This window comes from Vibrio sp. RM-41-2B (genome assembly GCF_024744415.1).
In the GTDB taxonomy this organism is placed as follows: domain Bacteria; phylum Pseudomonadota; class Gammaproteobacteria; order Enterobacterales; family Vibrionaceae; genus Vibrio; species Vibrio diabolicus.
Genome location: NZ_JAMQWD010000019.1, coordinates 1 through 57,671, shown reverse-complemented (window position 1 = coordinate 57,671; position 57,671 = coordinate 1). Strand labels below are relative to the sequence as shown.

Annotated in this window: 48 protein-coding genes (1 of these 48 running past the window's edge); 19 read left to right on the top strand and 29 right to left on the bottom strand. The window is 44.6% G+C overall.

The annotated features are described in order from the left end of the window. Positions 1–575, top strand: the 3' portion of a protein-coding gene (locus NB463_RS13265) for an iron-containing alcohol dehydrogenase (RefSeq protein ID WP_258431261.1). The gene continues 670 nt to the left of window position 1, outside the view; 575 of the gene's 1,245 nt are visible here — the last part of the coding sequence; its start codon lies off the left edge, out of view; the stop codon is at positions 573–575. Between the two features lie 77 nt (positions 576–652). On the opposite strand, the gene NB463_RS13260 is transcribed toward NB463_RS13265, so the two are convergent. The 5 genes from NB463_RS13260 to NB463_RS13240 all read right to left on the bottom strand — a co-directional run bounded on the left by NB463_RS13260 (position 653) and on the right by NB463_RS13240 (position 6,362). Further along, positions 653–1,507, bottom strand: a complete 855-nt coding sequence (locus NB463_RS13260) for a MurR/RpiR family transcriptional regulator (RefSeq protein ID WP_005378021.1) — start codon at positions 1,505–1,507, stop codon at positions 653–655. Between the two features lie 311 nt (positions 1,508–1,818). Beyond that, the gene (panP, locus tag NB463_RS13255; RefSeq protein WP_225461573.1) at positions 1,819–3,465 is read right to left on the bottom strand and encodes a pyridoxal-dependent aspartate 1-decarboxylase PanP; all 1,647 of its coding nucleotides are present in this window, start codon (positions 3,463–3,465) and stop codon (positions 1,819–1,821) included. A 199-nt stretch (positions 3,466–3,664) separates the two neighbouring features. Beyond that, complete coding sequence (locus NB463_RS13250) at positions 3,665–4,177, bottom strand: hypothetical protein (protein ID WP_012841922.1); 513 nt, start codon at positions 4,175–4,177, stop codon at positions 3,665–3,667. 206 nt (positions 4,178–4,383) lie between these two features. After that, the gene (locus NB463_RS13245; protein WP_006742620.1) at positions 4,384–5,289 is read right to left on the bottom strand and encodes a lysine exporter LysO family protein; all 906 of its coding nucleotides are present in this window, start codon (positions 5,287–5,289) and stop codon (positions 4,384–4,386) included. A gap of 152 nt (positions 5,290–5,441) precedes the next feature. Beyond that, positions 5,442–6,362, bottom strand: coding sequence for an HDOD domain-containing protein (locus NB463_RS13240; RefSeq protein ID WP_048626253.1), 921 nt, complete (start codon positions 6,360–6,362; stop codon positions 5,442–5,444). A gap of 370 nt (positions 6,363–6,732) precedes the next feature. Here NB463_RS13240 and NB463_RS13235 point away from each other — a divergent pair, with 370 nt between their 5' ends. Beyond that, the gene (locus NB463_RS13235) at positions 6,733–7,320 is read left to right on the top strand and encodes a TfoX/Sxy family DNA transformation protein (protein WP_005393210.1); all 588 of its coding nucleotides are present in this window, start codon (positions 6,733–6,735) and stop codon (positions 7,318–7,320) included. A gap of 199 nt (positions 7,321–7,519) precedes the next feature. Here the strand turns inward: NB463_RS13235 and NB463_RS13230 are convergent, their stop codons facing one another. From NB463_RS13230 to NB463_RS13220, 3 genes are all read right to left on the bottom strand, one after another. Then, positions 7,520–8,068 (bottom strand): hypothetical protein, encoded by a 549-nt coding sequence (locus NB463_RS13230; protein WP_005393208.1) that lies wholly within the window; start codon positions 8,066–8,068, stop codon positions 7,520–7,522. Positions 8,069–8,357: 289 nt separating this feature from the next. After that, positions 8,358–8,855 (bottom strand): response regulator, encoded by a 498-nt coding sequence (locus NB463_RS13225; RefSeq protein WP_012841921.1) that lies wholly within the window; start codon positions 8,853–8,855, stop codon positions 8,358–8,360. After that, entirely contained in the window at positions 8,852–10,792 is a 1,941-nt protein-coding gene (locus NB463_RS13220; protein ID WP_053807505.1) for an ATP-binding protein, read from the bottom strand. Before NB463_RS13220 ends, NB463_RS13225 begins: the two co-directional genes overlap by 4 nt. A 186-nt stretch (positions 10,793–10,978) precedes the next feature. Between NB463_RS13220 and NB463_RS13215 the strand changes: the two genes are divergently transcribed. From NB463_RS13215 to NB463_RS13205, 3 genes are all read left to right on the top strand, one after another. Beyond that, complete coding sequence (locus NB463_RS13215) at positions 10,979–12,247, top strand: YdgA family protein (RefSeq protein WP_258431260.1); 1,269 nt, start codon at positions 10,979–10,981, stop codon at positions 12,245–12,247. 138 nt (positions 12,248–12,385) lie between these two features. Continuing rightward, positions 12,386–13,480, top strand: a complete 1,095-nt coding sequence (serC, locus tag NB463_RS13210) for a 3-phosphoserine/phosphohydroxythreonine transaminase (protein WP_258431259.1) — start codon at positions 12,386–12,388, stop codon at positions 13,478–13,480. Between the two features lie 83 nt (positions 13,481–13,563). After that, complete coding sequence (locus NB463_RS13205; protein WP_258431258.1) at positions 13,564–14,895, top strand: D-serine ammonia-lyase; 1,332 nt, start codon at positions 13,564–13,566, stop codon at positions 14,893–14,895. Positions 14,896–14,992: 97 nt separating this feature from the next. On the opposite strand, the gene cydC is transcribed toward NB463_RS13205, so the two are convergent. The 3 genes from cydC to trxB form a co-directional block, all read right to left on the bottom strand. Next, entirely contained in the window at positions 14,993–16,714 is a 1,722-nt protein-coding gene (gene cydC, locus NB463_RS13200; RefSeq protein ID WP_258431257.1) for a heme ABC transporter ATP-binding protein/permease CydC, read from the bottom strand. Next, positions 16,707–18,494 (bottom strand): heme ABC transporter permease/ATP-binding protein CydD, encoded by a 1,788-nt coding sequence (gene cydD / locus NB463_RS13195; protein WP_258431256.1) that lies wholly within the window; start codon positions 18,492–18,494, stop codon positions 16,707–16,709. The genes cydC and cydD overlap by 8 nt, the downstream gene beginning before the upstream one ends. 103 nt (positions 18,495–18,597) lie before the next feature. Then, positions 18,598–19,557 (bottom strand): thioredoxin-disulfide reductase, encoded by a 960-nt coding sequence (gene trxB, locus NB463_RS13190; protein ID WP_258431255.1) that lies wholly within the window; start codon positions 19,555–19,557, stop codon positions 18,598–18,600. 359 nt (positions 19,558–19,916) lie between these two features. On the opposite strand from trxB, the gene NB463_RS13185 reads away from it, so the two are divergent. Both NB463_RS13185 and NB463_RS13180 read left to right on the top strand, forming a co-directional pair. Continuing rightward, complete coding sequence (locus tag NB463_RS13185) at positions 19,917–20,573, top strand: 2OG-Fe dioxygenase family protein (protein ID WP_005393193.1); 657 nt, start codon at positions 19,917–19,919, stop codon at positions 20,571–20,573. Further along, positions 20,557–21,792: a cysteine desulfurase-like protein gene (locus NB463_RS13180; RefSeq protein WP_257889762.1), complete on the top strand. Its 1,236-nt coding sequence runs from the start codon at positions 20,557–20,559 to the stop codon at positions 21,790–21,792. Before NB463_RS13185 ends, NB463_RS13180 begins: the two co-directional genes overlap by 17 nt. A gap of 97 nt (positions 21,793–21,889) precedes the next feature. Here NB463_RS13180 and NB463_RS13175 read toward each other — a convergent pair whose 3' ends face one another. After that, on the bottom strand, positions 21,890–22,714 hold the full coding sequence (locus tag NB463_RS13175) for a DUF2797 domain-containing protein (protein WP_053807249.1): 825 nt from the start codon (positions 22,712–22,714) through the stop codon (positions 21,890–21,892). A 336-nt stretch (positions 22,715–23,050) separates the two neighbouring features. Here NB463_RS13175 and NB463_RS13170 point away from each other — a divergent pair, with 336 nt between their 5' ends. Further along, on the top strand, positions 23,051–24,388 hold the full coding sequence (locus tag NB463_RS13170) for a GGDEF domain-containing protein (RefSeq protein ID WP_053807250.1): 1,338 nt from the start codon (positions 23,051–23,053) through the stop codon (positions 24,386–24,388). A 142-nt stretch (positions 24,389–24,530) separates the two neighbouring features. Here NB463_RS13170 and NB463_RS13165 read toward each other — a convergent pair whose 3' ends face one another. The 3 genes from NB463_RS13165 to NB463_RS13155 form a co-directional block, all read right to left on the bottom strand. Continuing rightward, positions 24,531–25,901 (bottom strand): SLC13 family permease, encoded by a 1,371-nt coding sequence (locus NB463_RS13165; RefSeq protein WP_005395853.1) that lies wholly within the window; start codon positions 25,899–25,901, stop codon positions 24,531–24,533. A 219-nt stretch (positions 25,902–26,120) separates the two neighbouring features. Further along, a complete protein-coding gene (locus NB463_RS13160; RefSeq protein WP_031780501.1) occupies positions 26,121–26,855 on the bottom strand; it encodes a SanA/YdcF family protein in 735 nt (244 codons plus the stop codon). A 154-nt stretch (positions 26,856–27,009) separates the two neighbouring features. Beyond that, a complete protein-coding gene (locus tag NB463_RS13155) occupies positions 27,010–28,698 on the bottom strand; it encodes an NAD-dependent malic enzyme (protein WP_053807251.1) in 1,689 nt (562 codons plus the stop codon). A 213-nt stretch (positions 28,699–28,911) separates the two neighbouring features. On the opposite strand from NB463_RS13155, the gene NB463_RS13150 reads away from it, so the two are divergent. From NB463_RS13150 to NB463_RS13140, 3 genes are all read left to right on the top strand, one after another. Continuing rightward, a complete protein-coding gene (locus tag NB463_RS13150; protein WP_258431253.1) occupies positions 28,912–31,266 on the top strand; it encodes a helicase-related protein in 2,355 nt (784 codons plus the stop codon). Positions 31,267–31,554: 288 nt separating this feature from the next. Next, a complete protein-coding gene (locus NB463_RS13145) occupies positions 31,555–31,932 on the top strand; it encodes a hypothetical protein (RefSeq protein ID WP_005377965.1) in 378 nt (125 codons plus the stop codon). 329 nt (positions 31,933–32,261) lie between these two features. After that, positions 32,262–33,935: an alkaline phosphatase D family protein gene (locus NB463_RS13140; protein ID WP_258431252.1), complete on the top strand. Its 1,674-nt coding sequence runs from the start codon at positions 32,262–32,264 to the stop codon at positions 33,933–33,935. A gap of 78 nt (positions 33,936–34,013) precedes the next feature. On the opposite strand, the gene NB463_RS13135 is transcribed toward NB463_RS13140, so the two are convergent. The 7 genes from NB463_RS13135 to NB463_RS13105 all read right to left on the bottom strand — a co-directional run bounded on the left by NB463_RS13135 (position 34,014) and on the right by NB463_RS13105 (position 40,001). Beyond that, a complete protein-coding gene (locus NB463_RS13135; RefSeq protein WP_085569567.1) occupies positions 34,014–35,117 on the bottom strand; it encodes a phosphoribosylaminoimidazolesuccinocarboxamide synthase in 1,104 nt (367 codons plus the stop codon). A 204-nt stretch (positions 35,118–35,321) separates the two neighbouring features. Beyond that, the gene (locus NB463_RS13130; RefSeq protein WP_258431251.1) at positions 35,322–35,714 is read right to left on the bottom strand and encodes a SulA-like leucine-rich domain-containing protein; all 393 of its coding nucleotides are present in this window, start codon (positions 35,712–35,714) and stop codon (positions 35,322–35,324) included. Between the two features lie 413 nt (positions 35,715–36,127). Then, positions 36,128–36,310 (bottom strand): hypothetical protein, encoded by a 183-nt coding sequence (locus NB463_RS13125; RefSeq protein ID WP_005377960.1) that lies wholly within the window; start codon positions 36,308–36,310, stop codon positions 36,128–36,130. A 177-nt stretch (positions 36,311–36,487) separates the two neighbouring features. Then, positions 36,488–37,462, bottom strand: coding sequence for a J domain-containing protein (locus tag NB463_RS13120; RefSeq protein ID WP_258431250.1), 975 nt, complete (start codon positions 37,460–37,462; stop codon positions 36,488–36,490). A gap of 76 nt (positions 37,463–37,538) precedes the next feature. Beyond that, complete coding sequence (locus NB463_RS13115; protein WP_005377956.1) at positions 37,539–38,198, bottom strand: OmpA family protein; 660 nt, start codon at positions 38,196–38,198, stop codon at positions 37,539–37,541. 217 nt (positions 38,199–38,415) lie between these two features. Continuing rightward, positions 38,416–39,111 carry a DUF2786 domain-containing protein gene (locus NB463_RS13110; RefSeq protein ID WP_005395879.1) on the bottom strand — a complete coding sequence of 232 codons (696 nt, stop codon included), beginning with the start codon at positions 39,109–39,111 and terminating at the stop codon, positions 38,416–38,418. 209 nt (positions 39,112–39,320) lie between these two features. Next, on the bottom strand, positions 39,321–40,001 hold the full coding sequence (locus NB463_RS13105) for a DUF3334 family protein (protein ID WP_237308402.1): 681 nt from the start codon (positions 39,999–40,001) through the stop codon (positions 39,321–39,323). 264 nt (positions 40,002–40,265) lie between these two features. On the opposite strand from NB463_RS13105, the gene ydiJ reads away from it, so the two are divergent. Both ydiJ and NB463_RS13095 read left to right on the top strand, forming a co-directional pair. Continuing rightward, the gene (gene ydiJ / locus NB463_RS13100; protein ID WP_258431249.1) at positions 40,266–43,301 is read left to right on the top strand and encodes a D-2-hydroxyglutarate dehydrogenase YdiJ; all 3,036 of its coding nucleotides are present in this window, start codon (positions 40,266–40,268) and stop codon (positions 43,299–43,301) included. A 73-nt stretch (positions 43,302–43,374) separates the two neighbouring features. Continuing rightward, the gene (locus NB463_RS13095; protein WP_258431248.1) at positions 43,375–43,836 is read left to right on the top strand and encodes a methyltransferase family protein; all 462 of its coding nucleotides are present in this window, start codon (positions 43,375–43,377) and stop codon (positions 43,834–43,836) included. A 111-nt stretch (positions 43,837–43,947) separates the two neighbouring features. On the opposite strand, the gene NB463_RS13090 is transcribed toward NB463_RS13095, so the two are convergent. From NB463_RS13090 to hutC, 6 genes are all read right to left on the bottom strand, one after another. Beyond that, complete coding sequence (locus NB463_RS13090; protein WP_005395883.1) at positions 43,948–44,673, bottom strand: DUF3581 domain-containing protein; 726 nt, start codon at positions 44,671–44,673, stop codon at positions 43,948–43,950. A gap of 337 nt (positions 44,674–45,010) precedes the next feature. Beyond that, a complete protein-coding gene (hutH, locus tag NB463_RS13085) occupies positions 45,011–46,546 on the bottom strand; it encodes a histidine ammonia-lyase (protein WP_012841910.1) in 1,536 nt (511 codons plus the stop codon). Between the two features lie 11 nt (positions 46,547–46,557). Then, on the bottom strand, positions 46,558–48,255 hold the full coding sequence (gene hutU, locus NB463_RS13080) for a urocanate hydratase (protein ID WP_258431245.1): 1,698 nt from the start codon (positions 48,253–48,255) through the stop codon (positions 46,558–46,560). Positions 48,256–48,328: 73 nt separating this feature from the next. Continuing rightward, positions 48,329–49,339, bottom strand: a complete 1,011-nt coding sequence (hutG, locus tag NB463_RS13075) for a formimidoylglutamase (RefSeq protein ID WP_012841908.1) — start codon at positions 49,337–49,339, stop codon at positions 48,329–48,331. Position 49,340: 1 nt separating this feature from the next. Continuing rightward, positions 49,341–50,591 carry an imidazolonepropionase gene (gene hutI / locus NB463_RS13070; protein WP_258431244.1) on the bottom strand — a complete coding sequence of 417 codons (1,251 nt, stop codon included), beginning with the start codon at positions 50,589–50,591 and terminating at the stop codon, positions 49,341–49,343. A 129-nt stretch (positions 50,592–50,720) separates the two neighbouring features. After that, on the bottom strand, positions 50,721–51,428 hold the full coding sequence (hutC, locus tag NB463_RS13065; RefSeq protein WP_258431242.1) for a histidine utilization repressor: 708 nt from the start codon (positions 51,426–51,428) through the stop codon (positions 50,721–50,723). A gap of 247 nt (positions 51,429–51,675) precedes the next feature. On the opposite strand from hutC, the gene NB463_RS13060 reads away from it, so the two are divergent. Further along, on the top strand, positions 51,676–52,419 hold the full coding sequence (locus NB463_RS13060; protein WP_258431240.1) for a sporulation protein: 744 nt from the start codon (positions 51,676–51,678) through the stop codon (positions 52,417–52,419). A 6-nt stretch (positions 52,420–52,425) separates the two neighbouring features. Here the strand turns inward: NB463_RS13060 and NB463_RS13055 are convergent, their stop codons facing one another. Next, entirely contained in the window at positions 52,426–53,403 is a 978-nt protein-coding gene (locus tag NB463_RS13055; RefSeq protein ID WP_258431239.1) for a DUF3187 family protein, read from the bottom strand. A 410-nt stretch (positions 53,404–53,813) separates the two neighbouring features. On the opposite strand from NB463_RS13055, the gene thrS reads away from it, so the two are divergent. From thrS to NB463_RS13030, 5 genes are all read left to right on the top strand, one after another. Continuing rightward, a complete protein-coding gene (gene thrS, locus NB463_RS13050; RefSeq protein WP_005395892.1) occupies positions 53,814–55,742 on the top strand; it encodes a threonine--tRNA ligase in 1,929 nt (642 codons plus the stop codon). A gap of 3 nt (positions 55,743–55,745) precedes the next feature. Next, positions 55,746–56,297: a translation initiation factor IF-3 gene (gene infC, locus NB463_RS13045; protein ID WP_074191168.1), complete on the top strand. Its 552-nt coding sequence runs from the start codon at positions 55,746–55,748 to the stop codon at positions 56,295–56,297. 121 nt (positions 56,298–56,418) lie between these two features. Then, positions 56,419–56,613, top strand: a complete 195-nt coding sequence (gene rpmI / locus NB463_RS13040; protein ID WP_005377932.1) for a 50S ribosomal protein L35 — start codon at positions 56,419–56,421, stop codon at positions 56,611–56,613. A 40-nt stretch (positions 56,614–56,653) separates the two neighbouring features. After that, complete coding sequence (gene rplT / locus NB463_RS13035) at positions 56,654–57,007, top strand: 50S ribosomal protein L20 (RefSeq protein ID WP_004727974.1); 354 nt, start codon at positions 56,654–56,656, stop codon at positions 57,005–57,007. A gap of 190 nt (positions 57,008–57,197) precedes the next feature. Next, on the top strand, positions 57,198–57,515 hold the full coding sequence (locus NB463_RS13030) for a heavy metal-binding domain-containing protein (protein ID WP_005377919.1): 318 nt from the start codon (positions 57,198–57,200) through the stop codon (positions 57,513–57,515). The last annotated feature ends 156 nt before the right edge of the window (positions 57,516–57,671 follow it).

Here is a 57,671-nt window from a genome sequence, read left to right as displayed (position 1 = left end):
TGATTGCTGCTTGTAAGCAAGATAATCATAAGGCTCGGTCGGACTTATCGTTCGCTGCGTTGCTTGGTGGCATGGCCATTACTAACGCCAAATTAGGTGCTGCGCATGGGCTTGCGTCGGCGTTAGGAGGTAAGTTAGATGCTCCCCACAGCGTGATCACGGCGCGTCTTGCACCGCACGTGATGCAGGAAAATATTAACGCCGCGAAGCTCGCTGGCAGGAATGATGTGATAAGTCGTTATCGTAAACTTGCCCAATTGGTTACCGATCGTGCGAACGCGAATGAGCACGATGGGGTTCTTTGGGTAAATATGGTGTTAGATAAGTTAGCGTTGCCGTTACTTGGCCAATTCGGAGTATGCCAAACTTCTTTTGAACAAGTGGCGAACGATGCGCTTAAGTCGATGGCGATCAAAGGCAACCCGCTACCCCTTAATCAGGAACGTTTGATATACATATTGCAGCAAGTCTGTGATTGCAGTGGAGAGTGTGTGGCAGAGAGCACACAACACGTGAGCTCTGTAGAAGTGCTTGAATCAAGAACGGACTTATCGATTGTGAACGACTTGGGTTGATGTATTGATCTAAAGCACATTGAAAAAAGGGGAGCGTTGAGCTCCCCTTTATTAAATATTTCACTAAACAGCAGGACTTAGTACTGACTTAGTTTGTCATAGCGACTGTCTTTCAACGCATCTTTTACGCGTTTTAGGTTCTCACGGAAACCTGTACCACGGCGGAGTGTGAAGCCAGTTGCCAGTACATCAATCACCGTCATCTGTACAACTCGACTCGCCATTGGCATATAAACGTCGGTATCTTCAGGAATATCAAGCGTAATAGCGAGTGAACTTGCCTTTTCTAGCGGTGAGTCCTTTGCTGTAATCGCAATGACCGTCGCGCCGTTTTCACGAGCAAGGTTTGCTATTTCGACCTGACTCTTCGTTCGACCTGTGTGAGAAATAAGAACCACAACATCATTATCACTGCAGTTAATACAACTCATGCGCTGCATGACAATGTCTTCAAAACAAGTAATTGGAATGTTAAAGCGAATAAACTTGTTTTGTGCGTCTCGGGCTACAGAAGATGATGCACCAAGGCCAAAGAATGAAATGCGCTTCGCTTGCGTTAGCAAATCGACCGCACGGTTCACTTGCATTGGATCTAGGCTGTTTTTCGCGACATCTAAACACGCCATGGTCGATTCGAAAATCTTATGGGTGTACGCGTCTGGGCCGTCGTCTTCTTCCACGTTACGGTTAACGTAAGGGGTACCGTTGGCTAGGCTCTGTGCCAAGTGAAGCTTAAAATCTGGAAAGCCCTTGGTGTCCAGACGACGACAGAAGCGGTTTACAGTGGGCTCACTAACATCAGCCATTTTAGCCAACGTTGCAATGCTTGAATGAATTGCAGTTTGTGGAGACGCCATAATTACTTCCGCAACTTTGCGCTCTGACTTACTGAAATTCTCCAGGTTTTTTTGAATTTTTTCTAATGTATTCATAGTGTTCACGAGGGTATAGAGAACAACTCGCTGGCTCTGTTAACGAAAGGAAACACGAAGATTCCAGAGTAGAGTGGGGCGTTAACGAAAACAACCAGCGCCATAGAATCAGTATAAACCTGATCTTCAATCAGTCTAAACCAATAACGGATACTATTTAGTGAGAATTTGACAGGCCTCAAACAAAATGTTGTAAAAACTACAGAATTGGATGTGTAATCGATGTTTTGTTGCGCCAGTCGCACGAGAATGATGTTTGAGTTACATCAAAACGAAAAAAAATTTCAAATTGATGTAACTCTTTCGGGCCATTAAGACGATTGGATATTAGTGACCACCTGCTGAATTCTTTCCATCAAATTTGGTGCTTGCTTGGCGATTTCACGCTGTTCATCAAGCACCGAACTCAAAATTTCTTTGGTCGTCAGCGGATTTGCCAAAACCACTCGGAACACAATCGTGTTCATGCGCTGCCATTGGTCTGGGTTCAGCCTTGTACGTGAAACAAACGATTTGCCCGTTTCACGCTGACGCTTTTGAATAAACTGTGTTAATTCATTAATCAGTTCATTCAGTTGTTCTTTTTGTGAACCTTCCGCTTTTGCTAATGCCTCACGGATGAATGGCGGCAAGTAGCGGTATGTGAGCAGACAAAGCTCTGGTTCAGAAACCAATTCGAAATCATCTTGCTGCTTGATTAAATCTGCAAAGTAGCGAGCTTTTTCAATGCTTTGGTCTATCAGCAGCTCATAGCCAGGGCGGCTGATGATGTGCATTGCGGCATAGACTAACATTGCCATGCCCGAACGAGAGCCTTCTAATGTATGGCTGCCTAGGTCTTTTGAGCCTTTACGCAAGATATATTGAGCGTGATGCTCTATGGATTTCATTGCGTCAGGATCTTTGAACAGAACCATACCAGCGCCCATCGGGATGTAGAGTTGCTTGTGCGCATCAATGGTTACTGAGTCTGCCATTTCCACACCGTTAAGAAGGTGACGGTGGTGATTAGACATAAGTGTTGCGCCACCCCATGCGGCATCCACATGGAAATGACAACCGTGAGCTTGGCAGACTTCTGCGATTTCAGGTAGCGGGTCGACATTACCTGTCTCTGTTGTACCAGCTACACCAATAACAGCAATAGGCTTGATGTTTTGTTTCTCTAGTTCAACAATTTTCGCTTTAAGGTCGTCGACAATAATACGGTTGTTGGCATCCGTTTTAACCGCAACCAAGCCTTCTTGACCTAAACCTAGTACATCGGCTGCTTTCTTAAGGGAGTAGTGACCACGCTCAGACACCAATACCGCTAAGCCATCGTAGCCATAATGCTTCATGGCTTTAAATAGGCCTTCTTTCTCAACGCCTTTAAATGAACCATTGGCTCTTAACGCCTTGTTACGTGCTACCCAAAGTGCAGTGATATTGGCAATGGTACCGCCGGAGCAAAATGCGCCCAATGAGTGGTTTGCGCTATGCATCCACTGATCGTAAAACGTATCGCTCTGACCATAGATCAAGCGATGTAGCATGCCCAAAACTTGACGTTCAAGCGGGGTAAAGGCTTTAGAAGTCTCTATCTTTACCAGGTTTTGGTTTAAGGCGATCATGATCTTTGACAGTGGCATCAAGAAATAAGGCAGCGCCGATGTCATATGACCAATGAAGCTTGGTGAAGAAGTGTGAACGGAGTGCGACACCAAAGTGTCGAGTAAGTGTTCTGTATGATCTGACACGAACTCTGGCTGCTCAGGAATCTGAGCAGAAGAAAAGTCTTTTTCGATTTCGCGTAAAGGCTTTTCTTCTGCCACGATGTGTTCACGAAGAAATTGATTTAGATTTCGCGAGAGGCTCTCGTCAATTTTGGTTAACGTTGAGTCAGGACCTTCTGGGACAGTGAAGATCTTTAGCAAGCTCTCAAAGCTAACGTCAGCGGTTTTTTGTTCCTTAACCATAGCAAAGAATCTTTGTAGTTATTTTGGTAATGCGAGCGGCACAATCTAAACTAAAACGGGCGCAAAGTCCCGTTTTAATTGTTGAAACCCATGTTGCTGAAATGAAAATTTTAGGTGAGGGCTACAATCTTCGCATTAAAAAATCGTTGATTTTAATGTGTTAAAACACTCGGCGTTTTCGAGCATCCTCAACGATTAATTAATCACACTTCTGCTTTTCAATCTTCTCTATTGACTGATTGTACTTATTAAGCGCGGTATCAATTTGTTGTGGATGGCTAAGCAGGTCGGCGAATGCTGAACGGAGTTCGTAGTTTTTTGGATGGTTAGTCGATTGACGGTCACTAAACGTTTGTTTTGCAACTTCACCTAACTTATCACTTCGGCTTGCTAGCTGCTTAACGTCGTGTTGTTCTAACTTTAGCCATGCTTCGATTGGCTGTTCTGTTGCAACACGGCTAGGATCGTTCTCTAGAAAATAGTGCACTGCTTCACGGTTTAATTCAAAGTGATGTTTACGGCCGTCCAAGAACCACTGGCTAACTTCTTTTAGATCTGGATACTGGGTAACCGTCAAATCGACAAGATCTTGATACCACTGTAGTGAGGCATCAACATAGCCGTCGTATTTGCTTGCAAGACATTGTTGATCTGCGGCAAACGTAAAAGTTGAGCTTGTAGCGAGGAGCGCGGCAACGACAAAGCGTTTCATTCTTCTTCCTTCTAGTTGTTATCCCTTTATTAACGCAAGGCACATAAGTTGATGTTTCACCCTTCTTTCTCTTTAGTCGTGATAAATAATTGGGCTAATTGACAAAAAGAAAGCGGATTATTGCCAAAATCTTGATCACTTTGACGTTAACTGGGTATTTGAATTTTTGCCGTATTGTAATGGATGTTAAAGCGAAAACCTGAGATCTAGCTAGCAAGTGATACAAAGAAAAGCATCATAACTGGTACCAGTAAACTCAAAATAAACCCACTAACGATGGCAACTGGGACACAACGCACACCACCTGTAGTCTGAATAACAGGTAGGGTAAAGTCCATCGCTGTTGCCCCTGCATAACCAATTGCTGTGCACGGATAGCTACGAATAAAGAGAGGAATGGCTACCAGCGCGACCAGCTCTCTCATCAATTCGATCAGGAAAGATGCCCCCCCAAACACGGGGCCAAAAGCGTCTCCCATCAAAATTCCTGCGAGTGAATACCAGCCAAACCCTGAAGCCATCGCTAGGGCTTGATAGAGAGGAAGGTCCAAAAGTATCGCTGCAATAACGCCACCAAGCATACATGTTGCGATCACAACTGCCGCAATGGCCATACCCTGTTTATTTAATAGAATTTGGCGAAGAGTAAGACCACTATTGCGAAGCTGAATACCAATAAAAAATAGGAGCAGGAAGAGTATCCATTCGCTCGCTGTATCCACCCAACTTAAATCGATGGGTAACAGCAGACCAACTACTAGCCCGCCACCAACGACAACAATCAGCTTTACTGATTCTAAAGCCATCGAGGATAGTGGCAGCTTCTTTTGATTCTGATTGGTCTGGAGAGGAATAATCCTATCGATAATAGGCAGCGCCAACAGATTACAGGTACTTAAACATAAAAAGAAAGTACTCGCATAGAGGAGAATACTCTGTAAGTTGCTACTTAAGTTATCGAGCGCTGCTAGGCTAAGTCCCATCAACGACAAAATGACGTAAATAAGGTAGGACGTTGATTGATTGATCTTCTCCAGTAACGAGGCTCGAGATATAGGAATTAGATACCCCACAACAAGTGGAGCGAAAATAAATAGCATCCCTGAGAACATAAAGCTCTATGATTCCTTTTTTGAGATAATACCAACACACATAAATCAAATTATTTATCGGTTGAAATTAGAGAGATATTTCACCAAATACCAAACGCTGCTCGGCCTTGAGCGAATCGTTTATCGCGAATTAGGTGTGAGAAAACGATAAATTACAAGCCGCTAGCACTTAGCACTGCACGTATTTGGTCATTGAAGTCAGTATCACTCATATTGCTGAGTTCATACAAGACCTCTGCACCTGTTAAGTTGAATTCAACTTCGTGTTCATCAATGCGTTCATCATGATTGCGGAACATCAATAGGTGATGCGCGATTCTTGCAATGTCTAAATAACTTACTTCCGGTCGCGTTTGCTCGTACTTCTCGTTTGAGGAGACCTCTCTAAAGTCATTGTCAAACCCCCAGCGCTCGAGCACCAGTTTGCTTGTTGCTGAACAACGAGTTTGGAAGATTTGCAACGCAATTTCAGGATCTAGGTAATTGCCTCTATCTAAGTACAGGTGGTACTCGTTAATTAGACAAAACAAACCGATATCGGCTAGCAGACCAACCAGCAATGCTTTTTCTTGCTCCAAGTGCCCATAAGTACCTGGCTCGTGTTTACGAAACGATTGAACCAATATCACCATGACGGCACCGAGTTCTCGGGATACCGCTGCACTTTTCACCAAGATGGCATTACATTCTTTGGTTAAATTTACTGAATGTTTAAGTTGTTCAATCGCTTGTGCGGTAACAATATCACGCACGCGCAGTATACCAAGGCGAGATACCGCGGTAGTTAAGTCGTTGCAGGTAATGTTTCTGCGATTGAAAATTACAGAGTTTGCTACTCGCAGAACGACCGCCGCCAAGCCGGGATCTTCTAACAAACAGTTAGCAACATCTGAAATAGTGGTGTGTTCTTCGACACATAACTGCTGAATTTTAAGCACGACATCAGGAATAGGGGGTAATGAAATCTTACCCGTTGAGATGGACTGTTCTACCAGCTGAGCAAACTCGGATTCCAGTGCGTTTATAAGCTTATCTTTATTATTTGGCAGCCAAAAAAATGATAAATGTTCCATTGTGACGCTGTACTTGAGATCTTTCGTACAGTGTACCCTTACAGCGTATTCTTTATCAATTAAATGCGTATCACGTGCTCGTAATTGCCAGCGAGATCATAATGATGGCGTGTTTTGGGCATGCCGTGCGTCAAAAAAATATCACCACATGAATAAATAAGTGTGAAACTAATCACGTATGCTGAATATATACTTTTTTATATGTGACCTATGTCCTAACTTATTTTTCAACGTTAAGTATGATTAAGCAAGTTGGTGAGCACAACTCACAAAAATATCGCCAACAAATCGACATTTATAATTCGCTATAAGCTGCTGTTTATCTGGTGACATCGCTAATCGGGGTAATTTATTCAGATTAAAGAGGTCAATGGACATGACAGACCAAGCTTTTTTTAAATATGTACGCAACTTTAGTGAGTATCAAAAACGTTCTATGTTCGGTGGTATCGGTTTATTCACCGATGATGCTATGTTTGCGCTTGTCAGCAATGATTGCTGCTACTTACGTGGTGGTAATGGATTGGACGAAGTGTTTACTCAACTGAATTGCGAAAAATATAAGCACGTCAAAAAACAGACGACGGCAACCGTAAATTATTATGACGTAACAGATTTGTTTGAATCCGGATATGCAGGACTCGATGAACTGGTACAAAAATCAATTGAATACTCAATTAAGGAACGAAAATATCAAAAGTCTTCTGCCAGTAGACGTTTGAGAGATCTGCCAAATATGCAGTTAACTCTTGAGCGAATGGTCAAGAAAGCAGGTGTTGATGACGTAGAAACCTTTTTAGAACTTGGACCTGTAAAAGTCTTCAACAAAGTTAAAGTGGCTTATGGCAATGACGTTGATGTTAAGTTGCTTTGGAAATTCGCTGGTGCAACTGACGGTGTTCATTGGAAACTGATTCAAGAGCCGCGTAAAAAGCAGTTATTGGCGCTGTGTGAGTAAGCAAGCTAAACGCACGATGATTGACTCGTTTTGATGGAGTTAGCGGGTCGTAAAGGCAAGTGTTGAAAGCGGAAAAAGGACATTGAAGTTTTTGACCACTTCATTGAGTTAGTCATTAGATTAGACGATTAGACAAAAAAACCGAGGCATGGGCCTCGGTTTTTGTTTTTTAATTTGCTCTTTTCTTAAAGCACAAATCTTAAAACTTAAAACGCGTGGTGAACATTACCTGATCACCATAAAAGTCGTTGATACGCGCTTCAGCACCTAGAGAGAAAAGCTCAGTTGAGTGGAAACGAGCGTATGCTGCACCGGTCCAGTCGTCATCGTTATCAATAGATACGTAGCCGACTTTGCCGCCTACTTCTAATTGAGGACCTAACCATTGACGAACACCTAAGTTCAGTTCCATACCTACGTCAGTGCTGCTATCGCTTGAAGGTTGTACAACGCGCATTAGCATTTCACCTGTAAGGTCAGCCCAGTTGTTTAGTGGCGAATGAAAGCCAAAACCAGCGGCTGAGTCAAAATCACTTTCAAACTCAGAGTCGATACGAGCAATAACATGTGCGTTAGGGTGAATTGATTTGCTGAATCCAGCACCAAATGTCACAGGACTTGCGCCAATACGTGCTTCGAAATAGTCGTAGCTAAAGTTGCTCATAGTTGCTGGCGCATTGCGGTCGTTTGCGGCTAGGGCATGGCTTGATGCCACTAGTAAGGCAGCGGCTAATAGTGTTTTACGCATAACTAACGATAAACCTTGTTCATTATTTCCATGGATTCAAGCAACCACTTGAACCGTAATCTGATTTGTCCGACATCATAATAAAAAGGAAGGTCCACGACCAACAAAAATGTGTCGATGTTTTGTCAATTAACTTAATAGTTAGTTGGTTTAAGCAAAAACTACGCCATATACATAACGTCTAAGAGCATCAATCGGATAAATAGTGATGCTTTTCCATACTCGCGCTATTGCGCGAAATAACGTGGATCAGCTGGCTTTGGTGACATTCAAGCTAGAGCCACGCATATTACTCGCCGAAGCTTGCTCTGCGTTCAGCCATGGCATTGAGGATCGCCTCAGAATCAAGGACTTGAGTCCAAGATAGTAAGTTATCATCATTTGCAATCATAAAAGCAGTAAGCTGAGACACGATTGCTTTTCTCAACTCTTCTCCTCTCCATGGTTTGGCTATGTAATAGTCCAGACTTGCGTTATTGACGGCCTCAACGGTGTCTTCTAAGCCAGCTTGTCCTGTAAGTAAGACTTTGCGGGCCGCTTTTGTGTCACCATTTTGACTGAGTTCGATTAAGAAGCTAATCCCAGTTTGCTCCGGCATAATGTGGTCGCATAAAATGAGCGCAAGCTGAACTTCCTCTTCCGCCATCTCCTCGATCACTTGCCTTGCTTCAGTGACTGATTCCGCTCCCTCGACAATAAAATGTTCCTCAAAGGGAGCGAGATCCTGGAGCACGCTATCCAAGACTTCTCGTTCGTCATCGACACATAAAATTAAATACTTGGTCATATTTCATCTCCTTTTTCGATGACTGGTAACCAGACTGTCATTCGTGTGAACTTGTCGAGCTCTGATTCGACGTCAATCCATCCCTTATGTGCTGTCACGATTTGCTGGCAGATGGACAGCCCAATGCCTAAACCAAAGTTGCCTTCTTTTTTCGTCGTGAAGTTGAGCTCGAAAATGGCATCTCTTTGCGATTCAGGAATGCCACACCCATTATCTTCAAACGAGATAACGGCGTAATGTGTATGATCTTTTTCTGCAAGACGTGTTTGTATTTTTAAAACGCCTTTTTCCGGAAATGCATCAATGGCGTTAGAGACCAAATTCGTCCATACCTGTTGGAGTGCGATTGGTTGACAAAGGATAGGAGGTAAATCCGCATAATCAGTGGAAACCTGATGCATTTTTAGTTTGTTTTCGAAGATCACCAAGGTATCTTCAATACCTTCATGAATATCAGCATAGTGCTGGGTCTCATCATCTGAGCGTGCGTAACCTTTAAGGCTTTTCACCATATCTGCAATTCGCGCAGCACAGACGTTAATCGAGCGAAGAGTGGAACCTGCTTTGTGGTATTGCTCAAGAGTATCGAGAACATGAGAAGACACTTGCTGTTTTTTCGTTAGTTGAGTGAGTAACTCGTGATCTGACTCTAGCCCAAGGTTCACCACTTTCTTAGCCAGTGTTCGGTCTGGAAGGGCATGATTAAGTGCTTTAACGCGTGATCTGAGCTCTGCGGTTGAAGCGGGTTTTGCGGTTTGAGCTTTGCTCAGTAACTCAATGCCTTTGATTTGTATATCGGAACTGGGTACTTCGTTAAGTAATCGTGCAAGCGTATGCGTTAAATTCTCTACGCCCCTCAATATCGCTGCTATCGGATTATTTAGTTCATGCGCCACGCCCGCAACCAACTGGCCGAGCATCGCCATTTTTTCTCTTTCAATGAGTTGCTGGTGGGCAGACTCCAGCGATTCGAGCGTTTTTTGAAGTTGCAGCTTGGTGTTGATGCTTCTTTGTAATCGGCGGTTGAAGTGGCGTAAAAGCAAGTTTGTAAAAAGAGGCAGCAAGTTTGAGTCGCTTTGCATCACTTTATTGAATACGTTGCGATCGAGTTTGATGACCTCTGTCTTTGTCAGCGTTAGGGCTGTCGAGAAAGAACATTCCCCAGTAACAAACGACATGCCTCCGACAATATTACCTTTGTTATGGCGTACAACCTCTCGCTGCATGCCTTGTTCATCGCGCTTGTACAGAGCCACTTCTCCATCGGTAATAAACCACAAAAAGCTATTTGGCTCGCCTTCCACGGTTAATAAGTGTTCAGGTGAGTATGTACGGCACGCTCTTGTTTCGTCGTTATCTTTGAAAAACTGCTGGAGAGCTGAGATCACTTGCTCGGCTAACTCAGCATCAGACATCGAGTGGTAGTCGTGTAAAAAGCCCGCTTGATAATGGCTCATCTGATTATTGATGTGCGCTCGCAACAAGCTGTGATGATCCAATATCTGACTGTAACTTAGCAGGTCTTCTTTACCGTTTCGCAATATAAATTGGGTCAGCTCTTTTTGCACTGTGTTAAATAAGACGTGATCTGGCAAAGGTTTAGTGAGGCAGTGGTCGAGCCTGCCCTCATTAACGGCAGTGAGAATTGCCTCTATATCAGACGAGCAGCTAATAAGAATTTTTCTTGCTTGCTCGGTATGCGGCATCCGGTCTAAACCAATAAGAAAATCCACGCCATTAAAATGAGCGTGATGGCTCGCTATGACTAAAGCAACAGTCTGTTCTCTTTCTTCTAGATACTCTAAAGCGCTTTGAGCCTCTTCTATCGACTCGACAGAAAAGATATCAAATTTACTTGAGAAGGCAGACAGCTCCAATCGAAATTGTTCAGCACTGATTGGGTTGTTGTCGAGACACAACACAGCATAACGATTCACAGATGTTTTAGCTCCGGTTAAAACTTCGCCACGCAAACTTTAACAATAAAAGGACATGATGAGTGGGAGCCAAGTATGATTCCTGATTAATGGACTAGAATAAGCATCAATAGTCTGATTTGTCTCAATGTTTTCTCCGCAGAAGGTTTGGGGTAGACTGACCGAAAATACCTAATAAGTGACGTTATGCAAAATCTTAAAAAAATCGGCGCCATTGGTGGTGCTATCTCATTAGCGCTGTGTTGGCCATTGGCTGTCGGACAAATTGGTCAGTCCATCATTGAAGATGGTATTACCAATATGAATGATGAAATGATTAAAGGCGAAGTGGTCGAGTATCAACGTGGCTATTTGTCTTCAGTCGTGCTGACTCGTTATTCAGTTGTTGATCCTGAGCTTAAAACGCAGCTAGAGCGTGATGGTATGCCAACGACGTTTGACGTAACCAGTGATGTAAGCCACGGTCTAACAAGCCTAACAGCAGATTCAAAATTGGTGGACAATGACTTTTTGCCTCTCACGATGCACAGTCAGACTCAACTAAATGGCAATACGGCATTCACCCTTGACCTAGACAGTTGGCATTATCGTAACGAAGCGCAAGGTGTTTCTGTTTCTACAAGCCCTGCAAAAGTGACAGGGGATGTGACGGTATTGGGTGATCTCAATTACCAAGTTTCTGTTCCTTCTGTTCAAGTGGATTTTGAAAACGGTGAAGAGCTTCATCTGAATGCATTGACAGGTCAGGGTAAAGGTAAGCAAGCAAAAGGCTATTGGCTGGGTGAGCAATCTTTTTCTCTAGAGAAGCTGGATGTGGTTGATTCGAACTTAACGCCTGTCTTTTTGATTGAGAATGCAAGTTACCGCGGCAACACTACGATGAATGAGTCTGGTGATAAGCTGAACAGTCAGCTGAACCTAGATGCTAAGAAACTGCGTTTAACTGATGGTACGGATGTCGATAACTTTAAGGTGGATTTCTCAATTGCAGATGTGGATAGCCAGTCATTTGACCAAATTATGTCTATCTATCAAAGCTCTCCAATGTTAGACGAGCAGGAAATTGCGAGCTTATTGCCGCATGTTGACACGCTGTTTAGCAAAGGCTTTGATTTATCAGTGAATGAGCTTTCACTTGCGTTTGGTGACGGTAAGTTCCATAACGAGTGGCAATTATCCATTCCTAAGGGTACTGACCACATTACTCAAGACCCAATGAAGTTGATGACGGCGACTACTGGTGAGCTCAGCACTTACTTCTCTGACGAATTAGTGACGCACTACCCATTTATTCAAGAAGGAATCGATGAGCTGCTCATCATGGAGTTGATCGAGAAAGTAGAGGGCGGTTATCAACTCAAAGCAGAAATCGGTGAAGGCAAATTGAAGTTCGAAAATGGACATGAGTTCCCATTAGTGGCGCTACTTATGCCTGCCTTGATGCAACAACAGTAGCCAAGTATTGTTGCGGAATTAATCCAATTTAACGCTTAGTCTTTAAAAAGAGGTCGTAAGACCTCTTTTCTTGTTTTTATCGCTGCGAAAACGTGATATTAATTTCGTAATATTTACATAGCAGGAGCAATGAGCATCATGGAACAAAATACGGACAACGTATTTAACTTCAGTGCAGGGCCAGCAGGTCTGCCTAAAGCAGTTATGCAGCAAGCACAAAAGGAACTAATCGATTGGCAAGGTCTTGGCACTTCGGTCATGGAAATCAGCCACCGAAGCAAAGAGTTCATCAAAGTTGCAGAAGAAGCCGAGCAGGATTTACGTGATCTTCTGAATATTCCGGACAACTATAAAGTGCTGTTCTGCCAAGGTGGTGCTCGTGCTCAGTTTGCTGCTGTTCCTCTAAACTTACTTGGTGATGCCGAGACGGCAACTTACATCGACGGCGGTTATTGGGCTGAAAGTGCGGTAGCTGAAGCGAAGAAATACTGCGAGCCAGACGTATTTGATGCAAAAACAGAAATCAACGGAAAAGTAGCCGTTCTACCTGCAAACGAATGGAAAATTGCTCCAGAAGCGGCTTACGTGCATTTCTGTCCAAATGAAACCATTGACGGTATCGAGATTAACGATCTTCCTGTCACCGACAAACCAATCGTTGCTGACATGTCTTCGACGATTCTTTCTCGTGAGATTGATGTATCGAAATACGGTGTGATTTATGCGGGCGCTCAGAAAAACATTGGTCCTTCAGGCATTGCTATCGCTATCGTGCGCGACGACTTGTTAGGTATGGCGAAGCAGGTACTGCCAAGTATCTTGGATTATACTGTTCTGGCTGAGAAAGAATCAATGTTCAACACGCCACCAACCTTTGCATGGTACCTGTCTGGTCTTGTTTTCAAATGGTTGAAGGCGCAGGGTGGGGTAAAAGCGATCGAGCAAGTGAACCGCGCTAAAGCCGCACTACTGTATGATTACATCGATCAGTCTGATTTCTACCGTAATGGCGTGCACTCAGCAAACCGTTCTTTGATGAATGTGCCATTCCAACTTGCGAAACCTGAACTGGATGCGACGTTCCTTGAACTAGCAGATGCCAAAGGGCTGAAATCACTAAAAGGGCACCGAGCCGTTGGTGGTATGCGAGCTTCCATTTATAACGCCATGCCGCTAGAAGGTGTACAAGCGTTAGTCGACTTTATGCAAGAGTTTGAGAAAAACTACGCATAAAATCAAATTCACAGTTATTCATTAAAGCGTCGCAATTGCGGCGCTTTTGTTTATCTCAACTCACATCACTCCAGGAAGGTAAAATGATCAAGGCGAATATTGAAGCGCTGATCAAGCAGTTCCCACTCTTGGCGCCACTTATCGATCTTAAGGAGGTTTGCTGGTTTAACCCAAACATAACCTCTTTAGCAGAAGGTTTGCCCTATGTGGGGCTAGATGAGAAAGATATTCAAGCTGCGAGTGAACGGCTAGCACGATTTGCGCCTTATTTGATGAAAGCGTTTCCCGAAACGGAAGCTTCGCATGGCATCATTGAGTCTTCTGTGGTGGATGTTCCCAAGATGAAAGTGCGTTTGGAGCAGCAATACGACACGCCAATATTGGGCCGTTTAATGCTCAAAAAAGACAGTCATCTGCCAATTTCTGGTTCTATCAAAGCGAGAGGTGGCATTTATGAAGTGCTCACCCATGCAGAAAAGTTGGCGTTTGAAGCTGGCTTACTCTGCGAAACCGATGATTACAGCAAATTGTTCAGCAATGAGTTTCGGCAGTTTTTTAAGCAGTACAGTATTGCGGTTGGGTCAACGGGTAACCTCGGTATGTCCATTGGCATCATGAGTGCAAAGCTTGGTTTTTCAGTCTCGGTTCACATGTCTTCTGATGCGCGGGAGTGGAAGAAAAATAAGCTCCGGTCACATGGCGTCAAAGTGGTGGAGTACCAGCAAGACTATGGTGTTGCCGTTGAGCAAGGTCGTAAAGAAGCTGAGCAAGACCCTAACTGCTTCTTTATTGATGATGAAAACTCGCAGACGTTGTTTCTAGGTTACTCTGTTGCGGGTGAGCGTCTAAAGCAGCAGTTTGATGACTTGAGAATCGTGGTTGATGAGCATCATCCGCTCTTTGTTTATCTACCCTGTGGTGTTGGCGGTGGGCCTGGTGGTGTGGCATTTGGTTTGAAAGTCGCGTTTGGTGATCATGTTCATTGTATTTTCGCAGAGCCAACGCACTCTCCGTGCATGTTGTTGGGCGTGCGTACCGGCTTGCATGACGAGATTGCGGTACAAGATTTGGGTATCGACAACATGACCGCTGCTGATGGATTAGCAGTAGGGCGTGCGTCGGGATTTGTCGGTAGAGCGATGGAAAGGCTAATTGATGGCTTTTACACCATTGATGATGCTCGTATGTATCACCACTTGGGTGAGTTAAGTGAACTAGAAGGCATTAACCTAGAGCCTTCTGCATTAGCTGGTATGGTTGGGGTAGTGCATGTCTCGAATAATCATGCTTATCAGTCTCGAATGCAATTTGACGAAGAAAAACTCAGAAACGCCACGCATCTTGTTTGGGCAACAGGTGGAGGAATGGTTCCGGAAGATGAAATGGCGGCTTATCTCAAAAAATCAGGTCGGTAAATCAGCCCTGTATACGTACTTAACTAGGCAATTGACAATACAGGAATAGCAAAAGGGCTCATCGTTTGATGAGCCCTTCTCGTCACAGAATATCGAATTATAGAGATTGTAATAGCTGGTAGTAACGACCTTTTTGAGCGAGTAGCGTTGGATGATCGCCTTGCTCGATGATCTCACCTTGTTCCATCAAACAGATGCTATCCATGCTTTCTAATTCTATTAGTCGGTGTGTAATGAATATCACTGTCTTATTAGCAAAGTGCTCATTGAAAAGCGCCATCACTTTCTGTTCCGTACGCTTATCGAGACCTTCAGTTGGTTCATCCAAGAGTAGGATTGGGGCATCACGTAGCAATGCGCGAGCAATACCGATTCGGCGTTTCTCTCCACCAGATAACTGACGACCACCGTCGCCTAACCAAGCGTCTAACCCTGGATCCTCAAGAAGGCCACCAAGTTCGACTTTTTGAAGAATCTCAGATAGTCGCTCATCACTTGCTTCTGGAGCGGCCATAAGTAGGTTGTCACGCAGTGTTCCATTCAGTACATCAACGCGTTGACTGACCACTGTCATTGCTTCTCGCAGGTCAGACTCGCTCCAATCTTGCAGTTTTGTACCACCGATTCGAACTTCACCTTGGTTTACATCCCAGTAGCGACAAAGAAGCTGAATCAGTGTTGATTTACCTGAACCTGTTTGACCTACAATCGCTGTTTTAGTGCCCAACGGTAGTGAGAGTGACAAGTCTTTCAGCACCTTTTGCTGACCGTCAGAGTAAGTGAAGTCAATGTTGTCGAATTCAATGTCTAACGTTGTGCCTTTATGTTTCGATTGCTCAGGGAAGACAACGTCCGGTTCAGCCAAAATTACTTCATTTAAACGACGAGCAGAAGTCAACGTTTGACCCAGGTACTGGAACGCGCCCGCAATAGGCATCAAAATTTCAAAACTTGCCATCGTTGCAAATGCAAACAACGCAATCCAAGGATCAGGAGTACGACCTCCTACGCCGTCTGCAGCAAACCAAAGCATCACAACCAGTGTAAGACCGTTCACAAGCATAAGCAGGCCTGAAGCCATGCCCGTTAAATTCGCGTTCACAAACTGATTAGACAACAGCTGCTTTTGCTTCTCTAGAATGAGATTGCGATAACGCTCTTCTGCTCCAAAGATACTCAGTTCGCTGTAGCCTTGAAGCCAGTCCAGAGTCGCCACTCGCAATTGTGCTTTATGATGAGTGAGATTCTCGCCATTACTTTTACCAAGTTTATAGAACAACACTGGCCATACAAACAACATGACGGTAAGAATCGAGCCAAGCAGCAGCGCGAGATGCCAATCAAAGAACGCCAGGACAGCCGTTAAAGTCAATATGCCAAAAATGCCAATCACGACAGGGCTGATAAGTCGAAGATAAACGTGATCCATCGCGTCAACGTCCGCCACTAGGCGGTTGAGCAGATCAGCATCACGCATCGTAGAGACACGACCCGGAATCATTGGTGCAAGTTTCTTAAAGAAGAAGATACGTAGATCGGTAAGTAACTTGAACGTCGCATTGTGGCTGACGACACGTTCCCCCCATCGACCTGCGGTTCGAGCCATTGCAGCGCCGCGTACCCCGGCACCTGGTAACATGTAGTTGAAGGTCTCACGAGCAACCGTCAAGCCTGCCACCGCTGCGGCTGAAATAAACCAACCCGATAGCGTTAATAGGCCAATAGATGCAGCTAAGGTCAGAAATGCCAGTAGCATACCTAGAGAAAGACCAAACCAATGTTTCTTATAGAGTTTTAGATAAGGGAGTAAATCACGCATCTAAGTTCCCCTTGTCTGTTTCACGTTGTGCGAGGTTCGCTTCCAACATGCCTTTAAATAAGCCATCTTCTGTCGACAGTGTGTCGTAATCACCACGTTGAACAATCTGGCCGTCCTGCATAACAAGAATTTGCGATACGCTTTGTAAAGGTGCCAACTGGTGAGTAATCATCAAATTCGTTGTGGCATGTGCGTACTTGTTAATGCCTTCCATGACGAGTTTTTCACTACGAGCATCTAAGCTTGCGGTCGGTTCATCTAATAACCAAAAACGACCATTTTGCAGCATAGCGCGAGCCAACGCTAAACGCTGGGCTTGGCCGACAGATAAACCACCAGAGCGATCAGATATCGGATAATCCAACCCATGCATTTCAACAAACTCAGCAGCGTGAGAGTCATTCAAAACAGAATGAACGTCTGCATCTTGAATGTTGTGTTTGCCTAACGTGACGTTATCTCGAATGCTGCCATGTAATAGCATCGGGTTTTGACCAATCCAGCTTACGGCCTCTCGCCATGTGGCTAGATCCAGTTGTGACAATTCACAACCATTAATCTTCAAGCTACCTTGATAAGGCATGAAACCGAGGATGGTGTTGACCAAGCTTGTTTTACCTGCGCCACTTGGTCCAACTAAAGCCGTACTTTTGTTGGCTTCAAGAGAGAAGGATAGGGGACCTGCGAGCTGCTTACCTTCCGGACTAAAAATGGTTAACTCGTCCGCTTCAATATGGATAGGTCTGTTTTTATCTAACGCTTGGGTACCATCTTTGATTTGATCGACTTCCAAATCCAGAAACTCGACAATGCTTTCTGCTGCGCCAACCGCTTGCTGTTTCGCATGATAGAACGTGCCCAAATCACGTAATGGCTGATAAAACTCTGGCGCAAGAATCAGAATGAACAAACCAGCAAACAGCGTAACACCTGTGCCGTAGTAGCCGAAATCGAGCTCTCCGATATAACTAAAGCCAAAGTAGACGGCGGTAATTGCGATAGAAATGGAAGTGAAAAACTCTAAAACCGCAGAAGATAGAAACGCGATTTTCAGAACGTCCATGGTGCGAGTACGAAAGACTTCCGAAGCACCCTTCAGAGTTTCAGTTTCAGATTTTGTTCTATCGAATAAGCGAATGGTCGTCATTGCTTGCAAGCGGTCATAAAAGTGACCGGACAAACGCTGCATCGCTTTAAAGTTTTTACGGTTTGCTTCTGCGGCTTTCATCCCAACCAGTGCCATGAAAATAGGCACCAGTGGTGCAGTGACTAGGAAGATCAAGCCTGCCGCCCAGTTTACTGGGAATACGACACCCAAAATAATGAAAGGCACTAATACCGATAATGACATCTGAGGCAAGTAGCGAGAGAAGAAATCTTGCATATCTTCTACCTGCTCTAAGATGAGCGTCGCCCAGCTGCCGGCAGGTTTGCCTTTGATGTAAGCGGGCCCAAGTTTATGAACTTTATCTAAAATGAGTTGGCGAATATAAACTCGAATTTGCTCACCGCAACGGTAACCGGCAAGCTCTCGACCCCAGGTACAAGCAGCTCGACCGATAACTGTGCCACCAAGCCCAACAAAATGCCAAATGAGGTCGGCTTTGTCGACTTGGTCAATGATTAACTGGTGCAGAATGGAGGCGATCAGGGCTGCTTGAGCCAATAAAAACACGCTTGAAAGTACGCCTAGGCCTATCGCAATCATAAGCCAGCGCTTGGCTAACTTACTTTGTTGCTTAAGCCACTTATTCAAGCTGCTTTGCTTTTTCTTATCCATCGTGAAGGCTTAATGATAATTGTTTTAATGAGGCGGTAGTATACAAAAGAAAACCCAGCGGGAATACCGCTGGGCTTTAAGGATATGACACAAATGTGAAAAGTTATTTGTCACCAAGTGAGTCTAAGAAACGCTCAGCATCTAATGCCGCCATACAACCTGTACCTGCAGATGTGATAGCTTGACGGTAGTTATGGTCCATAACGTCGCCTGCTGCAAATACACCTTCGATACTAGTTTGTGTTGCGTTGCCTTCTAGGCCAGACTTAACGATGATGTAGCCATCTTTCATGTCTACTTGGCCTTCAAAGATTTGTGTGTTTGGCTGGTGGCCGATCGCAATAAACGCACCCATCACTTCAAGGTCTTCAGTCGCACCTGTGTTGACGTCTTTAATACGAACGCCAGTTACGCCCATGTCGTCGCCAAGTACTTCATCGAGAGTTCGATCGGTATGAAGAACGATATTACCGCTTTCAACTTTATCCATCAGACGTTTCACAAGGATCTTCTCTGCGCGGAATGAATCGCGGCGGTGGATCAGGTGAACTTCTGACGCAATGTTAGATAGGTAAAGTGCTTCCTCAACAGCAGTGTTACCACCGCCCACAACTGCAACTTTCTGATTACGGTAGAAGAAACCGTCACAGGTTGCACAAGCAGAAACGCCGCGACCTTTAAATGCTTCTTCAGACTCAAGGCCAAGGTATTTTGCTGATGCACCTGTAGAAATAATCAATGCGTCACATGTGTACTCGCCAGAATCGCCTTTTAAACGAAATGGGCGTTGTGATAGTTCTACTTCGTTGATGTGATCAAACACGATTTCAGTTTCGAAACGCTCGGCGTGCTCTTTCATGCGATCCATCAATGTAGGACCTGTCAGACCTTCAGCGTCGCCGGGCCAGTTTTCAACTTCAGTAGTGGTGGTTAGCTGACCACCTTGTTGCATTCCCGTCACAAGCACAGGGTTTAGGTTGGCACGCGCTGCGTAGACGGCAGCTGTGTATCCTGCTGGACCAGAACCAAGAATTAATAGTTTACAATGTTTTACGTCGCTCATTATGGCTCCAAAAAGGGCTGAACATTTCCCTCGATTGTATGGAAATTCTTAGTGCTTTAAAAGCATAAACAACGATTGTGATCGAATAATTGGTTATAGATTAGAACCCACTAAAGATTGATAAAGAACGTTGACTTCTAGCATAAAATTCTATTCGTAGTAGAGAAGTCTAGTTTCAAATATCGCCAAAGCGCAAAACTGAAACATGGCTCTGTATTTGTGCTTTGGATTGGTCTGTTATGTTGTTTTTGTTATTTTGTTGAAGCTATCAACGTTAAAAGCTGGCAATTGCAGAATATTTGCGTAACCTAGTGTGTAAATTAAATGTTAATTAATGTGCCTCATTAAAGGAGACAATGATGTTACATTCACGTGAGAATACTCTGCATTTAACACAGCTCAGCATGGCAGCAATTGAGCAGCTTTCCCCATCGTTTGAAGAACTGCCTCGTACCGAGCATGCAGATGGTCAGTATCGACTAAGACGTTATTCTGTGGTTGGTTTTGATAATGGCAAAGTCATTGACTTAAACAAAAACAGCTTTGTTCAATCGTCTGATATCAACCGATTCCAAGGTGATGTTGTAAGACAATTTGAGCCGATTGAGAAGGATATTCTCACCAGTGATGGTTTCCGAGAAATGTGCGAATTGTTTGTCAATGCGAATCATCTGCCTAACGGCCAGGAAATAGAAATTCACCAAATCCGAATCACAGCGCTAGAAGAAGAAACTCAAGTGGCACCTGAAGGTGTGCACCAAGACGGTTTTGATCACATTGCAATGGTTGGCGTGGGACGTCATAACATCATTGGTGGTGACATCATGCTGTACAGCAGTCATAACCAAGCCCCATTTTTCCGTAAGGTGTTAGAAACGGGTGAGGTTGCAATATTGGCAGACAGTAAACTGTGGCACAACGCGTGCCCAATCCGTTCTGTCATTGATGATGAAGCGGGTCATATGGATGTGTTTGTACTCACGGCTACGGATAAGCGCAATGAACTTCAATCTTAATCTGATCAGAGAGCAGTTTCCGGCACTCGCTCAATACCATAACGACAAACCTGTGACGTTTTTTGATGGTCCAGGCGGGTCACAGGTACCTCAATCAGTGCTAGATAGCATGGTGGGATATTTAGGTCGTTTCAACGCCAACTTAGGTGGGCATTATTTTTCTAGCCAAAAGACGGTTGACGTTATGCAAAATGCACGCGAGTCAGCGCAAGCTCTGCTTAACGCGCCGTCATCTGGCAATATCGTCTTCGGTGCGAACATGACATCGTTAACCTTTCAGCTTAGTCGTGCGATTAGCCGAGATTGGCAAGAGGGAGATGAGATCATTGTTTCTGCTTTGGACCACTATTCGAATGTGTCCAGCTGGCAACAAGCGGCAGAAGATCAAGGCGTTACGGTTCATCAGGTTCGTATCAACGAAGGTGATTGTACGTTGGACTTGGAGCATTTAAGCAGTCTTCTTTCTGATAAAACGCGCCTTGTAGCGGTGACCTATGCATCGAATACGACTGGTTCTATCGTGGATGTGCAGCGAGTAGTAAGCATGGCTCACAACGTTGGGGCACAAGTTTATGTGGATGCCGTTCATTATGCGCCGCATCATTTGGTTGATGTTCAAGCGTTAGGCTGTGACTTTTTAGCTTGCTCAGCTTACAAGTTTTTCGGCCCGCACGTTGGTATTGCTTACATTGCCGATCAGTGGCTGCACAGTATTCGTCCGTACAAAGTCGAGCCTGCAACCAATATTGGCCCAGGCCGATTTGAAACGGGGACGCAAAGTTTTGAAGGTCTTGCTGGTGTCGTTGCTGCGGTTGAGTATCTGGCTCAATTTGGTGAAGCCGGTCTACCTCTTCGTCAACGATTGGAGCAAAGTTACCAATTGTATGAACAACATGAGCAACGCTTGAGTGAGCGTTTCTTACAGCGTCTAAGTGCACTAGATGGTGTCAATCTATTTGGCATTGCGAAAGAAGATAGTCAACTCCGCACACCAACTTTTGCGCTAACATTCGACCGATATTCTCCAGAATTTATCGCGAAAACGCTGGGTGAACACAACATCTGTGTTTGGAACGGCCACTTTTATGCGCTGGGCTTAGTTCGTCAACTTGGTCTAGAAGAGTCGGGTGGTGTAGTACGAATTGGTTGCATGCATTACAACACAATAGAAGAAGTCGATATGTTGTTCGATGTACTAGAAAACATCCTTGATGCGTAACTGATCATATCTTCCTGATAGAAAAACAAAAGCTCGAGTTTGACTCGAGCTTTTTCGTTTTTATTTCAACAAACCAGCTATATATGCGTATATGCGATTAGGTGCTTACTTCTACTTCATAGGAAGTGAATTTTCTTACGTTGATCACGCCAGTGTCAAAAATGAGGTATTGACCTTTGATGCCTTGCAAAGTGCCAGTAACAACCGGGTTTTTATCGAAATTATGCGAGGTGATCTTAGTTGGGTGCTGTTGCACCGGATAGCTAAGGTCGGTAATGCTTTCGCTCAATACTTCAATTGCATCTTCACCGAATTTCTGTTTTATCTCAGCAATCTTATCTTCGACCAACGGCAATAGCTCAGCAAAACGATCTTGCAGTGCCATTGGTTCACCATCGCCTTTCAACAGTGTGCGCCAATTGGTTTTATCTGCGATATGTTTCGCCAGTTCAACTTCAATTAAACCGGAGATATGGCGAGTTTTTACCTTAAAAATTGGCAAACCCTGAGTCGCACCTTGATCAATCCAACGAGTTGGGATTTGCGTATGACGAGTGATACCAACTTTTAAGCTGGATGTATTGGATAGGTAGACAAAGTGATCCACCATGCAGTTCTCTTCGCCCCATTGTGGCTCGCGACAAGTCCCTTGGTCGTAGTGACAAGTCTCTGGCTTCATGATGCACATATCGCAGCTTGCTAGCTTTTTCATACAGACAAAACAATGGCCTTGCGAATAACTCTTTTTCGTTTTCTTACCACATGAGCAACAAAAAATATTGCCCGTGTGAGTCAGTGTGAGCGTTTTACCCAGAAACGGCGATAGATCAATTTCTTCCTCACCAACAGGTAGACGGTAACTGACAGCACCGTCCAGAGATGCACGCATTTTATTTAGCGTACCAGTTGCAATTAATGACATGACATTACTCATTATTGTGTTTTTGCACAGTATATCCGAAGTGGTGATGAGATGCAGGGTTGACAGGCACATTAAAGCGAAATGTATCGCTCTGAAATGTTATGCACTGGCCTTCATGGGTTAGGAAATACGGCTGTGAAATGCTTCGCAAATAACAAGTGAACCGCATTTTTGAGAGATTTAAAAACGTGATAACGGTTCAAAACACGTTACCATGTATCGAAAGTAAGAACGAAAGCTAAAAGTAATTTTGTTTCTTGATAAATGACTTTGTTTGAAGTTCGAAAAATCATTGAGTACATTGTGTTGTATATAAGCTGAGCAGGTCACTCGCCCATGAAGTGGATCCATAAATTTATCTTTGCCCTCTCTATTTGCACTATTAGTTTGGTTGCGCTTTATAGTGTTCTTGGTGATACACGAAAGCTGACCATTACACCAGAACATTTCAATATCTATGCGACTAAAGACGCCAGCGAAGGTGGCTTGAGTGAGGCTGATATTATTTACGATAAGCAAAGCCTAGTTCTCAGTTGTGACTTAAAGCAAAGCTCGTATGCTTGGCCTTATTGCGGAATCTCTGTTTATACCGATTCCACAACGCCAACACAGGGGATTGACCTTTCCAACTACCATACGATTCGATTGAAAGTGAGATATGAAGAGGCGGGGGTGGGGCCCAATCCGAGCCATGATTTGCGTTTATATCTGCGCAACTATAACCCTGAGTATTCCAAACCAGACGACGAGTACACGATTAAATACAATGGCATGCAGTTTTCTCCGTCCGGTTCAAACAACATCATCGAAATTCCGATTAAAAATTTACAGGTGATGACGTGGTGGTTAGTAGACAACAAAGTCGCAATTGAACACTCTGCACCTGAATTTTCAAACATCACACGTATTGATATAGCGACCGGATCTGGTGCGGAACTTGGCGAGCACAAAATTGTGATTGATAAAATTGAGTTTGAAGGCGCTTACCTTGCACAAGAAACGTTACTGTATGCGCTCTTACTCTCTTGGATGGCGCTTGGACTGGCATTTTCGCTGCACGAATTACGAAAAAATCGAGTCGCTTATGAAAAAGCGAAAAAACGTCATCGTCATTTAGAGAAGGTGAATGGTACGTTGCGAGCTCAAAACTATGAGTTTGCAGAGTTAGCGCATCGCGATGCGTTGACGGGAGCGATGAACCGTCACGCAGTGCAGCACTGGCTTGAGCAGCAATCACGGCAAGTTCGCTGGGGGCATAGTACATTCAGTATCCTTTATATGGATTTGGATAAATTTAAGAAGGTGAATGACAAATTTGGGCACCAAATGGGGGATGACATATTGCGCGAATTTGTCATGGTGGTGGCAAGTTCTATCTACCCAGATGACCGACTTGTTCGTTGGGGGGGAGAAGAATTTGTTGTATTTTGCCCTGACACCAATATTGAGCAAGCTGTGAAGAAGTCGGAAATGATTCGCAAAAATGTGGAGAGTCATTTGTGGGTACACGGTGAATCATTAACATGCAGCATTGGCGTCGCCCAAATGCAAAATGAACGCGTCTCAGAAACCATGGCGAGAGCAGATGAAGTGCTTTATCAAGCGAAGCGCAATGGTCGTAACCGAGTGGAAGCTCATTATGGTTTGCTTGCCTGCGAAAAGAAGCAAGCCTAACGATTCGTCACTCAAAGGAATAAAAAAAGGTGGCCAACTGGCCACCAAGAGGGAAACTGCTGAACACCACTTAGGGGGAAGTTTGGGTCATCGATGTGATTACCGTGAGCAGCAGTGTAGTGCTAATCGAGCTTGCTGTTTTTTACCAGAACAACCAAGCGAAAAGCGTTAGTGCAGCAATACAGGCAATATTTAAGACGAAACCAATTCGCATCATTTCTTTTTGCTTGATATGGCCCGTACCGAACACAATCGCATTTGGAGGTGTCGCAACTGGTAACATAAATGCACAAGAAGCGGCCACGGCAATCAATGCAGAGAGAATGACCGGAGACATGCCTAAGGCCTCTGCGATGGTTGCAAATACAGGGACCAGTAGTGCAGCACTAGCGGTGTTACTTGCAAACTCAGTCAAAAATACAACAAAAGCAACTACAGCAAGAATCGTCAGAAGGATACCTGCTTGCTCAAGGAAGCCCGATAAGCTATGAGCCAAAAATACGCTTGTACCGGTTGCTTTTAGGACGTTACTCAAACAGATGCCACCACCAAATAGGATTAACACACCCCAGTCGGTTGTTTTCTCAATATCTTTCCACTCTACAGCGCGAGAAGCCCCAAGCAGAAGAATCGCACCTATTGCGACAAGGGTATCGAACTTAGCGAAGCCACCCAGCATAGCGTTAATTGGCTTACTGAATATCCACAAAGTTACGGTCAGTAAGAAAATCGCCAACGTAATCATTTTGCCGTTTGTCCATTCGACTGGTTGATGGTCAAGGTCAAACTTGTGGCTAAGGTCAGGCTTAGTCATGGTGTACAACACGAGAATAGCGATTGGCATTAGTACTAATGAGATAGGCACACCGAGCTTCATCCACTCAGTAAAACTTAGGCCAACTTCAGCTGCTGCAATGGCGTTTGGTGGGCTACCAACCAGCGTTGCAATACCACCAATCGAAGCACTGTAAGCGATGCCGAGCAGAACAAACAAAAAGGTATTGTGATTTTTCTTCGCGTCTAGCTTTGTCATCACACCCAGTACAAGAGGCAGCATCATAGCGGCAGTGGCGGTGTTTGAAATCCACATTGACAGGCCAGCACTCACACCAAATAGCATGAATACAGCGACAGACATTTTGCCTCTTGCGAGCAACAGCACTTTATCAGCAATAGCTTGGTCTAACTTCTGTTTATGCAAAGCTGCAGCAAGTGCAAAACCACCTAAGAATAGAAAGATGATGGAGTTGGAGAAGTTGTTCAGTGCGGTCTGAGTATTAAACACGCCTAAAAATACCGCAAGTAATGGTATGAGCAGCGCGGTTATGCTGACGTGAATCGCTTCGGTTAGCCAAAGAATAGCAACAAAAACTAAGATGCTCAGGCCGGTTACTACTTGTGGCTCAAAGGGTAGGGTATTAAACAAGATAATGAACAATACGATATTCGCGTTCAAAATCATGCTGTTGCGAGTGAAGAACCAGTTCTTCAATGTCACAGCGAGTGCGGTCATGGGTAGTGCTCCTTTTGCATTGCCTTTTGTCGGTTTTTTTATGGCAAAGTAACTGACTTGTAGTTATTTATTGATTAAATGTTACTTGGAATGCAAAAAAGAGTTTTGCCTGAATCGTAGAGCAAATTAGAAAATGTGATGTTGAGAATTGGAAATGGGTAGAAAACTACCCATTTGTTTTATAGAAATGTTATTAGCCTTGTGAGCTGCGTTGTTACTCTATTCGACGGGAACTTGCAGAGGCTCATTAGAGATTTTTTCAGGCTCTTTTACTGCAACGATAGGTTCTTGAGGACCAAGAAACTTGGGCTGCGTATTAATAATGTAGAGGTCTAAAAAGGCTTTCACACGGGCGAGCAACTCTCGAATACGCATTGATGTTTTTTGTTTGTTTGTCGTAGGTCCTGCTACCGCAAGACACTGCGCATCAATGTTGTAAGCATCGGCAATAAACAGCGCTCGCTCACAATGAAAGCGCTGAGTCACAATCAGAAAGCGCTCCGAAGCAAAAATCTTTTTCGCCCTCACAATCGAATCTAGAGTACGAAAGCCAGCATAATCAAGGTGAATAACTTCCTCAGGCACGCCGGCTTTAAGTAAGTCGCGTTTCATCGTCCACGGTTCGTTGTAGGAGCGATGGGCGTTATCGCCACTCAATAAAAACTGTTTTACTTTGCCTTGGTTGTAAAGCTCAATCGCCGCATTAATGCGATGAGTGTAGTAAGTGTTGAGGATCTTACCGATGTATTTACTGGTACCGAGAACCACAGCAACCTCATGTTGAGGTATTTGTTCGTATTCAGTGAAAATGCTTTCTTTGGCTTGTAAAACCACCCACCGGTCGATGGCAATAACAGAAACAAGCAGACTAAGTACAGAGATCGACAAAATCAAAGCAAGTCGCTTCCAGGAAAATTTCAGCTTCCACTTTGATCTTATGCGAGAAAACAACAAAACGTTTTATATCCTTAACTAAAAATGTAGTTCTCATCATATCTGATAGAAACAAAAAGAGAGAAGCCCATTTATGCCAAAATCTGGTTAGGATGATAAAAAAATAAAAGCCCCTACATGGTAGGGGCTAATTATTAAACGAAATGTCTCAAGCTTAGAACGCAGTGCGTTTGTAACGACGGTAAACCGGCTGCCAGAACGATTGTTCAATCGCCACGTTCAATGCTTCATCAGTGATTTCTAATGCGACACCTTGTTCGATTGCCTTCTTACCAACAGCAAACGCGATCTTTTTCGATACCGAGTGGATCTCTTCCAACGGTGGAAGTAGCGCACCACGACCGTTGATTGCTAGAGGAGAGCATGTTGCGAGCGCACGGCTTGATTCCATTAGCATCTCGTCGGTGACACGTTTTGCGTTTACAGCAAGTACACCAAGGCCAATGCCAGGGAAGATGTAGCTGTTGTTACATTGGGCAATAGGGTAAGTGCGACCTTCATGAACCACAGGCTCAAATGGGCTACCTGTTGCAACCAGTGCTTCACCATTTGTCCAACGAATGATGTCGTTCGGTGTCGCTTCTACGCGGCTTGTTGGGTTCGACAGTGGGAAGACAATCGGACGCTTACAGTGTTTATGCATTTCTTCGATGACTTCTTGGCTAAATAGGCCAGGAGCACCAGAAACACCAATCAGTACCGTTGGTTTGGCGTTACGCATAACATCGAGGAGTGAGAAGCCATTTCCTTCATTTTCCCACTCTTTCGTATTGATATGCTTTTGCACCAAGCGTTGTTGGAAATCAAGAAGGTTAGGCATGCCTTCTTGTAACAGACCCCAACGGTCAACCATGTAAACTTGTGAGCGAGCTTGCTCGTCAGAAATCCCTTCCGATACCATTTGTGCGATGATCGCTTCTGCGATACCGCAACCAGCAGAGCCAGCGCCCAAGAAGGTGATACGCTGTTTAGACAGCTGAGTGCCTGCTGCTTTACAGGCGGCAAGTAGAGAGCCAACAGTAACGGCCGCCGTGCCTTGAATATCATCATTGAAGCAGCACACGCGATCTTTGTAACGCTCAAGAAGAGGCATCGCATTTTTCTGAGCAAAGTCTTCGAACTGGATCAAGGCATCAGGCCAACGGCGCTGTACTGCTTGGATAAACTCTTCTACAAATGCATCGTATTCTGCACCCGTAATACGAGGGTGACGCCAACCCATGTACATCGGATCAGCTAAACGTTGTGGGTTATTCGTACCCACATCAAGCACGATTGGTAGCGTGTAAGCAGGGCTGATACCACCACACGCGGTATAAAGTGACAGTTTACCAATAGGAATGCCCATGCCGCCGATACCTTGGTCACCCAAGCCAAGGATACGTTCACCATCTGTCACAACAATCACTTTAACGTTGTGGTTTGCTGCATTATTCAGCAAGTCGTCAATACGGTCACGGTTCGGATATGAAATGAATAGACCACGACCACGGCGGTAAATGTTAGAGAAGTTTTCACATGCTGCGCCGACAGTTGGCGTGTAGATGATAGGCATCATCTCTGAAATGTGGTTTTGCACTAGGCGGTAATACAGTGTTTCGTTGGTGTCTTGGATATTACGCAGATAAATGTGCTTATCCATATCGCTTTCGAAACTCTTGTATTGCTGGTAGGCACGTTCCACCTGCTCTTGGATTGTTTCGGTAGACTCTGGAAGCAAGCCTTCTAAGTTGAATGAACTACGTTCTTCAGCAGAGAATGCACTGCCTTTGTTCAAAAGAGGGGTTGCTAAAAGAGCCGGACCCGCATATGGAATATATAGTGGGCGTTTATCGTTGTTCATTGGGTGCCTTATGTAGGGTTGAAGGATGCGCACCAAATTTTAACGGGTTCACCATTTAGTTGTAAACATGCGTTGATGCACATCAATGTAATGTCGCAAAAAAACTCAGATACCGCCGAAAATATCGGCAATATTGGTTGTTTAGAGATACCTAAAGCAGGATTTTTTTACTTGGGTATAATGTTCTGCATCATCAAATCAAATCCAATTTCTATGTTTCAACTACCTATCGACAGCCTGCAAGCTGAGTTTGACCAACATGTGAACCAAAACCATCTCGTGGTGGAAGCCGAAACCGGGTCAGGTAAATCTACCCGTTTGCCTATGTGGGCGGCAAAACACGGACGCGTGCTGGTTATTGAACCACGTCGAATTGCTTGTACCTCGTTGGCTGAATATCTTGCGGAGCAATCTGGTGAGCCAATAGGTCGCAAAGTCGGTTACGCGATCAAGCTTCATGCCTACTTTGATGAAAAAACCGAAGTTGTATTTGTGACTCCGGGAGTCGCACTGCGTTGGTTTGCGGAAAACAAGCTAGCAGGCTTCGATATCGTGATAGTGGACGAATTTCACGAGCGACGCTGGGATATTGATCTATTAACCGCAATTTTGAAGCAAGAAAATCAGCATCGGTTGATCGTCACTTCCGCTACGCTGGAGGGCGAAAAGCTAGCGCGTTACCTGAATGCGAAGCGTCTGCGATCTGAAGGGCGTTGCTTTCCAGTCACGGTGACACATCGTTCTTTAGACAGCCGTTATTTACCGAATAAGAAGGGATGTGCACAAGAGGTTGTCAGAGCGGTAAAAGAAGCATTGGAAGATGAAGATGGCGATATTCTCGTTTTTCTCCCAGGACGCAAAGAGATCACCCAATGTGCTCAGATGCTACAAAGTTGCGGCGATGTCATGGTGGTCAAACTTCATGCCTCGGTTAGTGATGAAGAACGGCACCGCGCGTTAACTACGCAAAAACAACGAAAAGTCGTATTGGCAACCAATGTTGCGGAAACCTCCTTAACGATACCTAACATCCGAGTTGTCATTGATAGCGGCTTAGAGCGTCGAACCATTCAACGTAACGGTCGCACAGCGTTAACGCTGACCCACATTTCTAAGGCCAGCGCCGCGCAGCGAATGGGGCGGGCGGGCCGTGTTGCTGAAGGGGCTTGTATTCGTCTATATGGTGAACACGCGCCTTTAGAATTAGTGACGCCTCCAGAATTGCACAGAGAAGAGCTCGTCGAGCCCATGCTGACAGCGGCTTGTTGTGGATACCGTCTTTCAACACTCGATTTTCTCGACTCAATTCCTCCAAAGTCGCTAGAGGCATCTCATTCGACGTTGTTATCTATGGAAGCGATTGATGAGGATGGCAATGTCACGCAGCACGGGAGAAAAGTATACCCACTACCCATTGATGCACTGTTTGCCGATCTCGTTACCAGAATTCAAGCGAAGCCAGAGAAGGAAGCAATGATTGATTTGGCTGCCGCCTTATCTGTACCTGCGCAGCTCTATCAGCGACAAAGTGGTGAAGTTGCTGAGCTTCTATCTCAAGAGGAGCCATACGGATGTGATGCCTCTTTGCTGATCCGTTTGGTTCGGGGGGAGCGATTTCCGGGCATTGTCATTGATGCCAGCGCACTCGAAGAGGCACAAGGTTTAGCGAAACAAATGCGAGAAGTATTTGAATTACCGGAACTTGACGTTGCCTCTCGATATAAACGTGAAGCGCTCTTTTTCTCCATCGCCTCATTGCACCCTGAGCTTGTGTTTGTCCGACGAGCTCGTCGAAGAGATGCTCTAGGAAATGGCGTAGTCGAGATGCTGGTTGGGCGTAACAGCCGCTTTCCTGATAAAGAAGAAGCTGCCATCGTGCTAGATAGCCATAGCGTGCCAGGACGAGGCGTTAAGCAAACACTGAACCTCGCATCGGTCATGATGCCTATCCCGCTGACGTTGTTACGCGAACTTGAATTTGGGGAGTGGCAACAAGGTGAGACGAATTATGAAGAAGAGACGCCAAGAGCAACAATGCATTTGGTCTACGCCGGGCGAACAGTCTGTTCTGAACACCAAGCGTTACAAGGTGATGTTGCTGTTCAGTCTATTGTCGAAATGATAGAAGACGAGACACTGTTACCAGGTTTTGCTTCTCAAAGAAAACAACAAATCCAACACTGGAAACTCTACAACGCATTGGGCCTTAATGTCGAAGGAGAAGAGGTTAACGACTTGGCCTCCTTGACATTTTCTAGCTGGTTAAAGGATCAGTTGGAAACATTAGGCGTTGAAAATGTCGATGATATGGCGTTGTTTGAACCGGAAGACTTAACATTTAACGGTGTTCCAGAATGGGAATACGACGATTTCACGGAGCAGTACCCTTTAGAACTTTCGCTGCCAGAACTCCAACTGGATGTTGAGTATTACGCGTCTCGCAAGCTGGTACAGGTCGTTTATCGAGAGGGAAACCGTAAGGGGGATCCAAAGCGTTGGGAGCTGCCACGCTGGGCTGGTTGGAAGATACAGTATAAAAAGGCCAGTCGAGTGATTGATGTGAAGTAGGTAGGCGGATGACGTTGTGACAAGAATTGATATTTTTTTGGTGAATCTATAATGATTTCATATTGATAGCGTTACTTACGTGTTGTTTTTAGTTTCTTAATTGAAATATTAATCAATTGAATGCTTATATATGGCGAAGCTGTACATCAGTTGTTACAAAGCTGGTTTTAATATTTCCTTTTGCATGTAAATTAGTGCATAAAAGACGAATGTTTTATATCCCATTGCTATATCAAAACAGTTGAACGATATTTGGTATATCTCATTTTCGAGTGTCGGGGGCATAGAATGGATCAACAAGGAAAGACGTGCATTGAATTCGACTACACTAGCTTTTTAGGGGCGACAGGTAGTAAAAAATGGACCTTTTTAGAGGCATTTGCCACCATCGCGCCTATTTTCGGTTTGATGTGGAAACAGAACATTGCGGAATTGAGCAAGCCTGAAGATCGGTTGTGGGATGCCGCATTAAAATCGATGTCTTCTCGTAAAAGTGATGAATCCAATTTGGTCCGCTTAACCCAGTTAGCTAAACATGAAGGGATCAATGAATTGCGAGTCGTTATGCCATATTCGCTCGATGTTCAGCAAATCGAGTACATAGAATCTCGCAGTCAGTTGAAGGTGGACACGTCAGAACAAGATGTCCTTAACATCAAGTTTTAGGCTGAGAATTTCCACTTCATCAATGTACCACTTAACAATAGTGCAATGAAAAGCGACCTCAAAGTAGGTCGCTTTTTTATTTTGAGGTTTTTGTCACAGGTCTTAGAAGTGTGATGAATATAGAGCATTTGCACTTAAATTAACAAAAATGTAACGTTTGGAAATGCAATTGTCATAACTAGCTTCTAACTTTGTGTTTTTAGGACAAATTACCGACTAAGTGGTTGGTACTGTAAGTTCGAATTAACGTCCCTTATTGGCACACAAGGATGATTGAGTCACCACGTCATTTGGGCATAAAAACAAACACAATAAGAAAGGAAGTCAATATGTCTTTGTCTCGTCGAGACTTTATGAAAGCTGCCTCTTCAACGGCGATTGTTACCGGGCTGGTGGGCTGTGGTAGCGATGCTAGTGAATCTGTTGCGGTTACCTTTGAGCACGGAGTGGCGAGTGGAGATCCTACTCAAACACAAGTAATCATTTGGACTCGTGTTACGACCTCAGCAAGCTACGCAGATGTAAGCTGGCAAGTTTCATCTAACGAAAATTTTACTGATATCGTGCAAAGTGGCACTTTTGCCACAGACACGAGCCGAGATTTCACGGTAAAAGTCGATGTTCAAAATCTCAACGCAAATTCTCGCTACTACTATCGATTCATGGTTGGAGATGTCACTAGCGAAGTCGGGCAAACTCAAACATTACCAGAGGATGGTGTAGAAAAGGCATCCATGGCTGTTGTTTCTTGTGCAAACTATCCTGCAGGCTATTTCCATGTGTATCGAGAGATCTTAAATCAACATGAACAAGACCCGTTTGATGTGGTGCTTCATCTCGGTGATTACATTTATGAGTATGGTGCTGGTGGCTACGCTAGTGAAGATGCTGAGGCACTAGGGCGAGAGCCAAGCAAAGGCACTGAATGCATTACCTTAGATGATTACCGAAAACGGTATGCGCAATATCGCCAAGATGCTGATCTGCAAGCGTTACATGCGAGCCTACCAATGATTGCAGTCTGGGATGACCATGAGCTTGCAAATGATAGTTGGAAAAATGGTGCGGAAAACCATCAAGAAGAGGAAGGCAGCTTTAATGATCGTCGTGCAGCTGCGGCTGCCGCGTGGACAGAATGGTTGCCCGTTCGTGAAAATACTTTCTCAAACATGCTGATTTACCGTCAGTTTTCGTTTGGAAGTTTAGTCAATTTGATGATGCTCGACACGCGACTTGTGGGGCGTGATAAACCGTTGGATTATTTCTCGCTCAGCTCACCAACGATGGAAGCTATTGGCGGTTTAGTTGCTCAGTCGCGCAGTCAAGACCGAGAACTGTTAGGCGCTGACCAACTCGCTTGGCTGATGGATGCGTTCAGTACGCACGACGCAACTTGGAATGTGCTAGGGCAACAAGTGTTAATGTCTCGTATGGAGTTGCCAAGTTCGGTTATGACCGCGATGTTTCAATTGTTTACTGCCACTGAAGACCAAAAAACAGAGGCGTTATTAGCGGTAAACTCTGCGCTTACGGGTTACCTCTCTGACCCAAGTTCAGATACCATTGCTTTGCCATATAACCTAGATGCATGGGATGGTTACTACGTTGAGCGAGAGAAAGTTTATCAACTGGCCAAAGCCAACAGTGGTAACTTTGTCTGCTTGGCAGGAGATACGCACAACGCATGGGCAAGTGAGCTGAAAGACGTATCTAAGCATCCTATCGGGATAGAGTTTGCAACTAGCTCGGTGAGTTCCCCTGGGCTAGAGGCCTACCTAGCGTTAGATCCTGTTGCGATCGCTCAAATGGAATACACGTTGCCGCACTTAGTGTCAGAATTACAGTGGGCAGACATCAAACAGCGTGGCTTTATGCGCGTTACTTTTACGCCCGACAAGGCAGAGTCGACCTGGTATTTCGTATCAACGATTAAAGACAAAACATATCAGGTGACGACTAAGTCAGCCTCTACAACAGATGGCACTACGTTAAATATCGGCTAAACTGAGCCTAATACGAAAAAAGTCCGCAAGCTAGTGCGGACTTTTTATTGGAAAGCGTTTAGCAATCTAGCGACAGTGCTAGTCAATCAATCCGTATTCTTTGCTCAGAACTTCGATGATTTCCGCTTTCGGATTCTCACTCAAATGAATCGGCTTGCCTGTAATCTTCTCGGCAATACCAATGTAGGTGCTCGAAATCGCCATCAAAGATTCGACGGGTAAAGCATTATCACGAGCGAGTGCTTCGCGCTCTGGCATACGTTCTTTGTTTAGCAAGATATCTGGGTCAGGGAAGTGGTTAAGTAGGAACTGGCGGAAACCTTCTTTTGAGTTCTCTACGATGTGACCTGCTTGGTACTCTTTAGCATCCCATATACGAGACGAGTCTGGTGTACCCACTTCATCCATGTAAATCAGCTTTTCATTGCCAGCGGCATCATGAACATAACCAAATTCGAATTTGGTATCGACAAAGATTTGGTCGATTTCTTCTAACGCTTGGCTGATAACGTTAAAGCCTTCTTTCAGCAGTTTTTCGTAGAGTGCGATATCGTCGGCACTTGAGAAGTTAAATGCTTCGTAGTTGTCTACGATGTTTTGACGAGTAATATTCACGTCGTCCGCTTCTGGCACACCGGGAATGCCTTTTAGAATGCCTTTTGTGGATGGGGTCATGAGCAACTCTGGCAGTGCTTTGTCTTTTCCTAACCCTTCAGGAAGTTGGATTCCACAAAACTCGCGCTCGCCATTTGCGTAAGCGCGCCACATCGAACCCGTGATGTATTTGCGGCAGATGGCTTCGATTTTTACCGGTTTGGCTTTTTGTACAATCCAAACAAAAGGGTGAGGAATGTCTAGAATATGGCTATCTGCTAAGCCATTTTCTTTGAACAGTTTGAACCAGTGATTAGAAATCGCATTAAGCGCAGCCCCTTTACCCGGTACACCATTAAGACCACCTTCAGCATGCCAAATACAATCGAATGCAGAGATTCGGTCGCTAATTACCATGATAGCCAAAGGCGCATCTGGAGCAACATCGTATCCTTTTTCTTTGATCAGTCGGGCACTGTCTTCTTCAGTTAACCAGTAAACTGAACGAACTTTTCCACTATGAACGGGTTTATGGGTGCGAATTGGCAGGTCGTCATTGACGGCAAGTACTTGATTAGCAAGGCTCATTGCGACATTCCTATCATCTTAATCAAACGTCAGAAAGAGAAGATATTCAGCAAAGTTTGGGCGCTGAATAAATCGAATGTGGGCATCATACCAGAACTATTTTAACTCGCCAGAGAAAAAGCAAACGTTTGCTTGTTTTCTTTAATACAAAAAATGCCCCCCTTAAAAAGGAGGCGAGATGCATGATGGATAACGTCGAACTTATTAGTGGTACTTATTAACTCTGCCTTCGACGAAAAAGACTTCACACTGATAGCGCTGCGCCATGTCGCGCAACATAGATTGATTCATAAGTGCAATTTCATTTGATGCTACAACAGCACTGGCATTACCTGATCGGATGGCTTTGATCACGATCTCGACTTCTGAAAGCTGTTGAGAAGGCTTCATTTGAATAACGTTTTTACAGCAAATATTAGAAGCAGTGAGTTGTTCAAAGTCTGGGCGAGGGCAGTCTGCTGTAAACAAAATCCATTGTTTCTGTTGCGATAAAACAGCCAGCTTAGATAGAAGCTGATCCGAAACGGCCATGGGCTGAGTTGCTTGTGCCAATACGTTGTAATGAGAGTATGTATGAGATTGACTTTGTAACTGCATCTTACTGTTCCTTTATACATGCTGTATGCGTATACAGTAGTTTGTTTTGGCGACCTGATCAACCCGTTTCTCAAAAGTTATTTGCGGTTTCTTGAGAAGAAAATAAAAGGTTTATATTTTAAGTATTTGAATTTATTTGGTTATTTTTTATTTCTGATATGTCTAACATCAATTTAAAAATGTGAGATGAGTAGAAGATTGGACGAGATACATACAGGGGTTCACTACTGTATATACAGGTGTTGTTTCACGGACAGTGGTTTGTATACAGTAGGAGAGGGGCTGATAACCGATGCGACATGCTATGTAGGATAGGAGGGAATACGAGATAGAGATTGGAAATAGGGCTTGGCCGATCAAAAAAGCGCCTTAAAAGGCGCCTTTGAAAATCAGTTCCGTTGATTCCGTCTTGCTTAGCTCGCTCGTTGCAAGCGTTCGCGCATTTGCAATTCGCCTTGGTTAAATAGGCGCACGTCGATTTTTGCCATGTCGTAACAAGCTTTACATGAGTAATGGTGCTTGCCATCTAAATAATCGTGACGAGTTACAAGACTAGGTTTTTTACACCAATCACAGGTGCCTTCTTCAGTGAACATTGATTTTCTCCCCACCTAGATTAATTTGAGTCGTTAGGTGTTATTTTGCGCTGAGCATTATGGCATAAAAGCGAGACTTAAGTTAAATGTCTGTTAATTTGTTTGAGAGGGAGATCGATTGCGGCGCTTGATTATATGGGTCTAAAAGCATGCTAGCCAAAGTATCTTTACCGATTTTTACTGTTTTGTAACATTTTGTGAGACAAGCTTAAAGGCATGATTGAGTCGCTTCATTTCTTCTTCACTGCCTCTTGTGTCCGGATGATAAAGCTTTGATAGCTGTCTATAGCGTAGCTTGATTGCTTGTAAATCAGGGATGGTTTGTGGTGTGTAGCCAAACATAGCACACGCGACGCTTAGCTTATGGTTTTCTGCCTGAGTTTTGGATTTCTTAAATTCTCTGAATACTTTCTCTAACTGACGCTTCAGTTGCTTGTTCGTAAACTCTAGCTCTTTTATTTTTTCCGCCATTCGTTGATTTTGGCTTTCCTCTTTGGCTTCACGCGCTTTTCTATTCTGCTTAAGTTTCTTGATCACGAGAAAACTTAAGCCGCAGATGATGAGTATCGCCGCTAGCCAAATCAGCCATAGAAACTGCGAGTGTTCTACTTTGGGGTTTGCAACTGTGCTTTTCTCTTCTAGTGTTTGCTCAGCCTTTTTATCGAGCGACTTTATTTGCGAGACTTGCTTAGCTCGCAGTTGGTTGAAGCGCTGCTCTAACAGTTGATTATAAGCTTGTTCTGCTGCTGGATTATGCTGAGAAGCCATTCGAAACAAGGCTTCAGTCAATTGAGAAGTTGTGACCTTATCTGGATTGCGCTGAATAAAATCGGCGAGAAGAAAGCCACGATCGGTTGGGTCATTGAGTGCGATAGAGGTTAGCCAATATAATGCTTGTGTTTCATTCTTTTCGCCATATATCCCCTCAGCAAAGTCGTTCGCGAGCTGTTTTTGCGCAGGGAGGTAACCTTGGTTGGCGGATTGCTCTAGCCAGTAGCGTGTTTCTGTTGAGGCTTCAGCTTTGTTTGATGCCAATAATTGTTGTGCGTACTCGTATTGTTCTATGGGGTCATTTGGAGCTTGAGAGGCAAGCGAGTAACCAGAAAAGCTGAGGCTAAATAAGCAGAGTAGGGCAGACGTTTTGACAGACATTGATATGTCAGGCCTAACGATTATGGTTAGGCCTGCTCCGGTAATTTTTTATTATTACCGCTATGGTGCAACCAAATTACTTCAGTGGCAAGATCTGGATTTCAACACGACGGTTGCACGCACGACCTTCAGAAGTTTGGTTTGAGCAAATTGGGTTACGTTCGCCGTAGCCACGTGCAATTGCACGACCAGGTGCAACGTTTTGAGATACTAGGAATTGACGTACGGACTCTGCACGACGCTCAGACAACGTTTGGTTGTATGACTCACTGCCCGTGCTATCAGTGTAACCGTCGATAACAAGGCTGGTATCTGGGTATTCAACCAAGATGCGAGCAACACCGCGTAGCGTATTATGAATGCTAGCATCAAGCTGGTAAGAGCTTGAAGAGAAGCCGATACCATTTTCCATACGCAGTAAAAGCTGGTTCTCACCAACACGCTGAACCTGTACACCAGAGTTTAGCAAAGCGCGACGCAATTCTGCTTCTTGTTGGTCAAAGTAGTAACCAACGCCAGCGCCAGTCGCTCCGCCTGCGGCCGCACCAATGAGTGCATGCTGACGGCGTTCTTTAGCGTCATCGCCCGTTGCTAGACCGATTGCTGCACCAGCGATAGCACCAATAAGCGCGCCTTGCGTGGTTGAGTTAGTTTCGTATTCACCCGTTGTTGCATTTTGGCGTTGAGTGGCTTGACAGCCAGTAAGAGCTAGCACTAGAGCTAGTGCAATAGGCATCTTTTTCAAGGGAAAATCTCCGTATAAAACTGAGGCGAAACCATGCCTCATAATGGGATGCAAATTATGAATAAGTAAGCATTGATATTTGTTATGAGAAAGTAAGATTGATAAGAGTTTCTGTAAGAAAATTCTTATCGTTACTATCACAACTTCAAAAAGTAGGTCCCAATAACATTGGAATATTGGAACCTACGTCAATCAATTGCTGCTCTGGTTATTTCGATGGATTGCCCAACATTTTACGCGCTTGCTCGCCGCCAACACCACGGTTAACGGAGACTCTTCTACCTTTTTTCAAGCCCACTTCGTAGTCTTCGGTTAGGTTTTTCATCGCTTCTTTCAGTTGCTTCTTGAAGGTTTCGCGGTCAATGTTTTGGAATTCTTTATCAATATAATCATTGATTTTGTTGGCCGACTCTTCGTCTGGAGAAATGACTGGAAGTTTCTCTATCGCACCCTCTACCCAGCCAGATACAAATGAGTTCACGCGGCGAGTCACTTCTTGAGAAGAGGTACCCGTACCTGCGAAGCTATTTCGGAATTGTCCGGTACTTTCGTTCATCTCGCGATAAATAATATCGAAAGCAAATGCAGCAAAAATCGCGCGATCTGCTTCACCGATAAACTCGACACGTTTGAGCCCTTTGTGATTCAACAACACCGCTTCAACACCGAATTTAGTGTTAATGCCGCGAATCACTCGCAATATGGTAGAACTGATATTCGCTGGTAGTAGGTGGGAAGACTGTGTTTTCCCCATTCTGATAAACTCAATATCGTCCTTATCCAGACCATATTTGAGCATGAGGCGATGTGCCATTTTGATAGCATTGGCAGCCTCATTAACATTAGCGGAATTGCCCAGTTCTAAGCACTTGGCGATTTTTTTCAGAGCTTTTTGTTTATCCATCGACAACCAGTAACGAAAGCAAAAAATTTATGAAGTCAGACATATTACCTTTTTTGACATAAAAACGAAATACAAGGTGGGAGTGAAGGTGGTTTATGGACATAAAAAGAAGCCCCGCGGAAGGCGAGGCTAGGCGTTTTAGTTCGTCATAATCAGTATGAAGTCGTACTTGTGTCTAAGAAGCCATTCTTCATTAAGATTAGTTGGAATTACAATCCGAGCTGGTTGAGTAAATCATCGGCGTCATCGTTTGAACTCGACGATTTAGATTCTTTCTCAGCCATATCTTTACGTGTTGCTTCTAAAATATCGTCTGGATTTTCGTCTTCTGCGATTTCAAACTCTTCTAGTTGGATGAACTCAGTTTTGTCCATCGCCAACTCTAGGTAGAAAATGTTGTTATTTTCGGTGGAGAACGTCACTCGGCGAGCTTGAGGGCGGTCAAGGTTGGTATCCACTTGTAAGATGACTTGCTTATTCAGCGCCATCATTTTTGGCTGGTTTTGTGTGATGTTCGTTTGCAGCTCTTTACGAATTTTATTGGTGAAATCTCCAACCAGTTGGTTCATTAGCTCACCCAGAACATCTCCCACCTCGTCAGAAGTATGAGATATTGCCAGTTCTTCTTCTGGCATACCCATATTACGCATGTAGTTGGTGTAGATCTCTAATGCGGCTTTTGCCGTAAAATTAATTACGACCAGCCCGGTAAACCCGCCATCAAACAGAACAAAACAGCCAAAATCTGGCTTGAGGCTAGTCTTGTGGATTTTTTGCACCATTGCAGAGTAATTTACTTGAGAAGATGTCGCCGAAGTTAGGACGCCAGAAACAGACTGGCAAAGTTTGAGAAGGATATCTTCAGTGGTCACAATTTTATTTTTTTTCATTCTGAAAACTCATCTAGAAACGCGATTCGTTCCCCAATGTAAGGCATCAAGCGTGAAAAAATAAAGCATAAGTTTAATTATTGTATCGAGATTCTGATTTGCTCGTCTTTTTAAATGTTGTAAAGTGACGAAATTCAAAGAATATTACTTCACTTACTCTTTTGTGGTGTTTTGTTTCGCTGAACGCCAACTTGTATGAGAAGTGAGCAAATAATTACATAACCCGCAGCTGATCGGATTCAGCGTCGTAGGGGCAGGAAGCAAATGTTACCAAGATTACACTCGCAAACTGATGTCGATCCTCTTGTTCTTAGTTTTCTGAAAGAGCTTGAGCACGCCGGATTCACTGGTGATATCGAAAGCCAATATTCAAGCCGACTAGCGGTTGCCACTGACAACAGTGTTTACCAGCAACTTCCTCAGGCAGTCGTCCATCCTAAAACGACAGAAGATGTTTCTCTCCTCGGGAAACTGAGCAATAAAGAAAAGTACGAACGAATCACCTTTTCACCTCGTGGTGGCGGCACAGGGACCAATGGTCAGTCGCTAACCAAAGGTATTGTGGTGGATATGTCTCGTCACATGAACAAAGTGCTTGAGATTAATGAGAAAGAAGGCTGGGTTCGTGTACAAACTGGTGTAGTGAAAGATCAGTTAAATGATGCGGTTCGCCCTTACGGTTACTTCTTCTCTCCGGACTTATCAACTAGTAACCGTGCCACGATTGGCGGTATGGTCAACACTGATGCTTCTGGTCAAGGTTCTCTGAAATACGGAAAAACATCCGATCATGTTTTGTCGCTACAAGCGGTGTTTGCTGATGGCTCAGTTTTAGAATCAGATCTGTCCAACGGCTACCCCGAAGAAGGCGAGTTTGCTGCCAAGGCGCTACGAGTAACGGAATCCGTATGTCGTGAAAAACGCCAGCAGATCGTGGATAAATTTCCTCCGCTCAACCGCTTTTTAACGGGGTACGATTTAAAAAATGCCTTGAATGAAGACGATGACCGTTTCGACATCACACGAGTGCTGTGTGGCGCGGAAGGTTCATTGGCATTTATTACCGAAGCGAAGCTAAATCTGACGCCAATTCCGAAAGCACGTACTTTGGTTAACGTTAAATACAACAGCTTTGACTCTGCGCTCCGTAATGCACCGTTGATGGTCGAAGCGAAAGCGCTATCTGTAGAAACCGTTGACTCGAAAGTGCTTAATCTCGCGAAGCAAGATATCGTCTGGCACACCGTGAGTGATTTGCTTACCGATGTTCCAAATAAAGAGATGCTTGGCATCAATATGGTGGAATATGCAGGTCAGGACGAAGAAGAAGTTGCTGCGCAGGTTGCAGCGCTGACCGCCAAGCTCGATACCATGTTGGAAACAGAAGAAGCGGGCATCATCGGTTACCAAGTCTGTAACGATGTAGCGAGTATCGGGCGTATTTACAACATGCGTAAAAAAGCGGTGGGTTTGTTAGGCGCAGCAAAAGGCCGCGCTAAACCGGTCGCATTCGCTGAAGATACCTGTGTGCCACCAGAAAACCTGGCGGACTTCATTGTAGAGTTTCGAGAGCTGTTAGACAGCAAGTCTCTGAATTACGGCATGTTTGGTCACGTCGATGCCGGGGTGCTTCACGTACGTCCTGCGTTGGATTTGTGTGACCCGCACCAAGAAGCATTGATGCACGAAGTTTCTGATGAAGTGGTTAAGCTGGTGGCGAAATACGGCGGTTTGATGTGGGGTGAACACGGCAAAGGTTTCCGTTCAGAATATGGCCCTGAGTTTTTCGGTGATGAGTTGTTTACTGAGCTGAGACGTGTGAAGGCGGCATTCGATCCACACAACAAAATGAACCCGGGCAAAATCTGTACGCCGCTTGATAGTGATGCAGAGTTAGTAAAAGTCACTGATACAAAACGTGGTTACTATGACCGTCAGATTGACGTTCAAGTACGTGACAGCTTTAAGCAAGCGATGGAGTGTAACGGTAACGGTTTGTGTTTTAACTACGATACCAGCTCGCCAATGTGTCCATCGATGAAAGTAACAGCCGATCGTCGTCATTCACCGAAAGGTCGTGCGGGTTTGGTTCGCGAGTGGTTGCGTCAGCTCACTGAACAAGGCATTGATATCCTTGACTTAGAAAAGCAAACACTAGAAAACAAAACATCAATCAAAACCATGATTGACCGTGTACGTCATTCTATCAATCGTCGTCACGAATACGATTTCTCCCACGAAGTGTATGAAGCGATGAATGGTTGTTTAGCGTGTAAAGCGTGTGCGAGCCAGTGTCCGATCAAAGTCGACGTTCCGAGCTTCCGCTCACGCTTTTTAAACATTTATCACTCTCGTTACCAACGTCCAGCAAAAGATTATCTGGTTGCGAACATAGAGACTATGCTGCCGATGATGGCGAAAGCGCCAGGTGTCGTAAACGGTGTTTTGAAGCAGTCGTGGGTCAAGAGCTTAACGGCTTCAACAGTTGGGTATGTCGATGCGCCGTTGTTATCAGTACCTACATTGAAACAACGAGTAGAGTCGCTGACAACGCCTTATGATCTGCAAGCGCTCAGCGGTTTGTCTTCGTCTGAAAAGAGCAAGCATGTTTTAATTGTTCAAGACCCATTCACTAGCTACTACGACGCCGATGTCGTAGAAGACTTCGTTAAATTATTGAAAAAGCTGGGCATGCATCCGGTGCTTCTGCCATTTAAGCCGAATGGTAAAGCACAACACATTAAAGGGTTTTTACGTCAGTTTAAGGATACAGCAGCCGATACCGCGAAGTTTTTGGCGATGGTAGCGGATCTGGATATTCCTTTAGTTGGTGTCGATCCTGCATTGGTGCTGTGTTATCGAGATGAATACGCTGAAGTACTTGGCAGTAAGCGAGGTGATTTCGATGTACTAACGGCCCACGAATGGCTTTACCCAAGACTAGAAGCGTTTGAAAGCGGAGAGCATAAGGCGCAGGAACCTTGGTATCTGTTTGCGCACTGTACTGAAAAAACCAAAATGCCGAATGCGGAAAAAGAGTGGGGCGCTATTTTTGCTCACTTTGGTGCAGTTTTAAATACGGTTCCTGTTGGTTGTTGTGGTATGGCGGGTACGTTTGGTCACGAGGTCGATAAGTTGTCGATGTCGAAAGACATTTACAATTTAAGCTGGAAGCCAAGCTTAGATAAGTTAGATAACGAGAGATGTTTGATTACTGGCTACTCTTGCCGCAGCCAAGTGAAACGCTTTGAAGGAACAAAGCCCAAACATCCCGTTCAGGCGCTGTTAACTTTGATATAATCACATCAAATTAAGCCCAGTTTTACTGGGCTTTTTTAGAAGTCACATACAACAATTTCAAAGGATATGAACCTTGAGAAAACTTGAACTCAAAGTCCCACCTGTTGCGGTGTTTTTGTTGGTCATACTACTCATGTATGGACTGACAGTTCTGGTGCCGAGCCTGAATATTAGCGTGCCCTTTGTCGAGGTTGTGGTTGGCGGGTTAACTTTGCTCTCTGGTTATATGGGCATTGCTGGTGTGTATGAATTCCATAAAGTAAAAACGACGGTTAACCCTGTAAAGCCTGATACGGCCTCTTCCGTGGTGAGAACTGGCGTATTTTCTTTTTCGCGCAACCCGATGTATATGGCGCTACTGCTTCTAATCATTGCAATTGGTTTGTGGTGGCAGCACTTGACTGTGGTGCTTTGTAGCGTTGTATTTGTCAGTTATATGAATCGATTTCAAATCAAGCCAGAGGAACGTGTTCTAGAGCGATTGTTTGGTGAAGAGTATGTGGATTATAAAAACCACGTCCGCCGCTGGATTTGAGCGTCGAGTTCGGTTTCATTTTGGATAAGAAGTAAAAAGAAAGCCCAACGATCGACGTTGGGCTTTCTTTTAGTAAACACTTTTTTTGAGCGCTTCTGATAGGGCAGTCGATTAGGCTGCCTTAACGAACTTTGCTAGGAATGCATCCTTACGTTCATTGAAACGGCGTACAAGGTCATCAACCGCTTCTTGGTCATATGGCTTCAAGCCGCTTGCAACCATGCGCTTGATGCCTTTGCCAACGACTTCACCGTCTTCTTTGAACGCAAAGTTTAAGGTGACTACCCCACGTTTGCCTTCCACGTCGAACGTTGCGCCAGTGAAATCCACTTCAGGATGCGTAAGGTCTAAGCGTGAAAATTCAACTTCCATGCTTTCATAAATAACCAATGGACGTTGGCAGTTGATCATCATTTGCTTCTCTTCCATAAGAGGAACCATGATGTGAGGGAAGTTCATGCCAGAGAATTGCACGTAATTTGTTACGACATGCTCAATAAATGCGGGATCGTGGTTAGTCTCACCTTCACGGGACATGTGTAAGTATTCTTTACCAGCCTCGTCAACAACGGCGCTTTCTTTTTCACACTTATTTTCAATATGAAGTGCTACACCATCGTTTACCATGCCAGAGAAGTTAAAACGCATCTTTTGGCTGACGCCTTCTTTACTAAGAAGCACAGCGAAAAGTAAATCCCCAGGGACACAAAAGCGTTTGTTGTCTTCATCGTGGATTGGGTTGTAGTCACCTGCGACACGTTTTGCAAAGTGGCTTGCTTGTTCGCGAGTGAACTGAAACTGGTGATTAGTGTTTGAAAAATAAGGTGTTAGAAACATAATTTTTACGTAGTAACCAAAACTGTGTGGGATTATATGCGAATATCTGCGTAGCAATGGTCCATCCAGTGAAAACTTCACCGTATCCTAACAATAAGACACTATTTCGGCGGATAAATCGTTAAAAACGCATACTTTAGCAACGCTTTTATTTGTGAGAGCAATAAACAGCGACTTTATTACGTCGGCTATTTTTAAAAGTATAGCAATAACAATATGCAAGTGTTCATAAAGATCGCTGGGAATACGTTTAATGAGGAGATAAAAAAGCTCCACGCTAAACGTGGAGCCTTCAAATTATCATCCGGTTTTTAGATTAAGTGCTGGTAATGCTGGATTACTGAACACTTGGTAACAGGCTCTCTGGCATGAGCGTGTTGTGGATAGCCAGCTTAAGCAGAGTATTGGCCTGTTCAATGTCCGGCGCAAAGTAGCGATCTTTATCGTAGAACGATACTTTTTCACGCAACATTTGTTTGGCAATCTCGATACGCTCAGAAGACTTGTTTGGTGCTCTAAAGTCTAGGCCTTGTGCTGCTGAGAGGTATTCGACCGCCAGAATGCCGCGAGTATTTTCTCCCATTTCTTTCAATCTGCGAGCCGCGAAGGTTGCCATTGAAACGTGATCTTCTTGGTTTGCTGATGTTGGCAAGCTGTCTACTGACGCTGGGTGAGCGAGCGTTTTGTTTTCGCTTGCTAGCGCAGCAGAGGTGACTTGGGCAATCATGAAACCAGAGTTCACACCGCCATTATCAACTAAGAACGGTGGTAATTTTGATAATGCGCTATCGATAAGCAATGCCATACGACGTTCAGACAGGCTGCCGATCTCAGCAATCGCCAGTGCTAGGTTGTCAGCTGCCATTGCAACAGGCTCAGCGTGGAAGTTACCGCCAGAGATAATGTCGTCATCTTCAGCAAACACCAACGGGTTATCTGATACGGAGTTTGCTTCTACTTGCAATACTTCTGCAGCGTTGCGGATTTGCTGCAAACACGCCCCCATTACTTGAGGCTGACAGCGCAACGAATACGGGTCTTGCACTTTTTCACAGTTAGTATGCGAATCACCAATGTCACTTGATGTATCCAATAGATGACGGTAGGCCAGTGCTGCGTCCATTTGGCTGCGATGACCACGTACACGGTGAATGCGTGGATCGAATGGACGTCGGCTGCCGAGAGCGGCTTCGACAGACATTGCGCCACATACTGTAGCCGAAGCGAAAAGATCTTCCGCGATAAACAGACCTTCTAATGCGAACGCTGTTGATGCCTGGGTACCATTTAGCAGCGCTAAGCCTTCTTTCGGCGCCAGAGTTATGGGTTCTAGACCTGCGATTTTTAACGCTTCTTGCCCAGAAATGATGTTACCGTTGTGACGAGCTTGTCCTTCACCTAGTAATACTGTGCTCATATGGGCCAGAGGAGCTAAGTCACCTGATGCGCCGACAGAGCCCTTTTTAGGTACACAAGGGTAAACTTGTGCGTTAACTAGGTCGGTCAGCATATTAATGACTTTTAGGCGAATACCAGAAAAACCACGAGACAGACTATTGATTTTCAATACCATCATCAGACGAACCGTTTCGTCTGACATAAACTCACCGATACCTGCCGCATGAGAAAGAACGATACTGCGTTGCAGAGTTTCTAAATCTTCTGGTGCTATTCGTGTGTTAGCCAATAGACCAAAACCAGTGTTAATTCCGTAAACCGTTCTATCTTCCGCGATGACACGATCCACGACTTGCGTGCTTTCTTCAATGGCCGGAATGGCTTCAGGATCCAAAGTAAGGTTGACTGGTGAACGGCTCACTTGGCGTAGTTCGTTTAAGCTAATATGACCTGGCTTTAGCGTTAAATTTAACATCTCTTTCATCCTTACTTGAGCTTCTTCAGTTCTTCGTTGAGCATTGGCAAATCTAGCCCTTGCTCTGCTGCACATTGTTTAGCAATATCGTATCCCGCATCAGCATGACGCATCACGCCTGTTGCTGGGTCGTTATGCAGCACGCGGGCAATACGTTTTGAGGCATCTTCACTGCCGTCACAGCAGATAACCATACCTGAGTGTTGCGAGAAGCCCATACCTACGCCACCACCGTGGTGCAGTGAAACCCAAGTTGCGCCGCCCGCCGTATTGAGTAGTGCGTTTAATAGTGGCCAGTCTGATACGGCGTCAGAACCGTCCATCATGCCTTCTGTTTCTCGGTTCGGGCTTGCTACGGAGCCAGAGTCTAAGTGGTCACGACCAATGACAACAGGCGCCTTAAGTTCGCCATTTTTCACCATTTCGTTGAATGCTTGACCAAGACGCTCACGATCTTTTAGACCAACCCAGCAAATACGCGCAGGTAAACCTTGGAACTGGATGCGCTCGCGAGCCATATCTAGCCAGTTATGTAAGTGCGGATTATCTGGAATTAGCTCTTTTACTTTTTGGTCGGTTTTATAGATGTCCTCAGGATCGCCAGAGAGAGCGGCCCAGCGGAAAGGACCAATACCTTCGCAGAATAGAGGGCGAATGTAGGCTGGAACGAAGCCAGGGAAATCAAATGCGTTTTCTACGCCTTCTTCCAAGGCCATCTGGCGGATGTTGTTACCGTAGTCGAGTGTTGCGGCGCCGCGATTTTGTAGCTCTAACATGGCTTGAACTTGCACTGCCATGGATTTTTTGGCTGCTTTAACAACCATTGCTTCATCTTGCAAACGCATTTCTGCAGCGTGAGACATGCTCCAGCCTTGTGGTAAGTAGCCATTGAGCGGGTCGTGTGCAGATGTTTGGTCTGTTACTACATCAGGCGTGATATTACGTTCTACCAACTCAGAGAAAACGTCTGCTGCATTACCTAGTAGACCAACCGATATTGGTGTGTCCGATTCTTTGATGATAGCAAGCGCTTCATCTAAAGATGTCGCTTTCTTATCGACATAGCCTGTACGTAGGCGGTAATCGATACGCGATTCATCACACTCTACCGCAATCATGGAGAAGCCCGCCATCGTACCAGCTAGAGGCTGAGCACCACCCATACCACCAAGACCGCCAGTTAGAATCCATCGGCCTTTTGCTTCGCCGTCAAAGTGCTTTTTCGCAACAGATACGAATGTTTCGTATGTGCCTTGGACGATGCCTTGTGAGCCAATGTATATCCAGCTGCCAGCGGTCATTTGGCCGTACATCATCAAGCCTTGTTTATCGAGCTCGTTGAAGTGTTCCCAGTTTGCCCAATGAGGAACGAGGTTTGAGTTTGCGATAAGCACGCGTGGGGCGTTTTTATGGGTAGGGAAAACACCAACAGGCTTGCCTGATTGAACTAAAAGCGTTTGGTCATCTTCGAGTCTTTCAAGTACTTCAACAATCTTGTCGTAACATTCCCAGTTTCGTGCCGCACGGCCAATGCCGCCATATACAACCAGCGAATGTGGATGTTCTGCAACATCAGGATCGAGGTTGTTCATCAGCATACGAAGAGGGGCTTCGGTTAGCCAAGATTTTGCGCGCAGTTTATCTCCGTGAGGTGCACGAATTGTTCTGCTTGTATCAAGTCGTGGATCTTGTCCCTGGCGCTGTGTCATTTCAGACTCCTTTAGTTTCTCGTGATGACCAAGTACTTGCTTGGTCGTAATAATAAGTGGCATCTAGGATGCGTTATGGTTTGTGTTGTTTTTCCGCCATCGCGTTGGCGATATCCCAACACAAACGGGCAGCTAAGCGTGCAGTTTGACTATCGACGTCATAATTAGGGTTGTATTCGGCGATATCAGCCAGCATGAGCTTATTTTTGTAATGAAGAATTCGATCTAAAAATGGTGCAATTGTGTCGTAACTTACTCCTCGAGCCGCAGGGGCGCTGACCCCAGGTGCTGTTGCCGCAGGAAATACATCCAGATCAATGGTCAAATAGAGGTAATCACAGTCGTCAATAAAATGTTGAAGCTGAGTTAAGTGATAACTGTGGTTTAGGTAACAAAGCTGATTGTCTTCTACATACCAAACATTTAACGCATCTGCTTTTTCAAACAGCGCTTTAGTGTTGCTACTGCGGCTTACGCCAATGCAAGCGTAATGAAAGTCCCAATCATTGCGTTGGCAAAAATGATGAATTTGGTTGAAGGGAGTGCCAGAGCTTGGTTTGATGTCGGCGATGCTGCTCTCGAATGCGCGTAAATCGAAATGCGCATCGAAATTGATAATGCCGATTTTAGGCTTCTTCTCTGGATAGTGCGCTTTAAAATACTCCGCTAAGCCGGAAAACGAGGCCCACGCAATCTCATGCCCGCCACCTAACACGATGACAGGCGTATGAGGCAGTGCGCTTGAAATGGTTGCCGCACATAGAGATTGGCTCTCTTCCAGTAAGTCGTCTTCGCACACCACGGTGCCTAAGTCATATAGTGGGACGTCTTGGTGCCATGCTAAATTAGCGAGTGCTCGTCGGATTAAGTCTGGCGCTTTTTTCGCGCCAATGCGTCCTTTGTTTCTCGCTACGCCAGCATCCGTAGCAAAACCCAGTAATGAGACGCCACTTGCAACGGCCCCCAACTCATCTGCTTTCTGGCGTTGAACTACGTGATGAATTCGCTGACCAAGTTTGCCGTCCTCGGCATCATGACGGCCTTGCCAATGAAATAGGGGAGAGTGTAGGTCGAATTGAGACATATTATTGGCCTCCGTGTGAAATGTATTCACCATTTACTATACGACCTACCAGACGTTTTGCTCCGACTTGATAGCTTAAATCAGCAGGGCTTTCGATATCCCAGATAGAGAAGTCTGCATCAAACCCTACTTTGATGGTGCCACGTGAGTTTTGATAACCCAGAGCTTTGGCTGCATGTTGCGTTACACCACGCAGTGCTTCTTGCGGTGTAAGGCGAAATAGTGTGCACGCCATATTCAGCATGAGTGTGAGATCAGAAAACGGTGATGTACCTGGGTTGACGTCCGTAGCAATTGCCATCGGCACGTTATGCTCTCTCAACAACTCAATCGGTGGTAACTGAGTTTCTCTTAGAAAATAAAAAGCGCCAGGCAGTAGAGTGGCGACAGTGTTTGAGCGAGCAAGTGCTTTAACACCTTGCTCATCTAAAAACTCGATGTGATCCGCTGACAAACCGTTGTATTGCGCAGTGAGGGCTGTACCACCGAGATTCGAAAGTTGTTCTGTATGCCCTTTAACCTTTAAGCCGTGGCGTTTTGCAGCTATAAACACTTTTTCTGTTTGTTCAAGATTGAAGCCAATCGATTCACAAAACACATCGACACTCGTGGCTAACTCTTCCTTTGCGACGACAGGGATTATGTCCTGACAAATGTGCTCAATATAGTCATCTGCACGGCCTTGAAACTCCGGCGGAATGGCGTGAGCGGCAAGAAGTGTAGTGGTGATTTTAACTTTACGCTCTTGTTCAAGCATTTTGGCTGCACGGAGCATTTTTACTTCATCATTCAGTGTCAATCCGTAGCCTGATTTCACTTCGACAGAAGTGACGCCGCTCGCGAGTAGCCCGTCTAAACGTGGCAACGCTAACTCAACTAATTGCGCTTCGGTTGCTGAACGCGTCGCATGCACCGTTGAAAGTATCCCACCGCCTTGTTTGGAAATTTCTTGATATGGCACGCCGTTTAAGCGCATTTCAAATTCGTTGGCACGATTGCCCGCGTAAATAAGATGAGTGTGGCAGTCGATCAAACCTGGCAGAACTAACTTGCCTTGAAGGTCGATACTCTGAGCGTAATGTTGGGCAGACAGCAGAGACTCGGTTTGCGGTTCGTCTTCACCAATTACACAGGTGCTGATCGCAACGATTTTTCCAGATTGAATGCCAATACGAGCAGGAGACGTTGGCAGATAACCGCGCTCTCCCGACTGCATGGTGACCAGACGTGCGTTTTCAATCAGCAAATCCATGTTTGTGTCCCTGTGTTTATTTGCATCATTAAATGTATATACAAATAAATAGAGCAAAATAAGAACACTGACAAGATTGATGTTGCTAAAATGTGATCAAAACGTAAATCTAGAGGGCCAATCTTGTCATTAAATGAGCACTTTTGAGCTCAGCTTATATTTGTTACCAGGGTGATAAAGTAGGGCGGTACTGACTAACTTATCTTGGCTCCACGTTCTGCGATTCAAGAGAAGGCAAGGCTCATTGGCTTGCATTTTTAAGTCTTGCTTAATACGGCGGTCAGGCACAATTGCCTCTACAGTATGTTCAATAGCGTTGAGTGGGCAATTATCTGACAGGTATTGATTCGGAGTGATTTGTGTGAAGTCTTGATTTAAATAACTCGGGGCATATTGGCTATTCACCCAGCGGAGTTCTAATTGAATAGGCGTTTGGTCTTCATAGTGAATGATTTCACTGTAAAACACCGTTGTGTCAAGCATGACGCCGAGTTTTGTCGCAATGCTGTCATCTGCTTTTATGGCAACTTGTTTGAGCACTTTACTGCTATATTGTCGCCCTCGGTCGCTGACTTCTTCGGCAATGTTTCGAATGTCTAACAGAGGAGATTCTGACTTTTCACCAGGATCACACACAAACGTACCTAAGCGTGGGCGACGTTGTAATCGGCCCTCATTAACTAAGTCCCGAATTGCTTTGTTCACTGTCATTCTACTCACACCAAATTGCTCGGTAAGCTCAATCTCTGTGGCGATACGATGACCGACTATCCACTCTCCAGCATCAATTTTATCGAGGATAAATTGTTTGATTTGAATGTAGAGTGGTGCAGACATAATGGTTTCCTTTTATTTGACTATACAAATACTGCTTAATTTAGGTACAAATTGCAAACATTTCTAGACGAACGCCCCACTTAGTGACAGAACAATCCTATTGTGGGGCTGAATGACTCTTGCTGCTGAGTATTATTTGGATTGATGATGGAATTCGAACATTTTCTTGTGGTCTATTGCTTGCAGAGTATAAAACAATTGTGTAAACAAACGATTATTAGAAAAAAAGTCGCTAAAAAGGAAAAACATGTTTAAAAAATTGAAAGCATCACTGGGGATCGGTTCTGCAAAAGTAGATACGATTTTAGACGAAATGAGCGTGTTTCAAGGAGCGACGCTGAAAGGGCATGTTCATATCAAAGGCGGAGACGTCGAACAACAAATTGATGCTATTACTATTAAGTTGAACACAGAGATGAAAGTCGAAGTGGATGATAGCGTAAGTTACCAAACGTTCACTATTGATCAGCTGAAGGCGGTAGCCCCCTTTGTGATTCAACCTAATGAAGAGAAGCAGATTCCGTTTGAGCTAAAACTGCATGATGAAACGCCAATTACTGCGGTTAGCGCACTTAAGAATCAATGCCATGTTTGGGTTGAAACGACGTTAGATATTGATTTTGCGATTGACCCGCGTGACCGTGACTATATTGAAGTGAAACCACTACCAGTAGCATCTCGGGTTATTCAAGCGATCGAGCAAGCTGGCTTCACTATGGTTAAAGCCGATGTTGAAAAAGGCTTTTTGCGCGGTGGCTCGTTTGCTTCTCGCTCTGGAATTTATCAAGAGCTAGAGTTCCGAAATAACGGCTTTATCTCATCAAAAGAAATTGAGCTTTCTTTTATTCTGGAAGGGCAGGTCATGCATTGTTTGGCGGAGGTTGACCGTTCGCTCAGCTTGGCTGGGGACCAATATCGCTCGTTTACGTTGCCGATCAATGCAACTGATGCTCAAGTCGCTGCCGCGGTTGCACCAACGCTAAATCTATAGTTCTCATCAACTTGATGAGAATATGTACCGATATCCTATTGTGAAAGCGATATCGGTACTGTTATCCATGTTTCGTGCGTTCTCTACGGCTAAAAACTCAAGCGCGGAGTTTTCCATTAGATATCGATAGCCTAATACCAGTTCATTAGAGGCATCAGCAAACTCTGCGGGTCCTTCTGTTGAGCCTTGATACCAATGGTATTCAAACATCAGGTGGTGGTTATCTTCTAACGCATAACGGTACCCAGCTGCAACGGCAATCGTATTATGCCGATAGGGTAGATCCAGCAAGGCGCGATCATCTGAGCGAAACGTCATGCCAACCATCGAGTAAAATGCATGGGCGTCACTCAAATAACTGTAATTTATTTGGAAACCTTGCTCGAAATTACTGCCTTGAAAAGTCCCGTGAGCAACATCATTAAAATATAAGCTGCCACCAATCGATAGGCCGTGATGTTCATTCTGAAACACTTGATATTGCAAATAAGTAGATAAGTTATTGGCAAGCGTTTGTCCTTCGAAATCATCTTCTAGCACATCATATTGCGGCATTGAAATGTAAAAACGATCTCTGTCTACTTTGTCTCGGCCATTCTGTCCGATACCGAAAAGGTTATGGAAGCTTTTAGTCAGTCCATCTAAATGGTTATCAGCGGCAAAAACCCACCGATAATTGAGTTCCCATTGCCAACGGCTATTGATTTGCCACTTGCTGCCAATTTCGATTTGGTTGTGGTAATAATCCAGTGCGTATTCATCAGTATGAGCCCAAACACTGGCCACGGTTCCTGAGCCATAGGTTTCGACAAAATCAGAGGGAAGGCTATGTCCTGAGCGCAGTATATTGGTATGGCTAACCACTTGCATCGGAGATTGTGCGTAAGAACGTAGCGGCCCATACAGGTCATTTGATGCCATGGCTGATACACAGCATATCAAAGTGCTTAGAAGCCCCATAAAGCGCGATTTGAAATAGATCATGATGAACACCTACATGCAAACTACTCAATAAAACAACTATATACCTAAATTGCACTTTGAGGTGGAACTAGGTGTGCAGGGTCCTGTGTTAGTTAATAGGTATTAGGAACTATTATACCAGTTGTGTATTCAAGTTCTATTGGGAGGGGGTAACTCCGTTTACAAGTTATGTGAGCCCTTAAGAATAATCATCAGATTGTCGTGACGGGGCCTGAGGTTAAGTTCTTATGATAAAACAAAATCGCGCTTTGCAATCTAAATGTGAGCTAGGTACAATCCCATTTTCGATAACGGTCCGGTATTCGTGTTACCGAGAGGCCTTTATTGACTCTCAACTATTTTCAACAAATAGCTTCTAATTTGAATAACATGTGTTGCTTGGTGTGCAACACCACTGTAAAGGACATAGCATGCCTATTATTACTCTTCCTGACGGCAGTCAGCGTCAATTTGACAACCCAGTTTCTACTATGGAAGTTGCGCAATCGATCGGTCCTGGTCTTGCAAAAGCAACGATCGCTGGTCGTGTAAACGGTAACCGCGTTGATGCGTGTGACCTAATTGAAGAAGACGCAAGCCTTGAAATCATCACCGTAAAAGATGAAGTAGACGGTCTAGAAATCGTTCGTCACTCTTGTGCTCACCTTCTTGGTCACGCTCTTAAGCAGCTTTACCCACAAGCTAAAATGGCGATTGGTCCAACCATCGACAACGGCTTCTACTACGATATCGACCTAGATGAGTCTCTAACGCAAGAAGATCTTGAAAAGATTGAAAAGCGTATGAAAGAGCTAGCGAAAACCAAGTACGAAGTTGTTAAGAAAAAAGTAAGCTGGCAGGAAGCGCGTGATACGTTTGAATCACGTGGCGAACCATACAAAGTGGAAATCCTAGACGAAAACGTATCTCGTGATGATCGTCCAGGTCTTTACCACCATGAAGAATACATCGACATGTGTCGTGGTCCTCACGTTCCTAACATGAGCTTCTGTCAACACTTCACCCTATTGAATGTGGCAGGTGCTTACTGGCGTGGTAACAGCGACAATAAAATGCTTCAACGTATCTACGGTACGGCTTTCCACGATAAGAAAGCACTGAAAGCGCATCTAACTCGCCTAGAAGAAGCGGCGAAGCGTGACCACCGTAAGATTGGTAAGCAACTAGACCTATTCCACATGCAGCAAGAAGCACCGGGTATGGTGTTCTGGCATCACAATGGTTGGTCTATTTTCCGTGATCTGGAAGTATTCATCCGCGCTAAGCTAGATGAGTACGGTTACCAAGAAGTAAAAGGTCCGCTAATGATGGACCGTGTTCTTTGGGAACGCTCAGGTCACTGGGATAAATACGCTGATGCAATGTTCACAACTTCTTCTGAGAACCGTGAATACGCAATTAAGCCAATGAACTGTCCAGGTCACGTACAGATCTTCAACCAAGGTCTAAAATCGTACCGCGACCTACCGCTACGTATGGCTGAGTTCGGCTCATGTCACCGTAACGAACCATCTGGTGCACTACACGGCATTATGCGTGTACGTGGCTTTACTCAGGATGATGCTCACATTTTCTGTACTGAGAGCCAAATCCAAGAAGAAGTAACAAACTGCATCAAGATGGTGTACGATACGTACCAAACATTTGGTTTCGACAACATCGTAGTGAAACTGTCTACTCGTCCAGAGAAACGTGTAGGTTCAGATGAAATCTGGGATCAATCTGAAGAAGCATTGAAGCAGTCTCTTGAATCGATGGATATCCCATACGAAATTCAAGAAGGTGAGGGTGCGTTCTACGGTCCTAAGATTGAATTCACACTATACGATTGTCTAGACCGCGCTTGGCAGTGTGGTACTGTCCAGCTAGACTTCAACCTACCAGGTCGCCTAGGCGCTACTTATGTAGGTGAAAATAACGAACGTCTTGTACCGGTAATGATTCACCGTGCGATTCTAGGTTCACTAGAGCGCTTCATTGGTATCCTTATCGAAGAATATGCTGGTTTCTTCCCAACTTGGTTGGCGCCAGAACAAGCAGTTCTTATGAACATTACTGATAAACAGTCAGGTTATGTTCAAGAAATAGTACAAAAACTACAAAAAAGTGGAATTAGAGCTAAAGCGGACTTGAGAAATGAGAAGATTGGCTTTAAAATCCGCGAACATACTTTGAAGCGTGTACCGTATATGCTTGTTGTTGGTGACCAAGAAATGGAAGCTGGCGAAATTGCAGTACGTACTCGTAAAGGTAAAGATCTTGGTAAATTTAAAGTGGATGATTTTATTGCATACATCCAAGACGAGATCTCTAGCCGTAAGCTCAATCTGGAGGAATAAGCTATTAAAGGCGGAAGACGTGGCCAACAGCCGGTAAAACAAAACCCGCACCGTATCAACGGTGAAATTCGTGGTATTCGTGAAGTTCGACTAACAGGCGCTGACGGTGAATCAGTTGGTGTTGTATCGATTCAAGAAGCCATTGCAGCTGCTGAAGAAGCTGGTATGGATCTCGTTGAGATCAGTCCTAACGCCGAGCCACCTGTTTGTCGTGTGATGGACTATGGTAAGTTCCTCTTCGAGAAGAGCAAAACTGCTAAAGAGCAGAAGAAGAAGCAAAAGCAGGTCCAGATCAAGGAAGTAAAATTCCGTCCTGGAACTGATATTGGAGACTATCAGGTAAAACTACGCAACCTGACGCGTTTCCTTGAAGAAGGCAACAAAGTGAAGGTAACAATTCGCTTCCGTGGCCGAGAAATGGCACACCAAGACATCGGTGTTGACGTTCTAAATCGTCTTAAGGAAGATACTGCAGAACTTGCTGTAGTTGAATCTTTCCCTAAGAAGATTGAAGGTCGCCAGATGATCATGGTGCTAGCCCCTAAAAAGAAGTAATTAACGGCTCATCAAGTAATTAAAACCTAGCCGCTTTCCTTTCGATAAAGGCATAACGGCTGGGTTTTGTTCGCCCTAATTACGTTGTTTATTAAACCTACTCAATGCGGAGTTATTCATCATGCCTAAGATGAAAACCAACAAAGGTGCTGCTAAGCGTTTTAAGAAAACTGCTGGTGGTATTAAGTACAAGCACGCTACAAAACGTCACATCCTGACTAAGCGTACTACTAAGAACAAGCGTCAACTACGTCCGAATGCAATCCTTCCAAAATGTGAAGTGGCTGCAGTAATCCGTATGTTGCCATACGCTTAATTCTTTTTAGTTATCAATCGTTTAGTTTAGGAGAAGCATAATGCCTCGCGTAAAACGTGGTGTACAAGCTCGTGCACGTCATAAGAAAGTTCTAAAACAAGCTAAAGGTTACTACGGTGCGCGTTCACGCGTTTACCGCGTAGCTTTCCAAGCAGTTACTAAAGCTGGTCAATACGCTTACCGTGACCGTCGCGCTAAGAAACGTCAATTCCGTCAACTATGGATTGCACGTATCAATGCGGCATCTCGTCAAAATGGTCTATCTTACAGCCGTTTCATCAACGGTCTTAAGAAAGCATCTATCGAGATCGACCGTAAGATCCTTGCGGACATCGCAGTATTCGACAAAGCTGCATTTGCAGTTCTAGTTGAAAAAGCGAAAGCTGCTCTTTAATTAGCAGTTTAGGATTAAGAGAAGGAGAGCATTAGCTCTCCTTTTTTATTGCTAAAATATATACCCAAATATTTTTCAGTTTTGCCATTCAGAATCTTGTCTATCAGTCTTCCCGATTTGATTAGTGATCGCTGCTCTGTTGGTAATAAAATGGCTTGGGTATATATTTTACGTTTATAAGGGACTAAAAATGATCTACACAACGACAGAAAGCATTCCGGGCAAGCAGATCTCTGAAATAAGAGGGGTTGTAACTGGCAATGTTGTTCAATCAAAACACATCGGTCGTGACCTCATGGCGGGTATCAAAAGCATTGTTGGCGGCGAAATTCGAGGTTACACGGAAATGATGACCGACGCGCGTGATATAGCTATACAGCGCATGGTAGCAGACGCTGAATCTAAAGGTGCAGATGCGATTGTAGGGATTCGATTTACCACGAGCTCAATCGTAGATGGTTCTTCGGAAATTTTGGCATTTGGTACTGCAGTGAAACTTGCGGACTAATATACGAGGAAAAGCGTTGCTAGGAATGGTGAATTTTTATTCATTTGTCGTTTTTTCTTTTTAGGTTAATTATTCTAGATTTTCGCAGAGCGAATAGGCTTATATTCTTAACTTTACGTTACCATTAAAATTAATCCCAATAATTTAGAGTAATTG

What these genes read in the sequence shown, in the direction of transcription:
- NB463_RS13260 (WP_005378021.1), bottom strand. Translation starts at nt 1,507, where the DNA reads ATGAATACATTAGAAAAAATTCAAAAAAACCTGGAGAATTTCAGTAAG.
- panP (WP_225461573.1), bottom strand. Translation starts at nt 3,465, where the DNA reads ATGGTTAAGGAACAAAAAACCGCTGACGTTAGCTTTGAGAGCTTGCTA.
- NB463_RS13250 (WP_012841922.1), bottom strand. Translation starts at nt 4,177, where the DNA reads ATGAAACGCTTTGTCGTTGCCGCGCTCCTCGCTACAAGCTCAACTTTT.
- NB463_RS13245 (WP_006742620.1), bottom strand. Translation starts at nt 5,289, where the DNA reads ATGTTCTCAGGGATGCTATTTATTTTCGCTCCACTTGTTGTGGGGTAT.
- NB463_RS13240 (WP_048626253.1), bottom strand. Translation starts at nt 6,362, where the DNA reads ATGGAACATTTATCATTTTTTTGGCTGCCAAATAATAAAGATAAGCTT.
- NB463_RS13235 (WP_005393210.1), top strand. Translation starts at nt 6,733, where the DNA reads ATGGACATGACAGACCAAGCTTTTTTTAAATATGTACGCAACTTTAGT.
- NB463_RS13230 (WP_005393208.1), bottom strand. Translation starts at nt 8,068, where the DNA reads ATGCGTAAAACACTATTAGCCGCTGCCTTACTAGTGGCATCAAGCCAT.
- NB463_RS13225 (WP_012841921.1), bottom strand. Translation starts at nt 8,855, where the DNA reads ATGACCAAGTATTTAATTTTATGTGTCGATGACGAACGAGAAGTCTTG.
- NB463_RS13215 (WP_258431260.1), top strand. Translation starts at nt 10,979, where the DNA reads ATGCAAAATCTTAAAAAAATCGGCGCCATTGGTGGTGCTATCTCATTA.
- serC (WP_258431259.1), top strand. Translation starts at nt 12,386, where the DNA reads ATGGAACAAAATACGGACAACGTATTTAACTTCAGTGCAGGGCCAGCA.
- NB463_RS13205 (WP_258431258.1), top strand. Translation starts at nt 13,564, where the DNA reads ATGATCAAGGCGAATATTGAAGCGCTGATCAAGCAGTTCCCACTCTTG.
- cydC (WP_258431257.1), bottom strand. Translation starts at nt 16,714, where the DNA reads ATGCGTGATTTACTCCCTTATCTAAAACTCTATAAGAAACATTGGTTT.
- cydD (WP_258431256.1), bottom strand. Translation starts at nt 18,494, where the DNA reads ATGGATAAGAAAAAGCAAAGCAGCTTGAATAAGTGGCTTAAGCAACAA.
- trxB (WP_258431255.1), bottom strand. Translation starts at nt 19,557, where the DNA reads ATGAGCGACGTAAAACATTGTAAACTATTAATTCTTGGTTCTGGTCCA.
- NB463_RS13185 (WP_005393193.1), top strand. Translation starts at nt 19,917, where the DNA reads ATGTTACATTCACGTGAGAATACTCTGCATTTAACACAGCTCAGCATG.
- NB463_RS13180 (WP_257889762.1), top strand. Translation starts at nt 20,557, where the DNA reads ATGAACTTCAATCTTAATCTGATCAGAGAGCAGTTTCCGGCACTCGCT.
- NB463_RS13175 (WP_053807249.1), bottom strand. Translation starts at nt 22,714, where the DNA reads ATGTCATTAATTGCAACTGGTACGCTAAATAAAATGCGTGCATCTCTG.
- NB463_RS13170 (WP_053807250.1), top strand. Translation starts at nt 23,051, where the DNA reads ATGAAGTGGATCCATAAATTTATCTTTGCCCTCTCTATTTGCACTATT.
- NB463_RS13165 (WP_005395853.1), bottom strand. Translation starts at nt 25,901, where the DNA reads ATGACCGCACTCGCTGTGACATTGAAGAACTGGTTCTTCACTCGCAAC.
- NB463_RS13155 (WP_053807251.1), bottom strand. Translation starts at nt 28,698, where the DNA reads ATGAACAACGATAAACGCCCACTATATATTCCATATGCGGGTCCGGCT.
- NB463_RS13150 (WP_258431253.1), top strand. Translation starts at nt 28,912, where the DNA reads ATGTTTCAACTACCTATCGACAGCCTGCAAGCTGAGTTTGACCAACAT.
- NB463_RS13145 (WP_005377965.1), top strand. Translation starts at nt 31,555, where the DNA reads ATGGATCAACAAGGAAAGACGTGCATTGAATTCGACTACACTAGCTTT.
- NB463_RS13140 (WP_258431252.1), top strand. Translation starts at nt 32,262, where the DNA reads ATGTCTTTGTCTCGTCGAGACTTTATGAAAGCTGCCTCTTCAACGGCG.
- NB463_RS13135 (WP_085569567.1), bottom strand. Translation starts at nt 35,117, where the DNA reads ATGAGCCTTGCTAATCAAGTACTTGCCGTCAATGACGACCTGCCAATT.
- NB463_RS13130 (WP_258431251.1), bottom strand. Translation starts at nt 35,714, where the DNA reads ATGCAGTTACAAAGTCAATCTCATACATACTCTCATTACAACGTATTG.
- NB463_RS13125 (WP_005377960.1), bottom strand. Translation starts at nt 36,310, where the DNA reads ATGTTCACTGAAGAAGGCACCTGTGATTGGTGTAAAAAACCTAGTCTT.
- NB463_RS13120 (WP_258431250.1), bottom strand. Translation starts at nt 37,462, where the DNA reads ATGTCTGTCAAAACGTCTGCCCTACTCTGCTTATTTAGCCTCAGCTTT.
- NB463_RS13115 (WP_005377956.1), bottom strand. Translation starts at nt 38,198, where the DNA reads ATGCCTATTGCACTAGCTCTAGTGCTAGCTCTTACTGGCTGTCAAGCC.
- NB463_RS13110 (WP_005395879.1), bottom strand. Translation starts at nt 39,111, where the DNA reads ATGGATAAACAAAAAGCTCTGAAAAAAATCGCCAAGTGCTTAGAACTG.
- NB463_RS13105 (WP_237308402.1), bottom strand. Translation starts at nt 40,001, where the DNA reads ATGAAAAAAAATAAAATTGTGACCACTGAAGATATCCTTCTCAAACTT.
- ydiJ (WP_258431249.1), top strand. Translation starts at nt 40,266, where the DNA reads ATGTTACCAAGATTACACTCGCAAACTGATGTCGATCCTCTTGTTCTT.
- NB463_RS13090 (WP_005395883.1), bottom strand. Translation starts at nt 44,673, where the DNA reads ATGTTTCTAACACCTTATTTTTCAAACACTAATCACCAGTTTCAGTTC.
- hutH (WP_012841910.1), bottom strand. Translation starts at nt 46,546, where the DNA reads ATGTTAAATTTAACGCTAAAGCCAGGTCATATTAGCTTAAACGAACTA.
- hutU (WP_258431245.1), bottom strand. Translation starts at nt 48,255, where the DNA reads ATGACACAGCGCCAGGGACAAGATCCACGACTTGATACAAGCAGAACA.
- hutG (WP_012841908.1), bottom strand. Translation starts at nt 49,339, where the DNA reads ATGTCTCAATTCGACCTACACTCTCCCCTATTTCATTGGCAAGGCCGT.
- hutI (WP_258431244.1), bottom strand. Translation starts at nt 50,591, where the DNA reads ATGGATTTGCTGATTGAAAACGCACGTCTGGTCACCATGCAGTCGGGA.
- hutC (WP_258431242.1), bottom strand. Translation starts at nt 51,428, where the DNA reads ATGTCTGCACCACTCTACATTCAAATCAAACAATTTATCCTCGATAAA.
- NB463_RS13060 (WP_258431240.1), top strand. Translation starts at nt 51,676, where the DNA reads ATGTTTAAAAAATTGAAAGCATCACTGGGGATCGGTTCTGCAAAAGTA.
- NB463_RS13055 (WP_258431239.1), bottom strand. Translation starts at nt 53,403, where the DNA reads ATGATCTATTTCAAATCGCGCTTTATGGGGCTTCTAAGCACTTTGATA.
- thrS (WP_005395892.1), top strand. Translation starts at nt 53,814, where the DNA reads ATGCCTATTATTACTCTTCCTGACGGCAGTCAGCGTCAATTTGACAAC.
- rpmI (WP_005377932.1), top strand. Translation starts at nt 56,419, where the DNA reads ATGCCTAAGATGAAAACCAACAAAGGTGCTGCTAAGCGTTTTAAGAAA.
- rplT (WP_004727974.1), top strand. Translation starts at nt 56,654, where the DNA reads ATGCCTCGCGTAAAACGTGGTGTACAAGCTCGTGCACGTCATAAGAAA.
- NB463_RS13030 (WP_005377919.1), top strand. Translation starts at nt 57,198, where the DNA reads ATGATCTACACAACGACAGAAAGCATTCCGGGCAAGCAGATCTCTGAA.